53 protein-coding genes, 3 tRNA genes and 1 pseudogene (2 of these 57 cut by a window edge) are annotated in these 56292 nt (G+C 65.2%); 35 read left to right on the top strand and 22 right to left on the bottom strand.

Going from position 1 to position 56292, the window contains the following annotated elements; all coding sequences use genetic code 11:
- Positions 1-5, bottom strand: the 5' end (the start) of a protein-coding gene (locus tag ACWA1Q_RS08420) for a mechanosensitive ion channel family protein (RefSeq protein ID WP_463756599.1). Its footprint begins 1129 nt before the window's first position; the window shows 5 of its 1134 coding nt (coding positions 1-5); its start codon is at positions 3-5; its stop codon lies beyond the left edge, outside the window.
- Positions 6-132: 127 nt separating this feature from the next.
- A complete protein-coding gene (gene pepN, locus ACWA1Q_RS08415) occupies positions 133-2679 on the bottom strand; it encodes an aminopeptidase N (RefSeq protein ID WP_463756598.1) in 2547 nt (848 codons plus the stop codon).
- A 128-nt stretch (positions 2680-2807) separates the two neighbouring features.
- Between pepN and ACWA1Q_RS08410 the strand changes: the two genes are divergently transcribed.
- The 4 genes from ACWA1Q_RS08410 to ACWA1Q_RS08395 are packed head-to-tail and all read left to right on the top strand — an operon-like array spanning position 2808 to position 6488.
- Positions 2808-3422: a mycothiol-dependent nitroreductase Rv2466c family protein gene (locus ACWA1Q_RS08410; protein ID WP_463756597.1), complete on the top strand. Its 615-nt coding sequence runs from the start codon at positions 2808-2810 to the stop codon at positions 3420-3422.
- A gap of 46 nt (positions 3423-3468) precedes the next feature.
- Positions 3469-3972 (top strand): ribose-5-phosphate isomerase, encoded by a 504-nt coding sequence (locus tag ACWA1Q_RS08405; RefSeq protein WP_463756595.1) that lies wholly within the window; start codon positions 3469-3471, stop codon positions 3970-3972.
- A 1-nt stretch (position 3973) separates the two neighbouring features.
- A complete protein-coding gene (locus ACWA1Q_RS08400) occupies positions 3974-4969 on the top strand; it encodes an Fpg/Nei family DNA glycosylase (protein WP_463756594.1) in 996 nt (331 codons plus the stop codon).
- 13 nt (positions 4970-4982) lie between these two features.
- Positions 4983-6488: an amidohydrolase gene (locus ACWA1Q_RS08395; protein ID WP_463756593.1), complete on the top strand. Its 1506-nt coding sequence runs from the start codon at positions 4983-4985 to the stop codon at positions 6486-6488.
- 77 nt (positions 6489-6565) lie between these two features.
- On the opposite strand, the gene ACWA1Q_RS08390 is transcribed toward ACWA1Q_RS08395, so the two are convergent.
- Both ACWA1Q_RS08390 and ACWA1Q_RS08385 read right to left on the bottom strand, forming a co-directional pair.
- The gene (locus ACWA1Q_RS08390) at positions 6566-7051 is read right to left on the bottom strand and encodes a Dps family protein (protein WP_463756591.1); all 486 of its coding nucleotides are present in this window, start codon (positions 7049-7051) and stop codon (positions 6566-6568) included.
- A gap of 128 nt (positions 7052-7179) precedes the next feature.
- Positions 7180-11634, bottom strand: a complete 4455-nt coding sequence (locus ACWA1Q_RS08385; protein ID WP_463756590.1) for an SCO7613 C-terminal domain-containing membrane protein — start codon at positions 11632-11634, stop codon at positions 7180-7182.
- 102 nt (positions 11635-11736) lie between these two features.
- On the opposite strand from ACWA1Q_RS08385, the gene ACWA1Q_RS08380 reads away from it, so the two are divergent.
- Positions 11737-12285 carry a gamma carbonic anhydrase family protein gene (locus ACWA1Q_RS08380; RefSeq protein ID WP_463756588.1) on the top strand — a complete coding sequence of 183 codons (549 nt, stop codon included), beginning with the start codon at positions 11737-11739 and terminating at the stop codon, positions 12283-12285.
- Here the strand turns inward: ACWA1Q_RS08380 and ACWA1Q_RS08375 are convergent.
- Positions 12282-12467, bottom strand: a complete 186-nt coding sequence (locus ACWA1Q_RS08375) for a hypothetical protein (RefSeq protein WP_463756586.1) — start codon at positions 12465-12467, stop codon at positions 12282-12284. The two genes, ACWA1Q_RS08380 and ACWA1Q_RS08375, sit on opposite strands and share 4 nt — an antisense overlap.
- Positions 12468-12498: 31 nt before the next feature.
- Positions 12499-12572: transfer RNA gene (locus ACWA1Q_RS08370), tRNA-Gly, on the bottom strand.
- Positions 12573-12769: 197 nt separating this feature from the next.
- On the opposite strand from ACWA1Q_RS08370, the gene ACWA1Q_RS08365 reads away from it, so the two are divergent.
- From ACWA1Q_RS08365 to clpX, 5 genes are all read left to right on the top strand, one after another.
- Positions 12770-12843: transfer RNA gene (locus tag ACWA1Q_RS08365), tRNA-Pro, on the top strand.
- 56 nt (positions 12844-12899) lie between these two features.
- Positions 12900-14255, top strand: a complete 1356-nt coding sequence (gene tig, locus ACWA1Q_RS08360) for a trigger factor (RefSeq protein ID WP_463756584.1) — start codon at positions 12900-12902, stop codon at positions 14253-14255.
- Between the two features lie 155 nt (positions 14256-14410).
- Positions 14411-14998 carry an ATP-dependent Clp protease proteolytic subunit gene (locus ACWA1Q_RS08355; RefSeq protein ID WP_463756583.1) on the top strand — a complete coding sequence of 196 codons (588 nt, stop codon included), beginning with the start codon at positions 14411-14413 and terminating at the stop codon, positions 14996-14998.
- A 29-nt stretch (positions 14999-15027) separates the two neighbouring features.
- Positions 15028-15732 (top strand): ATP-dependent Clp protease proteolytic subunit, encoded by a 705-nt coding sequence (locus ACWA1Q_RS08350; RefSeq protein WP_308428549.1) that lies wholly within the window; start codon positions 15028-15030, stop codon positions 15730-15732.
- Between the two features lie 164 nt (positions 15733-15896).
- Positions 15897-17174, top strand: a complete 1278-nt coding sequence (clpX, locus tag ACWA1Q_RS08345; protein WP_463756582.1) for an ATP-dependent Clp protease ATP-binding subunit ClpX — start codon at positions 15897-15899, stop codon at positions 17172-17174.
- Positions 17175-17425: 251 nt separating this feature from the next.
- On the opposite strand, the gene ACWA1Q_RS08340 is transcribed toward clpX, so the two are convergent.
- Positions 17426-19471 (bottom strand): M3 family metallopeptidase, encoded by a 2046-nt coding sequence (locus tag ACWA1Q_RS08340; RefSeq protein ID WP_463756580.1) that lies wholly within the window; start codon positions 19469-19471, stop codon positions 17426-17428.
- A 63-nt stretch (positions 19472-19534) separates the two neighbouring features.
- On the opposite strand from ACWA1Q_RS08340, the gene ACWA1Q_RS08335 reads away from it, so the two are divergent.
- Positions 19535-20341, top strand: coding sequence for a class I SAM-dependent methyltransferase (locus tag ACWA1Q_RS08335; protein WP_463756579.1), 807 nt, complete (start codon positions 19535-19537; stop codon positions 20339-20341).
- A gap of 3 nt (positions 20342-20344) precedes the next feature.
- On the opposite strand, the gene ACWA1Q_RS08330 is transcribed toward ACWA1Q_RS08335, so the two are convergent.
- The 7 genes from ACWA1Q_RS08330 to ACWA1Q_RS08300 form a co-directional block, all read right to left on the bottom strand.
- On the bottom strand, positions 20345-20608 hold the full coding sequence (locus tag ACWA1Q_RS08330; protein WP_463756578.1) for a hypothetical protein: 264 nt from the start codon (positions 20606-20608) through the stop codon (positions 20345-20347).
- Positions 20609-20615: 7 nt separating this feature from the next.
- On the bottom strand, positions 20616-21062 hold the full coding sequence (locus ACWA1Q_RS08325; RefSeq protein ID WP_463756576.1) for an N-acetyltransferase family protein: 447 nt from the start codon (positions 21060-21062) through the stop codon (positions 20616-20618).
- Positions 21063-21071: 9 nt separating this feature from the next.
- Positions 21072-23669 carry a valine--tRNA ligase gene (valS, locus tag ACWA1Q_RS08320; RefSeq protein ID WP_463756575.1) on the bottom strand — a complete coding sequence of 866 codons (2598 nt, stop codon included), beginning with the start codon at positions 23667-23669 and terminating at the stop codon, positions 21072-21074.
- Between the two features lie 105 nt (positions 23670-23774).
- Positions 23775-25391 (bottom strand): dipeptide ABC transporter ATP-binding protein, encoded by a 1617-nt coding sequence (locus ACWA1Q_RS08315; protein ID WP_463756574.1) that lies wholly within the window; start codon positions 25389-25391, stop codon positions 23775-23777.
- Positions 25388-26245: an ABC transporter permease gene (locus tag ACWA1Q_RS08310; RefSeq protein ID WP_463756572.1), complete on the bottom strand. Its 858-nt coding sequence runs from the start codon at positions 26243-26245 to the stop codon at positions 25388-25390. Before ACWA1Q_RS08310 ends, ACWA1Q_RS08315 begins: the two co-directional genes overlap by 4 nt.
- The gene (locus tag ACWA1Q_RS08305; RefSeq protein WP_463756571.1) at positions 26242-27234 is read right to left on the bottom strand and encodes an ABC transporter permease; all 993 of its coding nucleotides are present in this window, start codon (positions 27232-27234) and stop codon (positions 26242-26244) included. Before ACWA1Q_RS08305 ends, ACWA1Q_RS08310 begins: the two co-directional genes overlap by 4 nt.
- On the bottom strand, positions 27209-28867 hold the full coding sequence (locus ACWA1Q_RS08300; protein WP_463756569.1) for an ABC transporter substrate-binding protein: 1659 nt from the start codon (positions 28865-28867) through the stop codon (positions 27209-27211). Before ACWA1Q_RS08300 ends, ACWA1Q_RS08305 begins: the two co-directional genes overlap by 26 nt.
- A 148-nt stretch (positions 28868-29015) precedes the next feature.
- Here ACWA1Q_RS08300 and ACWA1Q_RS08295 point away from each other — a divergent pair, with 148 nt between their 5' ends.
- Complete coding sequence (locus ACWA1Q_RS08295; RefSeq protein WP_463756568.1) at positions 29016-29621, top strand: TetR family transcriptional regulator; 606 nt, start codon at positions 29016-29018, stop codon at positions 29619-29621.
- A 2-nt stretch (positions 29622-29623) separates the two neighbouring features.
- Here ACWA1Q_RS08295 and ACWA1Q_RS08290 read toward each other — a convergent pair whose 3' ends face one another.
- Entirely contained in the window at positions 29624-30355 is a 732-nt protein-coding gene (locus ACWA1Q_RS08290; protein WP_463756567.1) for an AAA family ATPase, read from the bottom strand.
- 69 nt (positions 30356-30424) lie between these two features.
- On the opposite strand from ACWA1Q_RS08290, the gene ACWA1Q_RS08285 reads away from it, so the two are divergent.
- From ACWA1Q_RS08285 to ndk, 6 genes are all read left to right on the top strand, one after another.
- On the top strand, positions 30425-30778 hold the full coding sequence (locus ACWA1Q_RS08285) for a GntR family transcriptional regulator (RefSeq protein WP_463756565.1): 354 nt from the start codon (positions 30425-30427) through the stop codon (positions 30776-30778).
- On the top strand, positions 30775-31773 hold the full coding sequence (locus ACWA1Q_RS08280) for a DUF1648 domain-containing protein (RefSeq protein ID WP_463756564.1): 999 nt from the start codon (positions 30775-30777) through the stop codon (positions 31771-31773). Before ACWA1Q_RS08285 ends, ACWA1Q_RS08280 begins: the two co-directional genes overlap by 4 nt.
- A 290-nt stretch (positions 31774-32063) precedes the next feature.
- The gene (gene ileS / locus ACWA1Q_RS08275) at positions 32064-35471 is read left to right on the top strand and encodes an isoleucine--tRNA ligase (RefSeq protein WP_463756562.1); all 3408 of its coding nucleotides are present in this window, start codon (positions 32064-32066) and stop codon (positions 35469-35471) included.
- Complete coding sequence (locus tag ACWA1Q_RS08270; protein ID WP_463756561.1) at positions 35464-36834, top strand: bifunctional folylpolyglutamate synthase/dihydrofolate synthase; 1371 nt, start codon at positions 35464-35466, stop codon at positions 36832-36834. The genes ileS and ACWA1Q_RS08270 overlap by 8 nt, the downstream gene beginning before the upstream one ends.
- On the top strand, positions 36831-37190 hold the full coding sequence (locus ACWA1Q_RS08265; protein WP_463760817.1) for a DUF4233 domain-containing protein: 360 nt from the start codon (positions 36831-36833) through the stop codon (positions 37188-37190). The genes ACWA1Q_RS08270 and ACWA1Q_RS08265 overlap by 4 nt, the downstream gene beginning before the upstream one ends.
- Before the next feature lie 3 nt (positions 37191-37193).
- Positions 37194-37607: a nucleoside-diphosphate kinase gene (gene ndk / locus ACWA1Q_RS08260; protein WP_463756559.1), complete on the top strand. Its 414-nt coding sequence runs from the start codon at positions 37194-37196 to the stop codon at positions 37605-37607.
- Positions 37608-37753: 146 nt separating this feature from the next.
- On the opposite strand, the gene ACWA1Q_RS08255 is transcribed toward ndk, so the two are convergent.
- Positions 37754-38353, bottom strand: coding sequence for a vitamin K epoxide reductase family protein (locus ACWA1Q_RS08255; protein ID WP_463756558.1), 600 nt, complete (start codon positions 38351-38353; stop codon positions 37754-37756).
- Between the two features lie 338 nt (positions 38354-38691).
- Between ACWA1Q_RS08255 and ACWA1Q_RS08250 the strand changes: the two genes are divergently transcribed.
- On the top strand, positions 38692-41253 hold the full coding sequence (locus ACWA1Q_RS08250; RefSeq protein WP_463756557.1) for an Rne/Rng family ribonuclease: 2562 nt from the start codon (positions 38692-38694) through the stop codon (positions 41251-41253).
- 5 nt (positions 41254-41258) lie between these two features.
- Here the strand turns inward: ACWA1Q_RS08250 and ACWA1Q_RS08245 are convergent, their stop codons facing one another.
- Positions 41259-41561 (bottom strand): DUF4031 domain-containing protein, encoded by a 303-nt coding sequence (locus ACWA1Q_RS08245; RefSeq protein ID WP_463756555.1) that lies wholly within the window; start codon positions 41559-41561, stop codon positions 41259-41261.
- Between the two features lie 221 nt (positions 41562-41782).
- Here ACWA1Q_RS08245 and rplU point away from each other — a divergent pair, with 221 nt between their 5' ends.
- The 10 genes from rplU to ACWA1Q_RS08195 all read left to right on the top strand — a co-directional run bounded on the left by rplU (position 41783) and on the right by ACWA1Q_RS08195 (position 48751).
- Entirely contained in the window at positions 41783-42091 is a 309-nt protein-coding gene (gene rplU / locus ACWA1Q_RS08240) for a 50S ribosomal protein L21 (RefSeq protein ID WP_121672711.1), read from the top strand.
- A 19-nt stretch (positions 42092-42110) separates the two neighbouring features.
- Positions 42111-42371, top strand: coding sequence for a 50S ribosomal protein L27 (gene rpmA, locus ACWA1Q_RS08235; RefSeq protein WP_121672712.1), 261 nt, complete (start codon positions 42111-42113; stop codon positions 42369-42371).
- A 96-nt stretch (positions 42372-42467) separates the two neighbouring features.
- Positions 42468-44018, top strand: a complete 1551-nt coding sequence (obgE, locus tag ACWA1Q_RS08230; protein WP_463756554.1) for a GTPase ObgE — start codon at positions 42468-42470, stop codon at positions 44016-44018.
- A gap of 3 nt (positions 44019-44021) precedes the next feature.
- Positions 44022-44810, top strand: a complete 789-nt coding sequence (gene proB, locus ACWA1Q_RS08225; RefSeq protein ID WP_463756553.1) for a glutamate 5-kinase — start codon at positions 44022-44024, stop codon at positions 44808-44810.
- 38 nt (positions 44811-44848) lie between these two features.
- A complete protein-coding gene (locus ACWA1Q_RS08220; protein ID WP_463756551.1) occupies positions 44849-46147 on the top strand; it encodes a glutamate-5-semialdehyde dehydrogenase in 1299 nt (432 codons plus the stop codon).
- A 52-nt stretch (positions 46148-46199) separates the two neighbouring features.
- Complete coding sequence (locus ACWA1Q_RS08215; RefSeq protein ID WP_463756550.1) at positions 46200-46403, top strand: hypothetical protein; 204 nt, start codon at positions 46200-46202, stop codon at positions 46401-46403.
- Positions 46404-46409: 6 nt separating this feature from the next.
- Positions 46410-47009 carry a nicotinate-nucleotide adenylyltransferase gene (nadD, locus tag ACWA1Q_RS08210; protein ID WP_463756548.1) on the top strand — a complete coding sequence of 200 codons (600 nt, stop codon included), beginning with the start codon at positions 46410-46412 and terminating at the stop codon, positions 47007-47009.
- Positions 47006-48190 carry a hypothetical protein gene (locus ACWA1Q_RS08205; RefSeq protein ID WP_463756547.1) on the top strand — a complete coding sequence of 395 codons (1185 nt, stop codon included), beginning with the start codon at positions 47006-47008 and terminating at the stop codon, positions 48188-48190. The genes nadD and ACWA1Q_RS08205 overlap by 4 nt, the downstream gene beginning before the upstream one ends.
- A 22-nt stretch (positions 48191-48212) precedes the next feature.
- Positions 48213-48590: a ribosome silencing factor gene (gene rsfS / locus ACWA1Q_RS08200; protein ID WP_463756546.1), complete on the top strand. Its 378-nt coding sequence runs from the start codon at positions 48213-48215 to the stop codon at positions 48588-48590.
- An 85-nt stretch (positions 48591-48675) separates the two neighbouring features.
- Positions 48676-48751 (top strand) — tRNA-Ala (locus ACWA1Q_RS08195).
- Positions 48752-48838: 87 nt separating this feature from the next.
- Here the strand turns inward: ACWA1Q_RS08195 and ACWA1Q_RS08190 are convergent.
- Positions 48839-49195 carry an SRPBCC family protein gene (locus ACWA1Q_RS08190; protein ID WP_463756544.1) on the bottom strand — a complete coding sequence of 119 codons (357 nt, stop codon included), beginning with the start codon at positions 49193-49195 and terminating at the stop codon, positions 48839-48841.
- A 186-nt stretch (positions 49196-49381) separates the two neighbouring features.
- On the opposite strand from ACWA1Q_RS08190, the gene ACWA1Q_RS08185 reads away from it, so the two are divergent.
- Complete coding sequence (locus tag ACWA1Q_RS08185; RefSeq protein ID WP_463756543.1) at positions 49382-49909, top strand: GNAT family N-acetyltransferase; 528 nt, start codon at positions 49382-49384, stop codon at positions 49907-49909.
- Between the two features lie 28 nt (positions 49910-49937).
- Here the strand turns inward: ACWA1Q_RS08185 and ACWA1Q_RS08180 are convergent, their stop codons facing one another.
- Both ACWA1Q_RS08180 and ACWA1Q_RS08175 read right to left on the bottom strand, forming a co-directional pair.
- Positions 49938-50330: a GntR family transcriptional regulator gene (locus ACWA1Q_RS08180; RefSeq protein ID WP_463756542.1), complete on the bottom strand. Its 393-nt coding sequence runs from the start codon at positions 50328-50330 to the stop codon at positions 49938-49940.
- Positions 50327-51241, bottom strand: coding sequence for a hypothetical protein (locus ACWA1Q_RS08175; protein WP_463756540.1), 915 nt, complete (start codon positions 51239-51241; stop codon positions 50327-50329). The genes ACWA1Q_RS08180 and ACWA1Q_RS08175 overlap by 4 nt, the downstream gene beginning before the upstream one ends.
- Before the next feature lie 97 nt (positions 51242-51338).
- Here ACWA1Q_RS08175 and ACWA1Q_RS08170 point away from each other — a divergent pair.
- From ACWA1Q_RS08170 to ACWA1Q_RS08160, 3 genes and pseudogenes are all read left to right on the top strand, one after another.
- A pseudogene (locus tag ACWA1Q_RS08170) lies at positions 51339-51743 on the top strand (STAS domain-containing protein); the annotation flags it as partial.
- A 162-nt stretch (positions 51744-51905) separates the two neighbouring features.
- Positions 51906-53267, top strand: a complete 1362-nt coding sequence (locus tag ACWA1Q_RS08165; protein ID WP_463760815.1) for a TrkH family potassium uptake protein — start codon at positions 51906-51908, stop codon at positions 53265-53267.
- 103 nt (positions 53268-53370) lie between these two features.
- Complete coding sequence (locus tag ACWA1Q_RS08160) at positions 53371-53958, top strand: potassium channel family protein (RefSeq protein ID WP_463756539.1); 588 nt, start codon at positions 53371-53373, stop codon at positions 53956-53958.
- 28 nt (positions 53959-53986) lie between these two features.
- Here the strand turns inward: ACWA1Q_RS08160 and ACWA1Q_RS08155 are convergent, their stop codons facing one another.
- Positions 53987-54325: a GrpB family protein gene (locus tag ACWA1Q_RS08155; RefSeq protein WP_463756537.1), complete on the bottom strand. Its 339-nt coding sequence runs from the start codon at positions 54323-54325 to the stop codon at positions 53987-53989.
- Positions 54326-54549: 224 nt separating this feature from the next.
- On the opposite strand from ACWA1Q_RS08155, the gene ACWA1Q_RS08150 reads away from it, so the two are divergent.
- Together ACWA1Q_RS08150 and ACWA1Q_RS08145 are read left to right on the top strand one after the other, a co-directional pair.
- Complete coding sequence (locus tag ACWA1Q_RS08150) at positions 54550-54993, top strand: hypothetical protein (protein ID WP_463756536.1); 444 nt, start codon at positions 54550-54552, stop codon at positions 54991-54993.
- A 115-nt stretch (positions 54994-55108) separates the two neighbouring features.
- Positions 55109-55735: a hypothetical protein gene (locus tag ACWA1Q_RS08145; protein WP_463756535.1), complete on the top strand. Its 627-nt coding sequence runs from the start codon at positions 55109-55111 to the stop codon at positions 55733-55735.
- Positions 55736-56049: 314 nt separating this feature from the next.
- Here the strand turns inward: ACWA1Q_RS08145 and ACWA1Q_RS08140 are convergent, their stop codons facing one another.
- On the bottom strand, positions 56050-56292 hold the 3' portion of the coding sequence (locus ACWA1Q_RS08140) for an NADPH:quinone reductase (RefSeq protein ID WP_463756533.1). Its footprint extends 780 nt past the window's final position; only the last 243 of its 1023 coding nucleotides appear in the window; its start codon lies off the right edge, out of view; its stop codon occupies positions 56050-56052.

The raw sequence follows: 56292 nt of genomic DNA, 5'->3' as shown, positions 1-56292 counted from the left end.
GTCATATCCGGCAAAGTCTACCGACCGGCCGCCGGGTGAATGCTGGGACCCGCTGCCCCCGGAAACGCGAAATGCCGGGTTTCGCGGGTGTCGGACGAATCCAACCCGCGAAACCCGGCAACTCGTGGCCGATCAGGCGAGTGCGTCGCGCTGCTGTGCCTTCAAAGCACGCTCGACGCCCGCGAGGTTCTCGACGACGATCCGGCGCAGAGCCGGCGGTTCAGCGTTCTCGTCGAGCCACGCAATCGTCGCGTCGCGGAGTTCCGCGTTCGCGAGCGGTGCCGGGTACAGCCCGACAGCGAGGTACTCGGCGATCTTGTAGCTGCGCGACTCCCAGATGCCCTGAAGCATTCCGAAGTAATCCGCGATGAACGAGGCGAGCACGTCCTTGTCGCGGGCGCGCTGGAATCCGATGCCCGTCCACTGCACGATCGCGTTGGGCGCGGTGTCGGTGTCGACGACGGATGCCCACGCGGCGCGCTTCGCTTCGATCGTCGGGATCGCGGCACGGGCGAGTGCGGCTGCCTTGGCGCCGTTGGCAGTGTTGTCGCTAGCGAGCGCTGCGTCGACCTCGTCGTTTCCGGCGACCCCGCTGGCGGTGAGCGCCGTGAGGAGCTCCCAGTCCAGGTCGGTATCGACCTCGAGGCCCTCGAGCGTGAGCTCACCAGAGCGCAGACCGCGGAGGATGTCGATGTGCACGTCGGTCGACGCGACACCGGCGAAGAACTTCACGAACTGGAACTGGGCGTCAGAGCCGGCCTCGGCCCCTTCGGCCAGCTGCCAGAGCGCATCCCCGACCTCCACGAGAATCTCTTCACGGGCCTCGGGGGCGACGTACTGCGTTGCCGCAAGGACGAGCTGGGTGAGGGTGGTGCGGATGGTCGTCGACTCGGTCTCGCTCACGATGTTGCCGAGGACGAGGCGGACATAGTCGCGCGCCGGCGTCTCAGCGTCGCGGGTGGCATCCCAGGCCGCAGCCCAGACGAGGGAACGGGCGAGGGGGTCCTCGATCGATGCGAGCGAGGAGGTGGCAACGGCGAGCGACGCGTCATCGAGGCGGATCTTCGCGTAGGCAAGGTCGTCGTCGTTGAGGAGCACGAGGTCGGGGCGTTTCTGGCCAACCAGCTCTGCGACATCCGTTCGCTCGCCGTCGACGTCGAGCTCGATCCGGTGCTGACGCACGAGTGCCCCGTCGACCGAGTTGTAGAATCCGATCGCCAGGCGGTGCGGCCGGATCGTCGGGTACTCGGGAACGGCGGTCTGCAGCACGGTGAAAGACGTGATCACGCCGGCCTCGTCGACCTCGATCTCAGGACGGAGCGTGTTGACCCCTGCCGTTTCCAGCCACAGTTTGCCCCAGTCACTGAGGTCGCGACCGGATGCCGTCTCCAGCTCCGTGAGGAGATCGACGAGTTCGGTGTTGCCCCACTCGTGCTTCTTGAAGTACGCGGCGACCCCGGCGTAGAACGCGTCGATGCCGACCCAGGCGACGAGCTGCTTGAGCACCGATCCGCCCTTGGCGTAGGTGATGCCGTCGAAGTTCACCTGCACGTCTTCGAGGTCGTTGATCGTCGCGACGATGGGGTGCGTCGACGGCAGCTGGTCCTGCTTGTACGCCCAGCTCTTCTCCATGGCGTTGAACGTCGTCCACGCGCCTGTCCATTCGGTGGCCTCGGCGACGGCGATCGTCGATGCCCACTCGGCGAAGGACTCGTTGAGCCAGAGGTCGTTCCACCACTTCATGGTGACGAGGTCACCGAACCACATGTGAGCGAGCTCGTGGAGGATGGTGACGACGCGGCGTTCCTTGACGGCATCCGTCACCTTGGAGCGGAAGATGTACGCCTCGGTGAACGTGACGGCCCCGGCGTGCTCCATGGCCCCGGCGTTGTACTCGGGTACGAACAGCTGGTCGTACTTCGGGAACGGGTACGGGTAGTCGAACTTCGACTCGAAGTATTCGAAGCCCTGCCGGGTCTTCTCGAAGATGTAGTCGGCGTCGAGGTACTCCGACAGGCTCTTGCGGCAGAAGACACCGAGCGGGATGGTGCGTCCGTCGCTCGAGGTGAGTTCGCTGCGCACGGCCACGTACGGGCCGGCGATGATCGCGGTGATGTAGCTCGACATCACATCGGTCGGCTCGAAGGCCCACGTCTTGCTGTCGGTGCCGGCGTCAACGGGCTCCGGAGTGGGGGAGTTGGAGATGATGTCCCAGTGGGCGGGAGCGGTCACGGTGAACTGGAACGTCGCCTTGAGGTCGGGCTGCTCGAACACCGCGTACATGCGGCGGGAGTCCGGGACCTCGAACTGGCTGTACAGGTAGACCTCGTCGTCGACTGGGTCCACGAACCGGTGCAGGCCCTCCCCGGTGTTCATGTAGATCATGTCGGCGTCGACGGTGAGTTCGTTCTCGGCTGCGAGATCGTCGAGGGCGATACGGATGCCGTCGCTCACGGCTGCGGGGTCAAGGCTCCGCCCGTTGAGGGTCACGGCATGCACCGTGCGGGTGATGGCGTCGATGAACGTCGACGAGCCCGGTGTGGCCGTGAACCGGACGGTCGTGGTCGACCGGAAGGTTTCCGGACCGGTGGTGAGGTCGAGGGCGATCTCGTAGCTCGAGGTGGAAACGAGCGATGCCCGTTCCTGTGCTTCGGCGCGGGTGAGGTTTTCTCCGGGCAACGCTGAACTCCTTAGTGCGGTGGCTGGGCACGAATCGGTCGGATCGTGTCCGACTTGCAAGCGTAGTCCTCCGCCCGCATCGGGGCAGGGGGGAATGCGACCCGGGGCTTCCGTGGTTGGCTGGAACTATGAGCACTGATACCAAGACCTCCGTTGATTTCTGGTTCGACCCCTCGTGCCCCTGGGCGTGGATGACGTCCCGCTGGGTGGACGAGGCGGCGAAACTCCGCAACCTCGAGGTGACCTGGCATGTGATGAGCCTTGCTGTGCTCAACGAGGACCAGGACGTTTCGGATGAGTACCGAGCGTTCTTCCCTCGCGCCCTGCGGTACACCCGCCTCATTGCCGCGGCGAAGGAAGAACACGGCGACGCCATCGTCAAGCCGCTCTACGACGCCCTCGGCATGCAGATCCACCCGGGCGGCTCGACCGACCCTGACTCGGTGATTCCGCGGGCGCTCGCCGACGTGGGCCTGCCTCCGGAGTTCGCGAAGCACTCCGAGAGTGACGCATACGATCCCCAGATGCGCGCCAGCCACTTCGACGGCATCAATCGCGTCGGGCAAGACGTCGGCACACCCGTCATCGCCGTCAACGGTGTCGCGTTCTTCGGCCCCGTCATCTCGCCGGCGCCGACCGGTGATGAAGCAGCGAAGCTCTGGGACGGCGTCGTCGCCGTCGCCTCCTATCCCGGTTTCTTCGAGATGAAGCGCAGCCGCACGGTCGGTCCGATCTTCGACTGAGTGAGTGTCGGGCGCCGGCGGATCGGGAAAACGGCAGAATGGGAGCATGCGCATCCATATCGCCACCGATCACGCCGGTCTCGACTTCAGCCAGCACCTTCAGCAGCACCTCCGCGACTCCGGCCATGATGTCGTCGATCACGGGCCTGCCGAGTACGACGCTCTCGACGACTACCCGGCGTTCTGCATCAACGCCGCCGCAGCCGTGGTGCGCGACCAGTCGGCGGGGACCGAAGCGCTCGGGGTCGTGTTCGGAGGATCCGGAAACGGGGAGCAGATCGCCGCGAACAAGGTGCGTGGCATCCGCGCGGCCCTGGTCTGGAACCTCAGCACCGCGAAGCTTGCCCGCGACCACAACGACGCGAACGTGATCTCGATCGGTGCACGTCAGCACTCGGTCGACGAGGTCATCTCGTTCATAGACGCGTTCATCGCCGAGCCCTTCACCGCCGAAGAGCGTCACGTTCGCCGGATCGCGCAACTCGCCGAGTTCGAGAAGACGGGCACAATCGCGGGCAAAAACGTCGACGCCGCTCCCGAACGAGCCTGACGTGCCAGAGGGTCACTCCGTCCACCGCATCGCCCGGCAGTTCCGTCAGAACTTCCAGGGCCGCCGGGTGAGCGTGTCGTCACCCCAAGGCCGGTTCGTCGAGGGCGCGAAAGTGCTCGACGGGCGCACGGTCACCGATGTGAAAACTGTCGGCAAGCAGATGTTCATCGACTTCGACGACAGCGTATGGCTGCGGGTGCACCTCGGAATGTACGGCGCGTGGGACTTCGCCGGCGAGATCACCTCGGATGCCACGATCGAGTCGGCGAACGGACGGATGGGCCACACGAACCAGCGGGGAACAGACCTCGCTGCGGCGATCCTCGACGATGCGGGGGAGAACTCCCTGAGCTCGATCGGCGCACCACGCAAGACCCGCGTGCGGATGTCGGAGCAGACAAAGGGGCTCGCCGACTCCGAGTGGGAGACTTTTCCGCCGGAGCCGGTCGGTGCCGTGCGTGTGCGACTCCTGACCGAGAACGCCGTCGCCGATCTTCGCGGCCCGACCGCGTGCGAGATCATCGACGACGCACGGGTCGGCGAGGTCATCGCGAAGCTCGGGCCTGACCCGCTGCTCGACGACAGCGACGCGGCCGAGGACCGGTTCACCGCCGTTGTGCGAAAAAAACCGACCCCGATCGGGCTGCTCCTGATGGACCAGTCCGTCGTCTCCGGCATCGGAAACGTGTATCGGGCCGAGCTCTTGTTCCGGGCGGGCCTGAATCCGCACACACCCGGAAAGCTCGTGCCCGAGGAGACCGTGCGCGGCATCTGGCGCGACTGGTCCCGCCTGCTCCGTATCGGTGTCGAAACCGGGCAGATGATGACGATGGACAACCTCACCGGCGAGGACTACCGCAAGGCGATGGCACACCGCGACGACCGGCACTGGGTCTACAAGCGTGAGGGCCTGCCTTGCCGGGTCTGCGGCACCCACATCCTTCTCGAGGAGATGGGAGCCCGCAAGCTGTACTGGTGCCCCGTCTGCCAGGCCTGACCCGGAGCATTCGATGACGACCTTTCGTCTGCGCGCGTCCCAGCCGGGATCCGGCATCCGCCGTACTCTGACCGGCGTCCGCATCGCCGGTGTCGGCGACGACGCCGTCGATGTCGTGCTCGAAGACGGGATCGTCGCCGAGATCCGCCCGAGCGGGGCGCACCAGCCGGAGGGGGAGACCACAAACGGCGATGGGCGCTGGCTTCTGCCCGGCCTGTGGGATTCGCACGTCCACTTCACGCAGTGGGCGCAGATCTCGCGCCGCTTCGACCTGGGCGCCACCCGGAGCGCTCACGAGGTCCTCGACGTCGTCGCCGCGAACACCCCGCAGGGGGAGGGCGGCCCAGCCGTCGGTTTCGGATTCCGCGACGCTCTCTGGCCGGATGCCGCGACGCTCGGTGAACTCGACCGTGCGTCTCACGGTCGCGCCGTCATCCTCATCGCCGCCGACCTGCACTGCGCCTGGCTGAACAGCGTCGCGCTCCGTCTCTTCGGGCACCCCGGTTCGGAGACCGGGCTCCTCCGCGAGGAGGATGCGTTTACCATTCTCCGCACCCTCGACACCGCCCCGGATGCCGTCGTCGACGGCTGGGTGAGTGACGCCGCGAACCGGGCAGCTTCTCGCGGCGTCGTCGGGGTCAACGACTTCGAGATGGCGTGGAACGTCGACGCCTGGACCCGCCGGATCGCGTCGGGCACCATCGCGCTGCGTGCCCGGTTCGGCGTGTACCCACGCGACCTCGACCGGGCTCTCGCCGAACGGCTGCGGACCGGCCAGATCCTTCCGCACACGCACGGGCTGCTCGAGGTCGGGCCGCTCAAGGTGATCACGGACGGGTCCCTCAACACCCGCACCGCCTACTGCGTCGACGAGTACGCCGGCGTCGCAGAACACACGCATGGCGTACTCACCGTCCCGACCGACGAACTCGTCGATCTGATGTCACGTGCCCGCGATGCAGGGCTCGATTCGGCGATCCACGCGATCGGCGACCGGGCGAACAGCCTCGTTCTCGACGCCTTCGAGGCGACCGGCGCGCGCGGTTCCGTCGAGCACGCGCAGTTGCTCTCGCCGGGTGACGTCGGGCGGTTCGCCTCCCTCGGGGTCACCGCGAGTGTGCAGCCCGAACACGCGATGGACGACCGCGATGTGGCGGAGCGATTCTGGGAAGGGCGCACCGGGCGTGCGTTCATGCTCCGCAGCCTCCTCGACGCCGGTGGCACCCTCGCTCTCGGATCCGACGCGCCGGTTGCACCGCTCGATCCGTGGGTGGCGATCGCCTCGGCGGTCGGCCGGTCGCGAGACGGGCGCGCCCCGTGGCATCCGGAACAGTGCATCTCGGTTGCCGAAGCTCTCGCCGCGTCGACCCGCACCGGTTCCGCCACCGTGCGTGCCGGGCATACCGCCGACCTCGTGCTGGTCGAGCAGGACCCGTACACGGCGACCCCCGATGCCCTGCGACGGATGCCGGTGGCCGCGACGATCCTCAACGGACGCGATACCTTCTCCGCGCTCTGACCGCTCCGGCAATAGCAGCCCGGTAACGACAAAGGAGGGCCGCCCGAATGGGCGACCCTCCTTATCTGTCTGCGTGTTTAGCGGGAGACGTGGGCGACGAGGAACCAGCGGTCCTTCTCGAGGCCGCGGGCGATCTCGATCGCGATGTCCTGGCTGGTCAGGTCGATGCCGTCCAGTTCGTCGACGGCTGTCTTGATGGAGACGAGAGCGGCGTCGATCTGTGCGACGAACTCCGCGATGGTGTTCTCCGACTGCTGGAAGCCGGCGGTCAGTTCGCCGGTCGTGGTCTTGGCTGCGACGGTCGCGAGGCGCGCGTCGACGGGGAGGCCCAGGGCGACGATCCGCTCGGCGGCGCTGTCTGCCCAGTCCTGCGCGTGGGCGACGATGGTGTCGAGGAGCTCGTGCACTCCGACGAAGTTCGCTCCGCGAACGTGCCAGTGCGCCTGCTTGCCGTTGACGACGAGGGCGGTCATGTCGATGACGACCGGGGTCAGGAACTGCGCGACTCCCGCAGCGACGTCGGGGCTGACGGAGGTCGATGGAATCGTGGTGATGTCTGTCATGGTGTTCCCCTTCACTGTGCGCGTGGTTGTGTGCGCTGTTGACGACAACGCTACTCGGGCTCAGACATTCCGCAAGGAAGCCAAGGCTCGTCTAACCCGCCGGTCTGCCGGCATCCTTGCCACCCGGGTCAGCGGAGCGATGAGATCCCAAGCGCGACGCTTTTGAGGTCTCGAATTCTTCGCTCATACGTTGCGGCGAGCACGATGAGGACGACTCCACCGATCCCTGCCCAGAGCCACCAGGGAACCGAGCCGTACAGCCCCGAAATCCACGGCCACAGCTGAGCCAGAGCGTGGACGACGACGACCACGGCGCCGATCAGCGTCGGGGCCTGCAGCTTGAACGCCAAACCCGCGCCGAGCACGGCGAGCGATGCGACGCCCAGCGCGACGACTCGCCACAACTCGTTCGGACCGAAGTTGGCAAGAAGCGAGGGCACGAGCAGAAGGAGCAACCCGGCGCCGAGTGGCGCCCACGACCGCATCTGCGGGAACCGCCCGAGTCGCACGGCGCCGCCGGCGATCAGCGCCAGAGCGAGTGGTGCAGTGGCCAGTTCGAACGGCGACGCGGCATCGGCCTGCAGCAGAAGCGCGACGAGCAGGGCAGCAGTGATGATCGAGACCCATCGGAGCAGGGGCGAGAACTCGTCCCGGACGGATGCCGCCAGCACGATCCCACAGAGGACCAGCAGCACCGTCACCCCGCGCCATCCAGCGAGCGGTTGGTCCGCGAGGGCTGCCATCGTCGGCAGGGCCAGCGCGACGACGGATGCCGACAGGGCGACGGCGGGAAGGACCGCTGACGAGCCCTTGCCGAAGAACCACAGAAGCCCCGCGGCGAGGAGGACGGCGGCTGTCGTTGCCGACCACACCTCGAACGGCAGCGAGATGTTCTCGCGTTCGCTGAGTGCGCGGAATACACCGGCCACGAAGGCGGCGAGCACCCCGGCGAGCCAGAACGTTCGCCCGGCGTTCAGGCCACGCGCTGCAGCCGGCGTGAGCAAACCGGCGAGGATGAGGGCGGCTGACACCGCGAGCACGCTCCCGGAGCGCAGGAGAGAGTCGCCAGGAAAGAGTGCGCTCGGTGCCAGTCCGAGCGCCAGTCCTGCGACGAGGAGAACCTGACGCTCGCGGTCGACCTGCCGGACGAGCCGCACGGTGACCCCAGCAACGATCGCGACGGCGAGCGGAACGGTGACGAGCTCGAACGGCGCCAGGTTCGCCGGTGCGAGGATCGCACCGCCGAGCACCCCGGCAGTGGCAATCGAGACCCAGCGGAGCGCGGGCGAAAATTCGTCCCGCACACACGCGACGAGAACGAAACCGCACAGCACGAAGAACACGATGAGGGCGCGCCGGGGCTCGACTGCCTCGACGGCGACCGCTGCTGCCGTCGGTGCGCCGAGAGCAACGACCGCAGCCACGATCGCCACCGTCGCGGCACCGCCGGGCGACCGCCGGGTCAGGTGCCGCGCCAGGGTGGCGGCGATCAGCACCGCAGTGGCGCCAGCTGACCACCACTCGAAGGGGATGCTGTGGTCTGCCTGGTGCAGGAATGCGCGCCCGACCCCGGTCAGGAAGCTCGCCCCGACACCCGCGGACCAGAGGATGATCCCGCCGCGCAGACCGCGGTGGGTCTCAGGAGCGAGTGCGCCGGCGATCACCAGAGCTGCCGAGACCGATAAGACAAGAATCGGCCTGAGGGGGTCGGAGGTCAGGCCGGCGATGGCACTGGGAGCGAGCCCGACAACAACGGCGGCGATCAGCAACACTGACCGACCGGGAACCGCTTGAGCCGCCACGGGGCGCCGAGCGAGGATCAGCCAGAGGACTGCCAGCAGGAGCCCGGCGACCGGGAGTGTGTACCACTCCACCCCGACGACGTCTGAGCGCACCAGCCCCAACCAGAGCGCAGCGACCGCCAACGGCAGCCCGAGCCACGCGAGGTGCCTTCGGAGTGACGTGCCGGTGACAATCCCGCCTGTCCCACTGGCGACGACAAGAGCGGCAACGGCAAGCAGCAGCAGCGCAAGCCAGCCCATTGTGGGGCTGTCGGCGACGCCCGCGATGACCCCGAAACCGATGACCCCGAGAGCAGAGTCCCAGACAATGCGCGGCGCGGCGGAGCGCGAAAAGAGAAGGAGCGCAACACCGGCGAGAACAACCGCGACACCGGCCACAACCACGACGAGCGACGACGAGCGGCCTTCCTCGCCGAGGGGCGGAGCGTAACGGCTCCATGCGACAACGGATGCAGATGCGATCGCGGCGGGCGCGATCGCCGCAGCGACGAACCGCTCGGGCCAGGCGGCCACCGATCGGACCAGCTGCCACAGGATGCCGCCGACGGACGTGAGCACGAGCATCGCAAGCAGGGAATCGGCTTCATCGGAAACGAGAAGCAGGCAGATCCCGCCGAGAGCGGAAAGGAGCGCGACAGTGAAAACCGCGGCTGTCTCCACGCGAGTGAGGAACCGTGTTCCGGCGAGGAGACCGATCCAGAGAAGCAACGCGGTCGTGGTGAACCAAAGCATTGGCTGCGCCCATGGGAGTGGCCCGCCCGTCGCCGCCGCGAACCAGCTCGGTATCAGCGATACCGTCACAAGCACGGTGACGGATGCCGCTACCGAGACCAGGGGAATCAGCCAGACTGCGACCGCCCGGCGCACCCGGAACCACGCGACCTGCCGGAAGGCGATGAGGAGGGCGATCGCCCCGAGGAGCGCGAAGGGGAATGTGACCGTGCTCGTCGCTCCGATGGTGCTGAACGCGAGAAGACTCAGTCCGAAGACCAGTCCCAACACGACCCGCAGGCCGGGCAGCCCACGAGCAACCCCGGCAAGGACGACAACCGAAAGCACCCCGAGCCACGCCGTCGAGGCGACCGGCTGGCCCAGCGTCGCACCCGCGCCGACGAGGCCGACACCACCGAGAACGCCGGGCGCCCACGCAGTGCGCCGCGCGAGACCGAGAAGGAAGAGCGCCCCGAAGCCCAGACCAGCGAGGGAGAGCGCGGCGAGGGGAGCGGCCCAGCCCTCTCCGAAGAAGACGTCCGGACGTTCGAACGCCGTGAGGCTGAACGCGCCGGAACTCACACCCCACGCTGCGGTAATCAGGTTCGCTGCGGCGGCGGGAAGAGCCGCGAGGCAGGCGGCACCGAGGGGAATCCATGCCGCAAGCTTCAGTGCACGCGCCGCTCCAGCCAGTCGCGGAGCACGGGAAAGCGCGGCCACCAGGAGGGCCGCAAGAGCAGTGCCGGCGAGAGGCAGCCAGCGCCATTCTTCGCCAGCACCTCGGGGAATGAGCGCGAGCCCGGCTCCGGTCGCCGCAAGACCCAGGCCGACAGCGGCCACTACCCGCCAGGCGGTGAGCGAAGCCGGGGCGAACTGACCGGACTCCATTGGAGCGGTTTCAGCCGCCGGTGCAGGTTCGACGACGAGCGCGAGGAGCCAGCATCCGGCGACAACGGTGAACGCGAGGACACCACCGAACGGCACGTCGGGGAAGGCACCGAGGGCGAAGAGGGTGCCGAGGACCGCAGCGGTCACGCTGACCAGCCGCAGAGCGACGCGTTCGACCGTAAGCCCGACGCGCGGCCAGAGTGCTGTCGCACCGAACGCGACAAGGGCGGCGGCGGCCCACAGCCCGGTGACGGGAACCGGCTCAGGGAACAGGCCGAGCACCAGGGTGAACGCTGCCACCGGACCGAGGATGACGGCTGAAATCGACAGTGTTTTCAGGGGTAGGATCCGGAACGCGACGAGGAGCAGCACCGACAGCACGCCGAGAGCGAGGCCGGTGTAGAGCCAGACATTGAGGCCGTCGGATCCGAACACTCCATTGGCACGGATGATCCACAGATCGAGCAGGAAGAGCACGACAGACAGGCTCGCGATGCCCTCGGCGGTTCCGCGAAGCTTGCGGCGGGAAAGGAGGGCGGCGACGCCGAAGACCACGACGCTCGCCGCGCCGGTGAGCACAGACCTGACCTCGAGGCTCGCGACGAGGTACGCAACGAGAACGAAGAACAGGGCCATGACCGCGACGAGCAGGACGCCGACGGTGAGCATAAGAATCTGGATGCCTGACCGTCGCGGTCGCGCATTCCCCGGAGATTCTGGGATGTTGAGAGGCTGAACCGGAGGAGCGTACGAAGGCGGAGAGGTCCAGGCTCCGGGTGCGAAACGTTCCGGGTTCACGCCGGGCTCGGCCGGGTATCCGGAAACGGGGGTGGATTCCGGCGCTGTCGGTGCCGGCGGATACGCGTACTGCGGTGCGGTGGGGGCGGCGGTGTGCTGTTGCGATGCGAGGACATCCGCCGCCTGGCGGGCCAGGTTTGCCTGTCGGCGTTCCTCCTGCTGCACACGCATGCGGGCAAGCAGGTCCTGACGCCGGGACTCCGCCGACGCGACCGTGGCACCCGCCTCGAGCAGGTCCGTTGCCGCCGGCACCGTCAGGTCGAGCCCGCAGTTGACGCAGACCGCTCCGCCGAGGGGCGAGAAGCAAGCGGGACAGACAGCCGTGTTGGTGAGGAACGACGGGTCGGCCGGCCACCAGCGGGCGGAGCGGAAGGTGTCTGGCATTGCCCCATTCTGTCGGAGCGCCGCATGATGCGTCGGCCCCAATTGTGGATCGGGGAGGAACGTAACCCCTGTGGATAAACCGGGCCGCGATAGTGTGACCGCATGACGAGCGAAAACGCAGCATCCATCATTCGGCTGACGGGCGTGAACGGCCCGGACATCGCGGACACCGCATTCGTTGCCCCCGGAGCTCGCATCGTCGGGAATGTGACTCTGAAGGACCGATCGAGCGTCTGGTACAACGCCGCGTTGCGGGGCGATTCCGCCTCCATCGTTCTCGGTGAGGGCAGCAATATCCAGGACGGCGTCGCTGTCCACGTCGACTCGGCATCCCCGGTCGTCATCGGTCGCGGCGTCTCCGTCGGGCACAATGCCGTCGTTCACGGATGCACGATCGGCGACACCGTCCTCGTCGGGATGGGCGCGGTTGTGCTCAGCGGTGCGGTCATCGGCGAGGAGTGCCTTATTGCCGGGGGAGCGGTGGTGCTCTCCGGTGCGGTCATCCCGCCGCGGTCACTCGTCGCCGGGGTCCCGGGAAAAGTGCGACGCGAGCTCACCGACGACGAAGTCGACGGCATCCGGAAAAATGCGGAAATCTATCTCGAGCACTCACGGCACCACGCCGAGTCGATAGAGGGCGGTTCGGTCTAGTCTGAACCGTTCTTGCGGACCCAACGCCGATGCGAGGTCATCGCTGACCCGAGACACACCGCGGATGCCGCCATGAGGCCGATACCCGCTCCGAAGCGGCCGGTTCCGAAGAAGATTCCGGCGCAAATGAAGAGCGCGACGCCGATGGCTGTCCAAATCGAGTACGGGCGGAGCATCTTCATCGCTTCGCCTTCGATCGCTGGAACGGAGAACTGGAGGGGCTGACGAGAATCGAACTCGCATCATCTGTTTGGAAGACAGAGGCTTTACCACTAAGCTACAGCCCCGAAATCTGGCGGGTTTCCGTCAGCGTTTCGGTTTTCACCGGAAGACCGGCACCCGAATATCGTAGTACACGTTTTGGGGTGCGATGTGCCGCCACCCTCCGTGTCGGTTTTTCGAACGCGGTCGTGCATTAGACTGTCTGAGGCCTTCCACTGCCGCCTTCATTCTGGCGTGTGAGTCCAACCCGGTAGTTACCTACCGGGGCGTAGCTCAGCTTGGTAGAGCGCCCGGTTTGGGACCGGGAGGTCGCAGGTTCGAATCCTGTCGCCCCGACAAGTCCGTACTCCTCAGATCGAGGACGAATCCACAACACAGGAGAACACACCAACGTGAAATCCACGGTCGAAAAGCTCAGCCCCACCCGCGTCAAGCTCGCCATTTCGGTGACGCCTGAAGACCTCAAGCCGAGCATCACCCACGCCTACGGCCACATCGCCGAGCAGGTCAACATCCCCGGATTCCGTAAGGGCAAGGTTCCGCCGGCGATCATCGACCAGCGCATGGGCAAGGGTGCCGTTCTCGAGCACGCTGTCAACGAGGGCCTTGACGGTTTCTACCGCGCTGCTGTCGAAGAGCACAGCATCCGCACCCTCGGTCGCCCCTCGGCGGACATCGTCGAGTGGCCCAGCGACAAGGACTTCTCCGGAGACCTTGAGCTCGCCATCGAGGTCGACGTTCGTCCCGAGATCACGCTTCCGTCCTACGACGACATCACCATCGAGGTGGATGCCGCCGAGATCACTGACGAGGACGTCGCAGCCGAGCTCGACAAGCTCCGCACGCGCTTCGGCACGCTCGTCACCGTCGACCGCCCGGCAACAACGGGTGACTTCGTTCAGATCGACCTCATTGCGGCGATCAACGGCGAAGAGGTCGACAACGCGACCGGCATCTCCTACGAGGTCGGCTCAGGCGACCTGATCGAGGGCATCGACGAAGCACTCGAGTCCCTCACCGCTGGTGAGGTCACCACGTTCAGCGCTCCGCTGCTCGGTGGAGAACACGAGGGCGAGAACGCCGAGATCACCGTCACCGTTGGTGCCGTCAAGGAACGCGAAATGCCCGCGGCCGACGACGACTTCGCACAGATCGCCAGCGAGTTCGACACCATCGCTGAGCTCACCGAGAGCCTCAAGGAGCAGGTCGCACGCCAGAAGGCCTTCGGCCAGGGCACCGCGGCTCGCACCAAGCTGCTCGAGAAGCTCGTCGAGCTCGTCGAGATCCCCGTTCCGGAGAAGCTCGTCGAAGACGAAGTTCACCGTCACCTCGAGGGTGAAGGTCGCCTTGAAGACGACGAGCACCGCGCCGAGGTCACCGTCTCGAGCGAAGCCACGTTCAAGCAGCAGATGCTGCTCGACACGATCGCAGAAGCCGAGAACGTCCAGGTCAGCCAGGACGAGCTCACCCAGTACCTGATCCAGGGTGCCGCTCAGTACAACATGGAGCCGGGCGAGTTCATCAAGGTTCTCGACGAGAACGGTCAGATCCCGGCCATGGTCGGAGAGGTTGCCCGCAACAAGGCCCTCGCCGTCGTGCTCGCGAAGACCAAGGTCGTCGACACCGCAGGCAACACTGTCGATCTGACCGGGTTCGTCCCGACGGGCGACGATGACGCCGAAGAGGCTCCCGCCGACGAGGCCGTAGCCGACGAGGCTCCTGCCGAAGAAAGCTCGACCGAGAAGTAGATTTCCTCTCAATGACGGATGCCCCGGGAACGTTCCCGGGGCATCGGTCATTTAACCGGGGAGCGGCGCGATATCTGCCCACGGCGAACAGAGCAGTTCAGCCGCGTTGGCTCCGATAGATTCGATTACACGCAACAACTGAAATGGAGCGCGACATGGCCGAACTGACACTGCCCAACAGTGTTTTTGACCGACTGCTGAAGGATCGCATCATCTGGCTCGGCGCAGAGGTCCGCGATGAGAACGCGAACGAGATCGCTGCGAAGCTGTTGCTGCTCGCGGCTGAGGACTCGAAGCGGGACATCTACCTGTACATCAACTCTCCCGGTGGTTCGATCACCGCAGGCATGGCGATCTACGACACGATGCAGTTCGTTCCGAACGACATCGTCACGGTCGGTATCGGCATGGCAGCGTCGATGGGGCAGCTGCTCCTGACCGCGGGCACCAAGGGCAAGCGATACATCACCCCGAACGCCCGCGTGCTGCTGCACCAGCCGCACGGCGGTTTCGGTGGCACGTCGAGTGACATCCAGACCCAGGCTCAGCTCATTCTCGACATGAAGCGCCGCCTGGCTGAGATCACCGCCGCGCAGACCGGCAAGTCCGTCGAGCAGATCAACGCCGATGGTGACCGCGACCGCTGGTTCAGCGCTCAGGAAGCCCTCGAGTACGGATTCGTCGACCACATCCGCGAGTCGGCAACGGACGTCGCCGGCGGCGGCGGAACCGAAACCGCCTAAGCGTCGAGAAAATCAAGAGGACAAAACATATGGAAACCCCGACTTTCCGCGCCGCAGGTAACTTCGCCGCTACGGCCGCTGCCATGCCGAACTCGCGTTACATCCTTCCGAGCTTCGAGGAGCGCACCGCATACGGGTACAAGCGCCAGGACCCGTACGCCAAGCTCTTCGAAGACCGCATCATCTTCCTGGGTGTCCAGGTCGACGACGCGTCGGCCGATGACGTCATGGCCCAGCTTCTCGTTCTCGAGAGCATGGACCCGGACCGCGACATCGTCATGTACATCAACTCACCCGGTGGTTCGTTCACCGCGATGACTGCGATCTACGACACGATGCAGTACATCCGCCCGCACATCCAGACCGTGGTGCTCGGCCAGGCGGCATCCGCTGCTGCCGTGCTCACCGCTGCCGGTACGCCGGGCAAGCGCCTTGCGCTGCCGAACGCCCGCATCCTCATCCACCAGCCTGCCGTCGGCGAGGCCGGACAGGGACAGGCATCCGACATCGAGATCCAGGCAGCTGAGATCCTGCGTATGCGGATCTGGCTCGAGGAGACCCTCTCGGCTCACTCCAACCGGAGCGTCGAGCAGGTCCACAAGGACATCGACCGCGACAAGATCCTCTCGGCTGAACAGGCTCTCGAGTACGGCCTGATCGACCAGGTCCTGACGAGCCGCAAGCACGTTCCGACGACGAACACCACGGCGTCCGGAGCGATCACGTCCGCGTAACACGCGAAACAGCATCATGAGAGAGCGGAGCCGGGATTTCCCGGCTCCGTTTTCGTTTCTGCCACCGAGTTTTTCGACACCCGGCACGTCACCTACGGCACGATGTCCGCGGTTCGGGTTAGGCTCAAAGAAGGCAACTAGCCAGCAAGAGGGAGTGTGGACTGATGGCTCGAATCGGTGAGAGCGCAGACCTGCTCAAGTGTTCCTTCTGCGGGAAGAGCCAAAAGCAGGTTCAGCAGCTCATTGCGGGGCCCGGCGTGTACATCTGCGACGAATGCGTCGAACTGTGCAACGAGATCATCGAGGAGCGCCTCGCCGAGGCCGGCGAAGCGGCAACGCCCGACTTCGAACTGCCCAAGCCGAAAGAGATTTTCAACTTCCTCGAGGAGTACGTCATCGGCCAGGAGCCGGCCAAGAAGGCCCTCTCCGTCGCCGTTTACAACCACTACAAGCGCACGCGGGCCCGTACCTCGCTGACCAGCGCCGACTCCATCTCCGATGACATCGAGATCGCCAAGAGCAACATCCTGCTCATCGGTCCCACCGGTTGCGGCAAGACCTATCTCGCGCAGACGCTCGCGAAGCGCCTCAACGTGCCCTTCGCCGTCGCCGACGCCACAGCGCTCACCGAGGCCGGCTACGTCGGTGAAGACGTCGAGAACATCCTCCTCAAGCTCATCCAGGCCGCCGACTACGACGTCAAGCGCGCCGAGACCGGCATCATCTACATCGACGAGGTCGACAAGATCGCCCGCAAGGCCGAGAACCCGTCGATCACCCGCGACGTGTCAGGGGAGGGCGTGCAGCAGGCGCTCCTGAAGATTCTCGAAGGCACCGTCGCATCCGTTCCTCCGCAGGGTGGGCGCAAGCATCCGCACCAGGAGTTCATCCAGATCGACACGACGAACGTGCTGTTCATCGTCGCCGGTGCCTTCGCTGGCCTCGAAGAGATCATCTCGTCCCGTGCGGGCAAGAAGGGCATCGGCTTCGGCGCTCCTCTGCACTCCAAGGGCGACGACATGAACCTCTTCAGCGAGGTGCTTCCTGAAGACCTGCACAAGTTCGGCCTCATCCCCGAGTTCATCGGCCGTCTTCCCGTGGTCACCACCGTGACCCCGCTCGACCAGCACGCGCTGATGGAGATCCTGACCGTTCCGAAGAACGCGCTCGTGCGTCAGTACCAGCGCATGTTCGAGATCGACGGTGTCGAGCTCGAGTTCGAGCAGAGTGCGCTTGAGGCGATTGCCGATCTCGCGGTACTCCGTAAGACCGGTGCTCGCGGGCTGCGCGCGATCCTCGAAGAGGTTCTCGGCCCGGTCATGTTCGAGGTGCCGTCGACCGAAGAGGTCGCTCGCGTCGTCATCACCCGTGAGTCGGTGCTCGAGAACGCAGCGCCGACGATTGTGCCGCACAAGCCGCGCCGCCAGGAGAAGTCCGCGTAGGACTTCCCTCTGCCGGGCCTCGCTCGGTCGTTCTGCTCTGTTCTGCTCTGAGGTCCCCGCCCGTGGGTGCTGCCCCGTCGGCATCCGTTCGCGTCTCTGTGATCGAGTTGCCGCAAAGGACTGTTCGCCGGATCGATTTGCCTCAAACGGTCGTTCGTTGTGCGTGGGAGCGACCTTTTGGGGCAACTCGAATGCGAATCAGCGTCCATGGCCCGCGTGACGGATGCCGCCGCCCACGCGCCCGCGACGCCCTACGCCAGGCCGCGCCGCTCGAGCAGCGGCTCGAAGCGAGCATCGCGCCCGCGGAAGTCGCGGTACGCCTCGAGCGGGTCCTTGCTCCCACCGACGCCGAGCAGCAAAGCGCGGAACCGGTCCCCGTTCGAACGGGTGAGCCCGCCGTTCTCGGTGAACCAGTCGACGGTATCCGCATCGAGCACCTCACTCCAGATGTAGGAGTAGTAGCCAGCGTCGTATCCACCCGAGAAAGTATGGGCGAAGTAGGTGCTCGAGTATCGCGTCGGCACCGCGGGGTTGTCGAGTCCGGCCGCCTCAAGCGCAGACCGCTCGAAGGCCTCAACGTCGGAGATCTCATCATCCGCGGTAATCCGGTGCCAGGCCTGGTCGAGCATCGCTGCGGCGAGGTACTCGCTCGTCAGGAAGCCCTCGTTGAACGACGCAGAGCGGTGGAGGTTGTCGACGAGAGCCTGTGGCATCCGCTCGCCGGTTTCGTGGTGCACCGCGTAGTTCGCGAGCACGTCGGGGTCGAGCATCCACATCTCGTTGACCTGGCTGGGGAACTCGACGAAGTCACGGAACACATTGGTCCCGGCGAACCGCGGGTAGGTGACCCGAGCGAAAAGCCCGTGCAGCGCGTGACCGAACTCGTGGAAGAACGTCGTCACCTCGTCGAAGCTCAGCAGGGTCGGCTGGCCCGACGCCGGCTTCGGCACATTGAGGTTGTTCACGACGACAACCGGCTGGTCGAGAAGGCTGTTCTGCGACACGAGGGGGTTCATCCACGCCCCGCCCCGCTTCGAATCCCGGGTGTAGAGGTCGAGGAGATACAGGCCGACCGGCGCACCGTCGGACTCGGTCACTTCGAACACACGCACGTCCGGGTGGTACGCGACGAGGTCGGCGCGCTCGGTGAAGCTCACACCATAGAGGCGTTCCGCCGCGTAGAAGATCCCGTCGACGAGCACGCGCTCTGCCTCGAAGTACGGGCGCATCGCGGCCGTATCGACATCGAACCGGGCGGTACGGACCTGTTCGGTGAGGTAGGCCCAGTCCCAGCTCTCCACAGTGAACGGTTCTCCTGACGCATCGGCGAGAGCCTGCAGGTCGGCCTGCTCAACGCGAGCATTGCGAGCGGCGGCCGGCGCGAGCGACTCCATCATCGCCGCAACTCTCGCGGGCGTCCGCGCCGTCTGATCGGCCGTCACGAAAGCGGCATGTGACTCGAAGCCGAGCAGGCGGGCCCGCTCAGCGCGCAGCCGGGTGATCTCGAGCACGAGCTCACGGTTGTCGAACTCCCCACCACGGATGCCACGAGCCCGCGACGCGCGCATCACCCGTTCGCGCACATCGCGCCGGGTCAGGCTGGCCAGAGCCGGGTGCCCGGTCGGCAGTACGAGGCTCAGCAGATACTTACCGTCGAGCCCCCGCTCCCGCGCCGCTTCGGCGGCAGCCGAGATCTCACCGGAACTCAGGCCATCGAGCTCCGCGACGTCATCGAGCACGACGGCGAGGTCATTGGTGTCGGCGAGAAGGTTCTTCTCGAATCGGGTCGTCAGGGTCGACAGGGTGCTGTTGAACTCCCTCAGCTTGTCCTTATCGGCATCGCTCAGCCCCGCGCCCGCGAGCGTGAACTCGGTGAAGTACCGCTCGAGCAGATACCGCGACTCGGAGTCGAGCCCGAGGTGGTCGCGCTGCTCATGGACGAACCGGATCCGCGCGTACAGGTCAGGGTCGAGCCGGATCGCATCGGTGTGCGCAGACAACAGAGGCGCGATACGCTCCTCGAGCTCGGTCGTCGTCGGGTTCGAGTCCGCCGACGTCTTGTTGAAGAAGACGGATGCCACCCGCTCAAGCACCTGCCCCGACCGCTCCAGTGCCATCAGGGTGTTCTCGAAAGTCGGCGCCTCGCCCAGCCGGGCGATGGCATCCACTTCGGCCAGCTGCTCAGCCATTCCCTGCTCGAAAGCGGGGAAGAAATGCTCGTCGCGAATCTCCGCAAACGGAGGAAGCTGGTAGGGGAGAGTGCTGGGTTCGAAGGACGGGTTCGGCGTGTTGGGCATGCCTCCCACCCTAGGGCGGTCATGTGGGCTCAGAGGGCTCCCACACACGCATAGGGTGGGAGTATGGCAACTTCCGAGCGCTACACGCTGGGTCACCACGAAAGCGTTCTCCGCACGCACAGCTGGCGCACCGTCGACAATTCCGCAGCATATCTCGCCCCGTACCTGACACGCGGCGCCCGCGTTCTCGATGTGGGCTGCGGACCGGGAACCATCACCATCGACATCGCCCAGCGGGTCTTTCCCGGTGCGGTCTTCGGCATGGATGCATCACCCGAGGTGTGCCTCCAGGCCTCCACGCTCGCTCGTGACAGCGATGTGCTCAACGTCGACTTCGCCGCCGGCGACGCGTATGCCCTCGACTATCCCGACGACACCTTCGACGTCGTGCACGCCCACCAGCTGCTGCAGCACGTGGGTGACCCGGTCGCCGTCCTGCGCGAGATGCGCCGCGTGGTCAAGACCGGAGGTATCGTCGCGGCGCGCGACGTCGTCTACGGAGCGGCGTCCTGGTATCCGCTTCTTCCCGGCCTCGACACCTGGATGCGGGTGTACCAGTCGGTTGCCCGGTCGAACCAGGGCGAGCCGAATGCCGGACGCTCGCTTAAGGCATGGGCAATGGATGCCGGGTTTACCGACGTCGAAAGCACCGCGTCGATCTGGTGCTTCTCTACCGACGACGACCGCGACTGGTGGGGGAGCGCGTGGGCGACCCGAGCCGTCGAGTCCAGCTTCGCTCCGCAATCGATCGAAAGCGGATCAGCGACCCAAACCGAGCTCGAGGAGATTTCGGCGGCCTGGACCGAGTGGGTCGCCGACCCTCGCGCCTGGTACGCGATGCCTCACGGCGAAATCCTCGCGCGCAAGTAGTCGCTACTCTTCTTCGTCCTCTTCCGGGGCGTCGACCTGCCGGATGGTTGCGGTGTCTGCCACAGCGTTGTAGGTGATGATCGTGCCGTCGTCGAGCTCGATGACGGGACGTCGTTCAAGCCAGGTCAGGGTCCAGCGCCACGAGCGCGCGTCGACGTCTTCGGCGCGAAGCTCATCCTCGACCGTCCGGACGGCGGCAGTCATGACCTCGGGGAGTCCTGCCGGGGGTGTGTCACCGACGGTCCAGCGGGTTCCGAGTTGCATCATGCCCCCGTCACACGGTCAGGTCGTAGGTGATCCAGTCGGTGCGCTTGGCAACCTTGTCGTACAGCACCTGCGCTTCGTCGTTGTCCGGAGCGGTCACCCAGCGGACGATCTCCGAGCGTTGCGCGCGGGCGATCTCGGTCACCTGCTCGATGAGAGCAGTCGCGACGCCGGTTCCGCGGGCGTCGGGAGAGACGAACAGGTCATCGATGTAGATCCCTGTTCCGCCGGCGAGGGGACGCGCGAAGGTCCGGTAGTGAGCGAGACCGACGAGCGAGCCGTCTTCGTCCTGGGCGACGAGCGCAGACAAATCGTGCTTCTTCTCGCTGATCCAGCTCCACACCAACAGCGCCTTCTCATCGTGGACGGGTGTGCCGTAGAACTCGCCGTATCCGGCGAACAGGGGCAGCCAGTTAAAGAAGTCGCGGTCCTTGACCGGGCGGATCTCGAACGTCATTGTTTCTCCTCAACTGTGGTTCGACGTAGGGGCGTCGACCGGGGCAAATTCCACTCCGGTGACCGCGAGCTCGTCTCCGGGGGTGAATGTGAGTCTAACGATACGACCGACCGCTTTGAGATCCCCTTCTGCGAGGGTCAAAAGTGTGATCTGCTCAGGGGTTCCTGTGATGGTTGCCGTGTCGAGGGTCGCCTTCTGCGATGCCTTGGCATCGGTCTTCGCACGACGGATGCTCGTGAGCGCCTGCCCGGTGAGCACCAGCAGTTCCGGCTGACCGGTCGAAGCGAGATCATCCACGGTGGGCCACGCTGCGGAGTGCACCGATCCGTCGTTCCACCACGACCAGGCCTCTTCGGCGGCGAACGGAATGAACGGGGCGAAGAGGCGCAGCAGCACGTGAAGGGCCTCGCGCAGCGCTGCCACAGCGGATGCCTGACCCGGGTGGGAAGCGTCGTACGCGCGTTCCTTCACGAGCTCGAGGTAGTCGTCGCAGAATGTCCAGAAGAAGGACTCGGTCATCTCGAGTGCACGCGCGTGGTCGTACGACTCGAACGCGGCGGTCGCATCGGCGACGATCGTCCGAAGCGTGGCGAGCATGCTCAGGTCGATCGGTTCGGTGACGGAGGCGTCGTCCGCTGACTCGAAGCTCAGGATGAACTTCGATGCGTTGAGCACCTTGATGGCGAGGCGGCGGCCGATCTTGATCTGTGTCGGGTTCTGCGGATCGAAACCGGCGTCGGTGCCGAGGCGGGATGATGCGGCCCAGTAGCGGACGGCATCCGACCCATGCTTCTCGAGGATGTCTGCCGGGGTGACGACGTTGCCCTTCGACTTCGACATCTTCTTGCGGTCGGGGTCGAGGATCCACCCCGAGAGACCGGCGTGTTCCCACGGCTTCTGGCCGTGCTCGAGCACCGAGCGCAGCATGGTGGAGAACAGCCAGGTGCGGATGATGTCCTGTCCCTGCGGGCGCAGCGAGAACGGGAACACGGTGTTGAACAACTCATCGTCGCGTTCCCAGCCGGCCGCGAGCTGCGGGGTGAGCGACGAGGTCGCCCACGTGTCCATGATGTCGAGTTCACCGGCGAAGCCGCCTGGCACGTTCCGCTGCGACTCGTCGTAGCCGGGAGCGGTGTCGCTCGACGGGTCGACAGGAAGGGACGCGGCGTCAGGGGCGATGGGGGAGTCGTAGACCGGGTTGCCCTCGGGGTCGAGCGGGTACCAGAGCGGGATGGGCACACCGAAGAACCGCTGGCGCGAGATGAGCCAGTCGCCGGTGAGGCCACCGACCCAGTTCTCGTACCGGACCCGCATGAAGTCGGGGTGCCACTCGAGTTCGTTGCCGAGCTCGATCAGCTTGGCGCGGAGGTCTTCGTCGCGCGCGCCGTTCCTGATGTACCACTGGCGGGTGGAGACGATTTCGAGTGGCTTGTCGCCCTTCTCGTAGTACTTCACCTGGTGGGTGGTCGGCTTCGGGTCGCCGATGAGGGCGCCGGCATCCTTGAGCTGCTGCACGACCGCCTGCTTGGCGCTGAACACGGTCTTGCCGGCGATCTCGGCGTATGCGGCGAGCCCGGACTCGGAGGTGATGACATCCGGCGCCTCAGCGATGATGCGGCCGTCGCGGCCCATGATCGTGCGGTTGGGCAGGTCGAGTTCACGCCACCAGATCACGTCGGTGACGTCGCCGAACGTACAGATCATCGCGATTCCGGCGCCCTTGTCCGGCTGCGCGAGGTGATGGGCGAGCACGGGGACCTCCACACCGAAGACCGGTGTGGTGACGGTCGTGCCGAAGTGCGGCTTGAAGCGCTCGTCGTCCGGGTGCGCGACGAGCGCGACACACGCCGGCAGGAGCTCGGGTCGCGTGGTCTCGATCTCGATCGTTCCGCCGTCGGGCTTCGTGAAGGCGACGCGGTGGTAGTTGGCTGACTGCTCTTTGTCTTCGAGCTCGGCCTGGGCAACGGCGGTGCGGAAGGTGACGTCCCACAGGGTGGGCGCCATCGCCTGGTACGCCTCACCGCGTTCGATGTTGCGGAGGAAGGCAAGCTGGCTGATGCGGATCGAGTCGTCGCCGATGGTGCGGTACGACTGGTCCCAGTCCACGGACAGGCCGAGGGTGCGCCAGAGCGCTTCGAACTGCTTCTCGTCCTCGACGGTGAGGCGTTCGCACAGTTCGATGAAGTTACGTCGTGAGACCGGCTTCTGGTCGGCCGCCTTCGAGCTCTTGCCGTCTCCGCCTTCGAACGGCGGAACGAACTCGGCGTCGTACGGGAGAGTCGGGTCGCAGCGCACGCCGTAGTAGTTCTGCACGCGGCGCTCGGTCGGAAGGCCGTTGTCGTCCCAGCCCATCGGGTAGAACACCTGCTTGCCGGTCATCCGCTGGAAGCGGGCGACGACATCCGTGTGGGTGTAGCTGAAGACGTGGCCGATGTGCAGCGAACCGGATGCGGTCGGCGGGGGAGTGTCGATGGAGTACACGCACCCGCGGCCACCTTCGACGGCAGCGCTCCGGTTGAACCGGTAGGTACCAGCGGATTCCCATTCGGGACCCCATTTGGCTTCTAGGCCCTCGAGGACGGGCTTGTCTGGAACGTGCGCGGTCATGGGAACTCCGGGTTCGCTATAGGCGGCACCGTGTGTACGTGCCTGAGTGTTGGGATCTGTCCATGGTAGCGGAGCCGCGGCCTGCCGTTCGGAACGACGCCGCCCTCAGCGTGATGCGCTAAGGCGCGGGGCGTCGGCGACGAGTCGAGCGGTGTACGGATGCTGCGGGTCGTCGAAAACGCTCGTCGCGTCACCGGTTTCGACGATCTTCCCGTCCTTCATGACGGCAACGCGGTCGCTCATGTGGCGGATCACTCCGAGGTCGTGCGAAATGAACAGGTAGCTGAGCCCGCGCTCCGCCTGCAGTCTGTCGAGGAGGTCGAGCACCTGGGCCTGGACGGTGACGTCGAGGGCAGACACCGGCTCGTCGCAGATCAGAATCTCGGGGCGAGACGCGAGGGCACGCGCGATCGACACGCGCTGGCGCTGACCGCCGGAGAGGTACAGCGGGCGGGTGGTGGCGACCGACTGCGGGAGGCCGACGGCGTCGAGGAGTTCGCCGACGGTGGACCTGTCGTCGGCGGGAGCGAGGGCGACGGCGTCCGTGAGGATGCGTCGGACCGTCAGGCGAGGGTCGAAGGAGCTCAGGCTGTCCTGGTAGATCGCGCCGATCCTGCGGCGGAGCGGCCTGCGTTCGCGTTCCCTCAAAGCGGAGAAGGACTCTTCGTCGAGGAGCACGTCGCCGGCGTCCGCATCGGTCAGCGCGAGGATCAGCCGGGCAACGGTGGTCTTGCCCGACCCGGACTCTCCGACGAGTCCGAGGGTCTCGCCACGGTCGAGGTGCAGCGAGACGTCATCCACCGCACGAAACCGGCCCGCCGGCGCGCGGTACGTCTTCACGAGACCGGATGCCGACAGAACGACCGGTGGCGAAGCATCCGGAGCGGGCATCGGTGAAGGCATCGGTGCGGCGAGCGTCGCGCTGGTGGGGACGAGCGGCGTACGCCGGGGTTTGTCCGTTGGGACGGCGGCGATGAGGCGGCGGGTGTATTCCTCACGCGGGTTCTCGAGCAGGGTTCGGGTGTTGCCGGTCTCGACGAAGCGCCCGTCTTTCATCACGAGCACCCGGTCGGCGATGGCGCTGACGACGGCGAGGTCGTGGCTGATCAGGAGGATGCCCGTCCCGCGTTCCTTGATACTCGCGAGGAGGTCGAGGATACGCGCCTGGATGGTGACGTCGAGAGCCGTGGTGGGTTCGTCCGCGATGAGGAACGGCGGGTCCAGCGCGATGGCCGCGGCGATGAGGGCGCGCTGGCGGAGGCCACCGCTGAGTTCGCCCGATCGCTGGGACATCGCCCGCTCCGGGTCGGGCATTCCGACGAGGTTGAGGAGCTCGACCACACGGGTCCTCGCCTGATCGGCTGAGAGACGGGAGTGGAGGCGGAGCGCGTCACCGATCTCGCGGCCGATCGGGCGGAGCGGGTCGAGGGAGACGAGGGCATCCTGCAGGACCAATCCGACCTGTGAACCGCGGATGTTTCGCCAGTCCCGTTCCGACGCACCCGCGAGATCGCGGCCGGCAAGGGTGAGCATGGAGGCGGAGACTCGCGAGCCCCGACCGGCGAGACCGAGGAGCGCGCGGGCGGTGACGCTTTTGCCTGAGCCGGATTCGCCGACGATGGCCACGCATTCACCACGTCCGATCGCGAAGGAGAGATCATGAACCACTGTGGTGTCGCCGAAGGAGACGGTGAGCTGGTCGACGTCGAGGAGAGGTTTCATCGGTTTCCTGCCGTCCTGCGGGTGAGGCTCCGGCCGAGAACCGTCGTCGCGATGGTGGTGAGGACGATCATGAGGCCGGGGAACACGGTGAGCCACCACGCGGTGCCGATGTAGGTGCGGCCGGCGGAGAGCATCGCTCCCCACTCGGCGGCGGGCGGCTGTGCACCGAGGCCGAGATAGCTGAGGGCGGCCGCCCAGACGACGGCCTGGCCGATCCCCAGGGTGGCGAGCACGAGGAGTGGCGCGAGGGCGTTGGGCAGGATGTGGCGGGTGAGGATCCGAAAAGGTCCGTGCCCGAGGACTCGAGCCGATTCGACGTAGGCAGAGGTACGGATGCTGACCAGCTGCCCGCGAATGATGCGGGCGTAACCTGGCGCGGTCGACAGGCCGACCGCGATGGTCGCTGTAACCGGGCCGGGACCTGCGATGACGATCACGAGAAGGGCGAGGAGGAGACCGGGAAAAGCGAAGAGCACCTCGATGGTGCGGTTGACGGTGAAGTCGAGAACCCGCCCGCCGAAACCGGCGAGAACACCGAGGGCGAGTCCCAGGACGAGGCCGATCGCGGTGGCTGACACTCCGATGAGGAGCGACGTCGATGTGCCGGCGACGACCCGGCTGTAGATGTCGCGCCCCGATTCGTCGGTGCCGAACCAGTGAGTGAGCGATGGCCCCTGGAAGGCGTCGCGTGCCGAGATCGCGTTCGGTTCGAACGGCGAGATCAGGCCAGGAACAACGGTGGCAGCCAGGAGAAAGAGCACGAAGCCCAGCGCGAGCAGTTCACCGACGCTCGGTCGTGCGCGTCTGGCCGGTGCTGCGCTCGCCGCAGCGGTACGCAGGTCGAGTTCGCTCATCGCGTTGCCTCCGCACGGCGCAGGCGGGGATCGGCGAGCCGCGAGGCGGCATCCGTGGCGACCGTCATGACGATGTAGACGAGGGCGACGAGGAGAACGACGCCGGTGACGATCGGGACATCCCGCAGGGTCACCGCCTGCAGGAGGGTTCGGCCGAGTCCGGGCCGGGCGAAGATCGTCTCGACGACGACGGCGCCCGAGATGAGGTAGCCGAGCGCCCAGCCGGAGAGGCTGATCGCAGGAAGGCTCGCGTGGCGGAGGGCATGGCGCAGACGGATGCCGATCGGCGATTCTCCGCGTGCCCTCGCGGAGACGATGAACGGGGCATCGAGGGTATCGAGGAGCGTTTCGCGCATGACCTGCGCGAGGAAGCCGGCGAGCGGAATTGCGAGGGTGACGGTGGGCAGCACGAGTCCCGTGACGCCGCCGGTTGAGACCGGGGGCAGCCAGCCCAGGGCGCTGCTGAAGATGGCGATGAGCACGGTGGCGAGCCAGAAGTGGGGGAGCGCTGCGCTCGTGAGTTCGATGCCCTGACCGACGGATGCCGCGACTCGGCCTCTACCGGTCGACCAGAGGGAGAGCACCAGTGCGAGGAGCCACGCCAGAGTGAGTGCGGCAAACGCGAGGATCAGGGTGCCACCGATCTGCGCGCCGAGGAGGTCGGCGACGGGAACCTTGAGGGCGTATGAGGTGCCGAGGTCCCCGGTGAGAAGCCGGCCGAGCGCGTTCAGGTACTGGATGCCGAGCGGCAGGTCGAGGCCGTAGTCACGCCGGACCTGATCGAGCGTCTCCTGTGATGCCTGCGACCCCGGCCCGCCGAGCACGGCTTCAGCCGGGTCGCCGGGGATCAGCCGGATGGCGAAGAAGGTGAGGGTCGCCACAGCCCACAGCACGAAGAGGGACCCGCCGAACCGGACCAGGAGCCACCGCGCGGTGCGGAGGCTCCTGGAGCGGGGCGGAAGGTTACTTTCCGTCAAGCCAGGTGTCATAGAACGTCGGCGTTGACACGGTCGGGAGGGACCGAACGTCCTTCACGTGCGTGCCCATCAGAAAGTGGTTCTGCTGGTCGTACAGGGGCAGGATGTGGAAGCCCCCGAGGATGATGCTCTGGGCGTCCTCGTACAGGGATGCCCGTTCGTCTTCGTCGGAGATCTCCGATGCCCGCGTCAGCAGGTCGTCGAGCTCGGGGTTGTTCACCTGCGAGAGGTTCGCGAAGTAGCCGCTCGGCGCCGGAGTGATTCCGTCGGAGTGGTACAGGATGCGCAGCACGTCAGGTCCGACCTTCGTGTACGGGGCGCTCACGAGGTCGTAGTTGTTCTCGGCGAGCACGCCGTACCAGCTAGACAGGTCGAGCAGGCTGAGGTTGACCGCGAACCCGGCGTCCTTCGCCGTCGCCTGGATCTGCTCGAACAGCGACTGCTCGGCGGGAATCGACTGGTTCGTCGACACCGGGAAGTCCAGTGAGAGGCGCTCGCCGTTCTTCACCCGGTAGCCGTCGGCGTCCCGTTCGCTCCAGCCCGCCTCGTCGAGCAGGCGGTTCGCTTCGTCGAGGTCGGTGCTGAAGAGCGACTCGTCGGAGTATCCGGCGGATTCGACGCTCGACAGCGGTGAGTACGAGCGCTCGGCGGAGCCGAAGAAGAGCGACTCGATACCGTCGTTGACATCGACGGCGCGAATGAATGCTTCGCGAACGGCCGGGTCGCTGAACGGTTCAGCTCCCGCGTTCAGCTCGATCCGGTTCGATGCTCCCGGTCGCGGTGCGTCGAGGTGAGCGAGTGTTTCCGTCTTCTCGGCCGCTGCGATCGTGTCGGGCTGCGCGTTGTCGAGCACATCGACCTGGCCGCCCTGCAGCGCGGCGTAGCGCGAAGCGGAGTCGGGGATGAAACGCCACTCGATGCCCTCGAGGTATGCCTTGCCGTCGTGCTTGGCGTCGGCGGGCGGCGAGTTGTAGTCCTCGTTGCGCACGAGCGACACGTGGTCCTGCTTGACCCACGCATCGACGATGAACGGCCCGGTGCCGATCGGGGCCTGGCAGTTCTCCTCCATTCCACGGGCGATGCCTGCGGGGGATTCGATCGCGAGCCACGGCATCGAGAGCGACTCGAGCAGCGCGCTGTCCGGCGCGGAGAGGGAGAAGCGGGCCACCGTGTCGGAGACGACCTCGACCGAATCGACCTTGCCCAGGGCGAGGTAGCCCGTCGATGACTCGGTCGCCGGGTCCTTGAGGTGCTCGACGTTGACCTTGACGGCTTCAGCGTCGAGCGCGGTGCCGTCGGTGAAGCTGACGTCGTCGCGCAGCGTGAACTCCCAGCTGAGGCCATCGTCAGAGGCAGACCACTCGGTCGCGAGCCACGGGATGATCTTCCCGTCTGCGTCGCGCGAGACGAGCGACTCCAGGAACTGCCCGGCGATCAGGGCCTGCGGGTAGTTGCCGCCGACGTGCGGGTCGAGGCACGTGGGTTCGGCGTCACCGCTGGCGTAGGTGAGGGTGCCGCCCTCGACGGGCGTCGTTGACGCCTCGCCGGCCGGGGCCGAACATCCTGCGAGGAGGAGAGCGATGCCCGCGACCGCTGCGACGGATGCGACGCCGCGACGAGCGTGGGACGGTGAGAGGAGATGCATGTGTGTTCCTTGACGCTGGAGGGAGAGACGGCGATCGTGCGCTGCGCACGTTATTGGACGCGGTCTAATAACCATCCTAGATCTCGTTTTGTTCCCGTCGTGCCCAGGTCCGGTGCTGTCGCTACGCTTTCGGTAGGAAGGAGCCGCCATGAACGATCAGCCCCAGCAGGTCGGCCGCCCCCGGCGCTCGTCCAAGCGCATTCTCGAAGAGGCTGCCGCAGAGCTTTTTCTCGAGCAGACCTACGCGCGGACCACTGTCGATGACATCGCGCAGCGAGCAGGCGTGAGCCGGAACACGTTCTTCAACTATTTCGGCTCGAAGTCCGACGTGTTGTGGGTCGACTTCGACGAGACCATCGAGCGGCTGTCGGTCGAGCTCGAGGCGTCAGGCCCGGAGAATTCGGTGATGGATGCCGTCCGCGACGCGATCGTGCGGGTCGCCGCGTCGCATCCCGACGACCGGGTGCCCTGGGCCCTCACCCAGGTGGACCTCATGGGCACACGCGACGACCTCGAGGCATCCGGTCTTCGACGGTTCATGAAGCAGGCGGAAGTGATCCGGGTCTTCCTCTCGCGCCGACTGGCCGGGAGCGAGAGCCGGCTGCAGCCCCAGGCGGTCGCGTTCGCGGTTCTTGGAGCTGCTGCGGCCGCAGCGGGGGCGTGGGCGAGTGCCGGGGTGGGTCGGCGGCCCCTCGCCGAGTACGTTGCCGAGGCCACCGGGCCCGTGTGTTCCGGCTTCGCTGCCACGCTCTGACCTCAGTCGAGGATGTGCCTGAGGTAGCGCCCCGGTGCATCGAGGTACGCCTTCCAGTTTCGAACGAGGTCGAGATCGTCCCACTGGGCGCGGTGGATGCCGTCGGCCGAGACCTCGTAAATCGTGGCGCCGGGAAGCGACGCGAGCACCGGTGAGTGGGTCGCGCAGAGGACTTGCGAGCCGTTCGCGACGAGATCCGAGAGGGCACCGATCATGGCGAGCGTCGAGTTGAACGACAGGGCGGCTTCGGGCTCGTCGAGGCAGTAGAAGCCGGGTTTTGTGAGGTACGACTCGGTGACGGCAAGGAAGGATTCACCGTGACTCATACTGTGGAAATCGTGCCCACCTGCCAGTGAACCCTGGAACGTGAAGTAGCCGTGCATCGTCTCGGCCCGGAGAAAGAAGCCCCATTTAGGAGCGCCCGCTCGCTTCACCAGTCGGATCCAGTCGGCAAGCGGCGATTCGGTCAGCTGGGTCTCGTGCGCGGAATGGATCGTTCCACCCTCAGGGCCGAGCCCATAGGCGACGGCGGCGGCTTCGACGAGGGTCGACTTGCCGCTCCCGTTCTCGCCGACGAGGAACGTGACGCCCGTCCCGAGTTCGAGCCCGGAGTCGAGAAGCTGGGCAACGGCGGGGATCGTGACGGGCCACTCGCCCGCGGGCACCTCAGCGCCTGGCATCCGCTCGATCGATCGCACGAGACGCTGGTCTGCGAACGGTTCCTGAGCGGTCATGCAGCCATTCTGGCAGCCCGGGCGCAATGCGTACTTGTTCTAGTGAAACTATAACTATAGAATCGACACATGCTCCTTCGAATCGACCCGTCGTCGCCGACACCGCTGTTCGATCAGCTTGCGGCGAGCATCCGTGGTGCCGCCATCGCCGGCGGTGTGAAAACGGGGGAGCGACTCCCCGCTGCCCGCGAACTCGCCGACTCGCTCGAACTCAATGTGCACACCGTGCTTCGTGCCTACCAACTGCTCCGCGACGAGGGTCTCGTCGACCTCCGCCGCGGCCGCGGTGCCGTCATCACCGACCGGGCCGAACGGTACTCGCAACTCAGCTCTGCCATCGAAACCGTCGTCGACCAGGCGCGGACCCTCGATATCAACCCGGACACCGTCAGCTCACTCCTCCGAGAGGCCTTCAAGAAATGACCACCGAACCCCGCTCGACCGGACGTCGCCGGCAACTTCTTCTCGGAATACTCCTCCCGATCCTTATCGCGGCCGTCGGCGCCGCCCTCGGGATCTCCTGGCTGCCCGACCTCCCGGACCCGGTCGCGATTCACTGGGGGAGTGATGGGGCCGACGGGTACGGCAGCGCCTGGACACTCATCCTCATTCCGCTCGGGATCACCGTGGTGTTCACCCTATTCACGGAGGTGCCGCTCGCCCAGTCCAGACGCCGTGGAGGACTCACGAGCAACGACAAATTCCTCATCGTCACGCGGCACTTCCTCAGCGTTCTGCTGACCGTCGGAACGATCGGATCTCTCGCGGTGCAGCGGGGTCTTCCCGACGCATCCGAAGCCCCGAACATCGGCGGGCCGATGCTTTTCGGCGCAGCGGGCGGGATCCTGCTCGCCGTGGTGGTCTGGTTCCTCCTGCCGAAGGCGGTGCCGTCGCGGTTCGACGCAGAGCCCGAGGTCGAGCCTCTCGACGTCGCGCCGACCGAGCGTGTGTATTGGGCCCAAACCGTTCGCGTGTCCGGTCCCGTGGTCGTGCTCATCTGCGCCGTCGTCGCGCTCAGTGTCGGCACGGCGATCCTCACCTCGGTCGCGACGGACGGCGGACTTCCCTTCGTCGCCTGGGTCTCGGCCTTCGTCGTTCTGGTATCGATCGGGATGTCGTTCTGGCGGGTCCGCGCCGATCGCCGCGGGTTCTCGGTTCGAGGCGCACTCGGCTGGCCCCGCGTCAGCATCCCCGCGGCGAACATCGCAGCGGTCCGGGTCATTGAGGTCGATCCCACAGCCGACTTCGGCGGCTGGGGCTGGCGCTGGGGTTCCGGGCGCCGCACCGGCATCATCATGCGACGGGGTGCAGCGATCGAAGTGACCCGCCGTGACGGGCGCCGGCTCGTCGTGACGGTGGACGACGCCGACAATGCCGCTGCTGTGCTCCAGACCGTGCGCTCGCGCGTGGCATCCTGAACCGCGAGTTGCCCGCTTTCGCGGGTGTCGAACGATGAGAACCCGCAAAACCGGGCAACTCGCGGCGGGGCGGCGTGTGAACCGCTATCCTTGAGACAACGACTGCGAACCGGCCATCACCGGGGAGTTTCCGGAAGAACAGTGGCACGAACCTGTGCCGCCCAGTAGAACCGGACGGGTCTGGCCCGTCACAGCCAATGAACGAGCGGCCGACACGTGCGGCAAGCGAGGTGGTACCGCGGATCTGATCCGCCCTCGCAGGTGAACATCGAAAACCTGCCGGGAGAAAAATGCCTTACCCCAAGTCATCCGACGACTCGCTCCAGACCGGAGCCGCGTTCGGCGTCACGTCGTCGCCCCGCTTCCCCGACATCGAGAAGGACATCCTCGAGTTCTGGAAGACCGACGCGACCTTCGAGGCATCCGTCTCGCAGCGGGAAGGCGCCGACGAGTGGGTCTTCTATGACGGGCCTCCGTTCGCGAACGGCCTGCCGCACTACGGCCACCTCCTCACCGGCTACGCCAAGGACGTGTTCCCGCGCTATCAAACCATGCGCGGCAAGCTGGTCCACCGTCGTTTCGGCTGGGACACCCACGGCCTTCCCGCCGAGCTCGAAGCGGAACGCCAGCTCGGCATCACCGACAAGAGCCAGATCGAAGAGATGGGCATCGCGGCGTTCAACGGCGCCGCCCGGGATGCCGTCCTCAAGTACACCGAGGACTGGGAGCGCTACGTCACGCGCCAGGCGCGCTGGGTCGATTTCGAGAACGACTACAAGACGCTCGACATCACCTTCATGGAGAGCGTCATCTGGGCGTTCAAGCAGCTTCACGACAAGGGTCTCGCCTACGAGGGCTACCGGGTTCTGCCGTACTGCTGGCGCGACCAGACCCCGCTGTCCAACCACGAACTGCGCATGGACGACGATGTCTACAAGATGCGCCAGGACCAGACGGTCACCGTGACGTTCCCGCTCGTCGGCATGAAGGCCGAGTCGCTCGGGCTCACCGGAGTGCGCGCCCTCGCGTGGACGACCACCCCGTGGACCCTCCCGACCAACGCCGCTCTCGCCGTCGGCCCCGAGATCGAATACGCGGTTCTCCCCGCCGGCCCGAACGGCACACCGGATGCCACGGTGCTGCGTGAGAAACACAGCGCCGGCGGAACCACCGAGGTGCTCGGCGGAGAATATCTGCTCGCCACCGCCCTCGTCGGCAACTACGCGAAGGACCTCGGCTACGAGTCCGCAGCGGATGCCGTCGCCGCGATCTCACGCACGGTTATCGGCTCCGAGCTGCAGGACGTGAACTACGACCGCCTCTTCGACTACTACTCGGATGTCGAGGAGTACGGGATGCAGAACGCGTGGCGGGTCCTCGTCGCCGACTACGTCACCCTCGAAGACGGAACCGGTATCGTCCACCAGTCGCCGGCATACGGCGAGGAGGACCAGAAGATCTGCGAGGCAGCAGGCATCCCGGTCATCATCTCGCTCGACGACGGCGGGAAGTTCCTGCCCGAGGTGACCGACGTCGCCGGCCAGCTCTGGTCGGACGCGAACAAGCCGCTCACCCAGCTCATCAAGGCCGAGGGCCGACTGCTGCGCCAGTCGAGCTACGAGCACTCGTACCCGCACTGCTGGCGCTGCCGCAACCCGCTCATCTACAAGGCGGTGTCGAGCTGGTTCATCCGTGTGCCCGAGTTCCGCGACCGCATGGTCGACCTCAACGAGCAGATCAACTGGGTTCCCGAGAACGTCAAGTACGGCCAGTTCGGCAAGTGGATCGGCAACGCCCGCGACTGGTCGATCAGCCGCAACCGGTACTGGGGTTCGCCGATCCCGGTCTGGAAGAGCGACAACCCCGAGTACCCCCGCATCGACGTGTACGGGTCTCTCGACGAACTCGAGCAGGACTTCGGTGTTCGCCCGACCGACCTGCACCGCCCGTTCATCGACGAGCTCACACGCCCAAACCCCGATGACCCGACCGGGCAGTCGACGATGCGCCGCATCACCGACGTGCTCGACGTCTGGTTCGACTCCGGGTCGATGCCCTTCGCTCAGGTGCACTACCCGTTCGAGAACCGTGAGTGGTTCGACTCGCACAACCCCGCCGACTTCATCGTCGAGTACATCGGCCAGACCCGTGGCTGGTTCTACACCCTCCACGTGCTGTCGACCGCGCTGTTCGACCGCCCCGCGTTCAAGAACGTGGTCAGCCACGGCATTGTCCTCGGCAGCGACGGCCAGAAGATGTCGAAGTCGCTCCGCAACTACCCCGACGTCAACGAGGTCTTCGACCGCGACGGGTCGGATGCCATGCGCTGGTTCCTCATGTCGAGTTCCGTCCTTCGCGGCGGCAACCTCGTCGTCACTGAGGAGGGCATCCGTGAGGGCGTGCGGCAGATGCTGCTCCCGCTCTGGAACACGTGGTACTTCTTCAGCCTGTACGCCAACACGGCCAGGGAGGGCGGATACGACGCACAGCGCCGCACCGACTCGTCTGACGTGCTCGACCGCTACATCCTCGCCAAGAGCCGGGTCATGCTCACCGACGTCACCGCGCACCTCGACAACCTCGACTCCACGCTCGCAGCGGCAACCCTGCGCGACTTCGCCGACGTCCTGACCAACTGGTACGTTCGCCGCTCGCGCGACCGGTTCTGGGTTGGCGTCTCCGACGACGGCAGCGGTACCGAGGCGTTCGACACTCTCTACACGGTGCTCGAAACGCTCACGCGCGCCGCAGCGCCCCTTCTCCCGCTCGTCTCCGAGAAAATCTGGAAGGACCTCACCGGAGGGCGCAGCATCCACCTGGCCGACTGGCCAGACGCAGCCGAGCTGCCCGAGGACGACGTTCTCGTGACCGCGATGGACTCCATCCGCGTGATCAGCTCGACCGTGTTGTCGCTGCGCAAGCAGGCGGGCAAACGCGTGCGCCTTCCGCTGGCGAGTCTCACCGTCGTCGCACCGGACCCGGCGATCCTCGAACCGTTCTCCGACATCCTTCGCGACGAACTCAACGTCAAGGAAGTCCGGTTCGTGCAGTTCGCCGAATCGAGCGCCGCGGACTACGGCATCACCTCTCGGCTCACCGTTAATGCCCGCGCGGCAGGCCCGCGCCTCGGCAAGACCGTGCAGACCGCGATCAAGGCAGCTCGCTCCGGCGACTGGAGCGAAGAGAACGGCGTCGTCGTCGCCGGCGGCATCGCGCTCGAGGCGGGGGAGTACGACCTCGTGCTCGAGACTGCATCCGACGCGTCGACCGACTCCGCACTCGCACTCCTCGCTGGCGGCGGATTCGTGCTGCTCGACACCGCGACCACCCCGGCACTCGAAGCGGAGGGCCTCGCCCGCGACGTCGTTCGTTCGGTCCAGGACACCCGCAAGGCGGCAGGCTTCGACGTGAGCGATCGGATCGCTCTCGGACTCGTCTTCGCCGACCCGGGCGATGCGGATGCCATCTCCTTCGTCACCGAGGTCGACATCGCCGCCGAGACCCTCGCGACCACCTCCTCCATCCACGTCCTCGACGAGGTGCCTGAGGCATCCCGTGTCGGCACGCCCGCCGAATGGCTTCCCGGCCTGCTCGGCGGCGACGTGGAGTTCTACCAGGAGTTCCAGCCAAACGCTTTCGCCAACGCCGGAGCCTTCACCGTGGCCGTCCGTCGCGCTACCAGGAGCATCAATGTCTGACAGGGACGAGATTTACGACGAATTCGCTGAGCAGGGCCGTGCGGTGTACGAAGCATTGCTGGCCCGCACCGGGGAGGCGGCGCCACAGCCGCGGCTCGAGCCGACCCGGCGTGCGCTCGATCTGCTGGGGGACCCGCAGCGGGCGTACCCGATCATCCAGCTCGCCGGCACCAACGGCAAGACCAGCACCAGCAGGATGATCGAGGGAATCCTCCGGGGCTACGGACTCCGCACAGGCCTGTTCACGAGCCCTCACCTGGTCTCGTTCAACGAGCGGATCGTCGTCGATGGCGAACCGATCTCCAATGAGACCCTCGTGCGGAACTGGGAAGACATCCAGCCCTACCTCAACATGGTGGATCTGGAGCTCGAGGAGGCCGGTGAGCCGACGCTGACCTTCTTCGAGGTGCTCACCGTCCTCGGTTTCGCCGTGTTCGCCGACGCCCCGGTCGACGTGGCCGTCGTCGAAGTGGGTATGGGCGGCGAGTGGGATTCCACCAATGTCGCCGACGCTGCAATCGCCGTGTTCACGCCGATCGACCTCGACCACACCAACCGGCTCGGTACGACCATCGCCGAGATCGCCCGCACCAAATCGGGGATCATCAAGCCGGCGGCCACGGTCGTGACGGCGGCGCAACATCCGGATGCCATGGCGCAACTGAAAAACGCCGCCGAGCTGTCCGAAGCACCCATGGTGATTCAGGATGTCGACTTCGCCCTCACGAGCGATGTGGTCGCGGTCGGCGGCCAGGTGATCAGCGTCCGCGGCCGCGCCGGCGAGTACACCGATCTCTACCTACCGCTCTACGGCGACCACCAGGGGCAGAACGCCGCCGTCGCCGTTGCGACGGTCGAGACCTTCCTCGGCAACGGGATGCAGCGCCTCTCGACCGATCCGCTCACCGAAGGCCTCACCGAGGTGGAGTCACCGGGCCGACTGCAGCTCGTCGGCATCGAGCCGACGGTGCTCGTGGACGCCGCCCACAACCCGCACGGTGCTCGCTCCCTCGAAGCAGCCCTCGGCAAGTACTTCGACTTCCGCGAGATCGTGTTCGTGCTCGGGGTTCTCGGTGACAAGGATGCCGAGGGAATCCTCGAGGTCCTCGCACCGCTCGCAGCGCGCATCCACCTCACCGCCTCCACATCGACGCGCTCCGTCCCGGTCGACGAACTCACCGACCGCGCCCGCGCGACAATCGACCCGCGCCTCGTGCACAGCTTCGACAGCATCGAGGACGCCGTCTTCGAAGCGCGGGAGTGGGCAAACGAGGGCGAGTCACGGCTCGTCGTCGTCACCGGATCCGTCGTTCTTGCCGGCGAAGTCGTCGTGATGGCTGAAGAGAACGGGTGGAAGAAATGAGGGGCGGCAATCGCGGGGTCCGCCAGTCGCTCGCCTCGATCGTCCTCGCCTTCGAACTCATCGTCGTCTTCCTCGCTGCGCTCGTGGCCTGGGGACTCAAGGTGCAGCCCGGCCCGGTTGCGCTCATCGGCGGCGGCGTCATCTGTCTCGCGATCGTCGCGACGCTGGCCCTGCTCCGTTACGACTGGGCGTTCGTCGTCGGCTGGGTGCTGCAAGGCGTTATCGTTGCCACGGGCATCTTCGTGCCGGCGATGTGGATCGTCGGACTCGTCTTCGCGGGCATGTGGGTGTACAGCATGGTCGTCGGCGGTCGCATCGATCGCCAGAAATCTGCCGCACAGGGAATGGAAAGTTAGAACATGGTTGAAGAAACACTCGTCCTGATCAAGCCCGATGGCGTCGCACGCAGCCTGACCGGGGAGATCCTCCGCCGGATCGAGGCCAAGGGATACTCGCTCGTCGACATCCGCATGGTCCAGCCCGAGCGTGACATCCTCGCCGAGCACTACGCCGAGCACGAGGGCAAGCCGTTCTACGAGCCCCTCGTCGAGTTCATGCTCTCCGGCCCGATCGTCGCCATCCGCGTCGCCGGTGACCGCGTGATCGAAGGATTCCGGATGCTGTCAGGCACCACGGACCCGACCCTCGCCGCGCCCGGCACGATCCGTGGCGACTTCGGCCGCGACTGGGGCCTCAAGGTTCAGCAGAACCTCGTTCACGGCTCAGACAGCCCCGAGTCCGCAGCGCGCGAACTCGCGCTCTGGTTCGCGTAACCCGTCTGCATTTCGCTCGCGGCGGCATCCTGAGTTTCTCGGGGTGCCGCCGTTTTCGCGTTCATCCGCCGGTTTTCGCGTTTCAAGGGACGCAAACCGCTGTTCTCCGCCGGAATGGGAGCAGTTTGCGTCCCTCGAACGGATGGTCAGAGCGTTGCGAGCACGTCGAGCCGCAGCTGGGCGAGCACGGCGATGACGACGTAGCAGCCGAACGTCAGCACGACGATCCAGCCGGAGAGGACGCGAGCGGCTGAACGGATGCTCCGCGGCGCCGGCAGGATTCCGTGGGCCAGGTTCCTGAGGGTGACCGCCCAGAACAGGGGAATCGTCACAGCCCACGTGACCATGCACCACGGGCAAAGGGTGCCGAGCACGAAGATGCTCTGCGAGATGAGCCAGAGCACGAACGCGAAGGCAGCGGTCACGCCGAGCTGGAACAGCAGCAGGAACCACCGGTCGAAGCGTGCGCCAGCCAGGAGTGCTCCTCCGACCATGATCGGCGCGACCCACCCGGATAGACCGAGGACCGGATTCGGGAACCCGAACACAGCTCCCTGCCACGACGAGAGGTTCGCTGCGCACTGGACCAGCACGCTGTAGTCGCACGAGAGCGCCGCACCGGGGGACTCGAGGGAGACGAACTTCTCCATGGTCAGCGCGAAGGCGGCGATCCAGCCGATCGTTCCGGCGACGAGAAGAAAGAGCGCGAAGCCGACCGGACGGCGGGAAATCTCGGGCTGGCTCACCCCTCGGATTATGCCACGGGGTTACGGATCGCTCGCGTCGAGCGCACGGGGAGTGGCCGGTCCGTGCGATAATGACAGGACGAGGACAGGGCCGCGCCCTGGACCCGTACAACGAAAGGCTTATCGGGTCAGCGGTCGTAACGAAACGATCAGGACCCGGTGTTCGACGGAAGAAGTTTCGTCGGTCAGCACGACCGACAGAGAAGGTGTGGGGCTAGAGCCAGAGGGCCGGCACCACGCAGACAGAATTTGCGGGGGGAACGCGCAAGCGGCCCACCGCTCGATATTTCCCGTAAGGGCGGCGCGGTTCGCCCCGCCGGATGAGGAGTCCACCAGTAATGGTGAATAAAAATTCAGACAGCACACTCGACCAGCCGACCGACGCACACGCGGAGGAGACAGCGGCACTGAACGACGGCGCCCAGGCAACCGAGCCGCAGGAAGAGACGACAGAGTCGTCCGAGAGCGCTGAAAGCGCAACGGCGGATGCCACGGCACCGTCGGTGCCAGCAGCGCCCGTTTTCACCGGTGCACCGACGACCGCGTTGTTCTTCCAGGCGCCAGACGTCAAACCGTTGCCGCCCCGCCCCAGTGACGACTTCGACGACGATGACGACGATGACGACGAACAGTCCACCGTTCGCCGTCGTGCACGCCGCCGTTCGAACGACGACAGGAGAGGTGGCCAGAACGACCCGGCCAACACCGTCGTCAAGGTGCGCCAGCCCCGCGAACCGCGCGAGGTCGAGCAGATCACCGAGCCGCAGCGCATCAAGGGGTCGACTCGCCTCGAGGCCAAGAAGCAGCGCCGCCGTGACGGTCGTGACGCCGGCCGTCGTCGTCCCGTCGTCACCGAGGCCGAGTTCCTGGCGCGCCGCGAGTCCGTCGACCGCAAGATGGTCGTCCGCTCGAAGAACGGCCGCATCCAGATCGGTGTCCTCGAGGACGGCGTTCTCGTCGAGCACTACGTCGCCCGCAACCAGGAAGCGTCGCTCATCGGCAACGTGTACCTCGGCCGGGTACAGAACGTGCTGCCGAGCATGGAAGCCGCGTTCGTCGACATCGGCCGTGGCCGCAACGCCGTTCTCTACTCCGGCGAGGTCGACTGGGATGCCGCGGAAACCGGCAACCAGCCGCGCCGGATCGAACTGGCGCTCAAGCCGGGCGACCGCGTACTCGTGCAGGTCACCAAGGACCCGATCGGTCACAAGGGCGCACGACTCACGAGCCAGGTCTCTCTCCCGGGTCGCTACCTCGTCTACGTTCCCAACGGATCGATGAACGGTATCTCCCGCAAGCTCCCGGACACCGAGCGTGCCCGCCTGAAGAAGATCCTCAAGGATGTTCTCCCCGACAACGTCGGCGTCATTGTGCGCACGGCTGCCGAGGGTGCAACCGAAGAGCAGCTCACGCTCGACGTGAACCGTCTCATCAGCCAGTGGGCAGAGATCTCCCGCCAGGTCGAGAGCGTCCAGGCCCCGGCACTGCTGCACTCGGAGCCCGACCTGCTCATCAAGATCGTCCGGGATGTCTTCAACGAGGACTTCCAGAAGATGCTCATCGCCGGTGACGACGCCCAGGAAGTCATCGAAAGCTACCTCCGCGGTGTCGCACCGGATCTCCTCGAGCGCGTCGAGCGCTACGAGGGAACCAAGGATGCCTTCGACGAGTACCGGATCACCGAGCAGATCGAGAAGGCGCTCGACCGCAAGGTCTGGCTCCCGTCCGGTGGCTCGCTCGTGATCGACCGCACCGAGGCGATGACCGTCGTCGACGTCAACACCGGCAAGTTCGTCGGTTCGGGTGGAAACCTCGAAGAGACCGTCACGAAGAACAACCTCGAATCCGCCGAAGAGATCGTTCGCCAGCTCCGGCTCCGTGACATCGGCGGCATCATCGTCGTCGACTTCATCGACATGGTCCTCGAGTCCAACCGTGACCTCGTGCTCCGCCGTCTGATCGAATGTCTCAGCCGTGACCGGACCAAGCACCAGGTCGCCGAGGTCACGTCGCTCGGACTGGTTCAGATGACCCGAAAGAAGCTCGGCCTCGGCCTGCTCGAGTCGTTCAGTGAGCCATGTGACGTCTGTGCCGGTCGCGGCGTGGTCGTTCACCACGACCCGATCGTCAAGCACCGCCAGAGCCCGCAGCCGGAGACCAAACGCCGGGGCAAAGGCTCGAACGGTAGCAACGACCGCAACTCCGGCGGAAACGGGAACGGCAACAGTGGCGGCAACGGCAGCTCCGCGCCGAAGGCTGCGACACACGCCATCACCGACGACGCGAAGAATGCCCTCGCGAAGATCGCGGCATCGACCATCGCGCACCACACCGACGAGGAAGCCGCCGTAGAAGCGCCGGCAGCCGAGGCGCAGGAGCGACGGAACGAACCCCGCACCGAGCGGAACGACCAGCGCAGTGAGCGCAACGAACCGCGCGGTGACCGTAACGAGCAGCGTGGCGACCGTACCGAGCAGCGCAACGAGCCTCGCGGCGAGCGGAACGAGTCGCGCAACGAGCCTCGCGGCGAGCGGAACGAGTCACGCAACGAGTCACGCAGCGAGCGGAACGAGCGCAGGAACGGCCGTGGACGCGGGCAGAAGCAGCAGCAGGAAGCTGAGCAGACACCAGTGGCAGAGCCCGTTGAGGCTGCACAGGCTCCCGTAACGGCCGACGCTCCGTCTCTCGCCATCCTCGACATCCCGATCGAGCCCGCTCGCCAGCAGCACCGGGTCGACGCTCGCGCCGCCGAGGATCTGCTCGGTTCCGTGCTCGACGCACTGCCGGAGCCGAAGGAGCCAGGAAAGGGCCGTGCCCGTCGCCGCCGTGTGACGACCGCAGCCCTCACCGGCACCCCGGTCGCGCACGAGGCTGACCCCGCTACCGCGCAGAGCGAGTAGAACGTCTAGGAACGGCGGCTGTCCCCGTGGGGCAGTCGCCGTTCTGCACGTTCGCGGGCGGTGATTCTGAGCCCGCTGCCGATCAGCCGGCGAACGAGCTCATGTCCGTTCACGGGCACCGCTCCGGTGGCGACGAGATCGTCGTAGCGTGAAGCCGGAACGTCGTAGTGGTCGAGGTCGAAGCTGCGTCGTGGGATCTCGTTTCCGGCCGCGAAGCGGTGGAGTTCATCGAGCGACACGTCACTGATCAGGTGACTCCAGAGCGTGTCGTGGGCAGGCCAGCGCGGAGGATCGATGAGGATGGCCATGGGAGAATTCTAGGAAGCCGCGACACGGCATCCGTTGCATTTGTGGGATTGGGTGCGATGAAGTAAAGTTTCCTGTTGGTGCACGTTGGCTTATCACCCGTTTGCCCATGGTTTTCTGTCAGCTTGACCTCCCTTCCCGCTGGGGTCTACCGCACAGTGAATTTTCCTTTGACAGATTGAGCTCGGAGCGAATGAGCTCCCCAGAGAAGTAGGTACGAGAAGTGGTTTACGCAGTAGTGCGCGCCGGTGGTCGGCAGGAAAAGGTCGAGGTCGGCACCATCGTGACGATGGACCGGGTCAAGAACATCAAGAACGGCAAGGTCGAACTGGCCGCTGTTCTGCTCGTCGACGGTGACAACATCACCACCGACCAGGACGCTCTTGCCAAGGTCAAGGTCACCGCTGAGTTCCTGGAGAACCTCCGCGGCCCCAAGATCCACATCCAGAAGTTCAAGAACAAGACCGGTTACAAGAAGCGTCAGGGGCACCGTCAGGAGCTCACGCGCGTCAAGATCACCGGCATCAAGTAAAGCCTGAGGGAGAACAGACATGGCACACAAAAAGGGCGCGAGTTCCACTCGCAACGGTCGTGACTCGAACGCACAGCGCCTCGGCGTGAAGCGCTTCGGTGGTCAGGTCGTCTCTGCTGGCGAGATCATCGTCCGCCAGCGCGGCACCCACTTCCACCCCGGCGTCAACGTCGGACGCGGTGGAGATGACACTCTCTTCGCTCTCTCGGCCGGTTCGGTTGAGTTCGGTGCAAAGGGCGGCCGCAAGGTCATCAACATTGTGACGGCAGCCGCCGAATAGGCATCCGTTGGTTTCATCTCAGGGGCGAGCTTCGGCTCGTCCCTGAGTTGTTTATACAGCGATTTTCATGAAGTACAAGGTAATTGGAGGGCTCTCGTGGCCACATTCGTCGATCAGGTGACATTGCACCTGCGTGCTGGAAACGGCGGTAACGGATGTGTTTCGGTGCGCCGCGAGAAATTCAAGCCGCTCGCTGGACCCGATGGCGGAAACGGCGGCAACGGTGGCGACATCGTCCTCGTCTCCGACGCACAGGTCACTACGCTCCTCAACTACCACCGCTCGCCCCACCGCAGCTCGCAGAACGGTGGCCCGGGTATGGGCGACCACCGCAGCGGAACCACCGGTGAAGAACTCGAACTCCCCGTACCCGTCGGCACCGTGGTCAAGGACCCGGACGGCACCGAGCTGGTCGACTTCAACGAACCCGGAATGCGCTTCGTCGTTGCCCAGGGTGGCCAGGGCGGACTGGGCAACGCTGCCCTGTCCAGCACCAAGCGCAAGGCACCGGGATTCGCGCTGCTCGGAACGCTCGGCTGGGAAGGCTCCGTCACCCTCGAGCTCAAGGTCGTCGCAGACGTTGCCCTCGTCGGTTACCCGTCAGCGGGCAAGTCGAGCCTCATCGCCGCGATGTCCGCAGCGAAGCCGAAGATCGCCGACTACCCGTTCACCACGCTGCACCCGAACCTCGGTGTCGTGCAGGCCGGCGACAACCGGTACACGGTCGCCGACGTTCCGGGACTCATCGAGGGCGCCAGTGAGGGCAAGGGACTCGGTCTCGAGTTCCTCCGCCACGTCGAGCGTTGCTCGGCGCTCGTGCACGTTCTCGACTGCGCGACGCTCGAGCCGGGTCGCGACCCGCTCAGCGACCTCGACATCATCCTCGGTGAGCTCGGCGCGTACCCCGTTCCCGAAGGGCAGCTGCCGCTGCTCGAGCGCCCGCAGTTCATCGCGCTCAACAAGATCGACGTTCCCGAAGCACGTGACCTCGCCGACATGGTGAAGCCCGAGCTCGAAGCGCGCGGCTACCGCGTGTTCGAGATCTCCACGGTCAGCCACGAAGGCATGCGCCAGCTCTCCTACGCCCTGGGCGACCTCGTCGCCACCGAGCGTGAGGCCCGCCGGATCGAAGCAGCTGAGAGGCCGCGCATCGTCATCCGCCCGAAGCCCGTCGACGAATCCAAGTTCACCGTTCTCGTCGAGGGCGGCAGCTTCGGAAACATCTACCGCGTCATGGGTGCCAAGCCCGAGCGCTGGGTTCAGCAGACCGACTTCACCAACGAAGAGGCCATCGGCTTCCTCGCCGACAGGCTTGCCAAGCTCGGCGTCGAAGACGGACTGTTCAAGGCGGGTGCCGTCGGCGGATCCACGGTCATCATCGGCCGCGACAACGGCGTTGTCTTCGACTGGGAGCCCACGCTCACCTCATCGGCCGAGCTCATCACCACCCCGCGTGGTCTTGACGCCCGACTCGACGCCAACAACCGGCCGACCCGTAACCAGCGCCGTGAAGAGTACTTCGAGCGCATGGACGCGAAGACCGAAGCTCGTGCCGAACTCGTGCGTGAGCGCGAGGCCGGTATGTGGCGCGACCAGTACGAGGCCGACGAGCAGGCTGCTGCAGCAGGCGCGGACGAGGACAAGTAGGCGATGGCGATAACCGGCCGTGACGGCATCCGTTCTGCACGCCGTGTGGTCGTCAAGGTCGGTTCGTCGTCGATCAGCGGCAAGAATGCGGGGCAGATCGCGCACCTCGTCGACGCCCTCGCCGAAGCCCATGGCCGCGGCACGGAGATTATTCTCGTGTCGAGCGGGGCCATCGCGATCGGGATGCCGTTCCTCGAGTTGACCTCACGGCCGACGGACCTCGCGACGCAGCAGGCAGCCGCCGCCGTCGGGCAGAACGTTCTCATCTACCGCTACCAGGACAGCCTCGACAGGTACGACATCGTCGCGGGCCAGGTGCTCCTGACCGCGAGCGACCTCGAGATCCCGTCGCACCGCAGCAACGCACAGCGGGCGATGGAACGACTGCTTGCCCTGCGCATCCTTCCGATCGTCAACGAGAACGACACCGTCGCGACCCACGAGATCCGATTCGGCGACAACGACCGGCTCGCCGCCCTCGTGTCGATCCTCGTCGAGGCGGATGCGCTCGTGCTGCTCAGCGACGTCGAAGCGCTCTACACACGTCCGCCATCCGAGCCCGGAGCCGAGATGATTTCGACCGTCGCGGCGGGGGACCCGCTGGCCGGTGTCACCTTCGGAGACATTGGCGCTGCCGGCGTTGGTACCGGGGGAGCGGCAACCAAGGCGTCAGCCGCCCGGCTTGCCGCTGAAGCGGGAGCCGGCGTGCTCGTCACGTCGACGAGCCGGGTGCAGGAAGCACTGAGCGGCGCCGACATCGGAACCTGGTTCGAGCCGACGCCGAGACGCTGACGGCCCTGGCACAGTCCACGACCGGCTAAAATCGGGGTATGACCACAATCATCCCGACCGTTGCCGTGCCCGCGAACGACGCCGTCTCGGGCGACAACGTGACCTCCCGGCTGGAACGCGCGCGGGTGGCATCCCGTGCCCTCGCCACCGCGAACGGGGATGTGAAGAACGTCGCCCTCGAGGCGCTGGCCGTCGGTGTGGTTTCCGCCTCGGAGCGCGTGCTCGCCGCGAACGCCACAGACCTTGAGAACGGCCGCACAGCCGGGCTCGCGACCGGGCTGCTCGACCGACTCCGGCTGGACGAGACCAGGATCGCCGGCCTCGCCTCCGCCGTGCGCGAGATCGCCGCGCTGACCGACCCGATCGGCCAGACCCTGCGCGGATCGAAGTTGCCGAACGGCGTCAAGATCGACCAGGTCCGGGTCCCGTTCGGCGTCGTCGGCGCGATCTACGAGGCACGCCCCAACGTCACGATCGACATCGCCGCCCTCGCGCTCAAGAGCGGCAACGCCGTCGCCCTGCGCGGAGGAACAGCGGCCGAGAATACCAACCGGGTCCTGATCGCCGTGATCCGGGATGCCCTCACCTCGGTCGGGCTCCCCGCCGACGCCGTGCAGACGGTCGACGACTTCGGCCGTGCCGGGGCGACGGAGCTGATGCAGGCGCGCGGCCTTGTCGACGTGCTCGTGCCGCGGGGGAGTGCGTCACTCATCCAGGCCGTCGTCACCGAATCGCGGGTGCCGGTGATCGAGACAGGTGCGGGCGTCGTCCACATCTACCTCGACGAGACCGCACGCGCCGACTGGGCGACCGAGATCGTGCACAACGCCAAGGTGCAGCGACCCAGTGTGTGCAACGCGGTCGAGACGGTGCTCGTGCACCGAGCTGCCGCGGAACGGCTGCTGCCGTCCGTGCTGTCGCGACTGGTGGCATCCGGTGTGACCATCCACGCCGATGAGGCCGTCGCGGGGTTGTTCCCCGACGTCGTCGCTGCGACCGAGGAGGACTGGTCGACCGAGTACATGAGCCTCGACGTCGCTGTGCGCGTCGTCGACGGCCTCGATGACGCGCTCGATCACATCCGCCGTTATTCCACCGGTCACACCGAATCGATTGTCACCGAGGACGTGGCCGCCTCCGAGCGGTTCCTCGCCGAGGTGGACTCTGCCGTCGTGAAGGTGAACGCGTCCACGCGGTTCACCGATGGTGGTGAGTTCGGGTTCGGCGCCGAGGTAGGCATCTCGACCCAGAAGCTTCACGCGCGGGGCCCGATGGGGGTTACAGAACTTACCAGTACGAAGTGGATCGTGCGAGGTACCGGGCAGGTGCGGGGTTAGTCGGTAGACTGGTTCAGGCGCTACCGCGCGCAGAGTATCGAATGGAGTAAAGATGTCGTTTGCGACAACCCTGCTGGCCGAGGCAGTTCACCACACCGAATTGCCGATGCCCAGCTTTATGTATGGAGTCGTCGCGCTCATCCTCTTCCTCTTCCTCGGTGTCGCAACGTTCAGCTACCGTGATGTGGCCAACCGTCACGCGGGTCGCGCCGGTGCCCGTGCGCGCACCGGCTCAGGCCAGGAGACCGGCCACTAGCCGCGGATGGCAGACCTGCCGCGCGCGCCACGCGTTGGAGTCATGGGCGGCACTTTCGACCCCATCCACCACGGCCACCTTGTGGCAGCGAGTGAAGTCGCGCAATCCTTCGATCTCGACGAGGTCATCTTCGTGCCCACCGGGCAGCCTTGGCACAAAGAAGTCGTCACTCCGGCGGAACACCGTTACCTGATGACCGTCATCGCGACCGCATCCAACCCGCGCTTCATGGTGAGCCGAGTCGATGTCGACCGCAAAGGCACGACCTACACGATCGACACGCTCCGTGATATCGCGAAAGAGCGACCGGACGCCGAACTGTTCTTCATCTCCGGGGCTGACGCGATTGCTCAGATCCTGAGCTGGAAAGACGTCGACGAGCTCTGGTCGCTTGCGCACTTCGTCGCTGTGAGTCGACCGGGACACGCGCTCAACATTTCGGGATTGCCGCAGCAGGACGTAAGCTTGTTGGAAGTTCCGGCTTTGGCGATTTCGTCAACTGACTGTCGGAGCCGGGTGAGCCGGGGATTCCCGGTCTGGTATTTGGTTCCCGACGGTGTCGTTCAGTACATCACCAAACACCACTTGTATCGGAGTAATGCATGACCCCGCTGCCCGACGAGCAACCGCTCTCTCGTCGCCAGCTGCGTGAGCAGCAGCGAACGACCGAGTCCAGTGATTCCATCCCGACGCCTTCGCGCCGGGTCTCGACTTCGTCCCCGGTTACCGGGGGAGACGCGGTTGAGGTCGAAGCAGCGCCCGAACCGCCCGCGCTGTCGACCGATCAGGTCGCTGTGCTCGAAGAAGCCCAGGCGCAGGGACGCCCCCTTACCCGTCGGCAGGTGCGTGATCTTGAGCGGGTCCGGACGTCATCGATGTCGACCATTCCCGCCACTGATACAGAACCGCAGGAGCCGAAGACGGATGCCGCCCCTCAAGCGGATGCGACAGCATCCGTCGACGCGGCACCGACGGTAACGCCGGACACGTCCAGCGCCGCCGAGGAAGCGCCGCTCACTGCCAAGCAGTCGAAGGCCGAGAAGAAAAACGCCAAACGGAACGCCGCACAGGCCAACCGGGCGCCATCGTTCGTGCCGTCCGCTGCGGTCCCCGCGGCCGATGTCATTGACGCCGAGATCGTGCCCGCGGGAACCGAGGACGAGCCGGCCCCGGCGGCAGACCTCGCCGAGAGCCTCCCGGAGTTGCCGCAGGAATCCGCTTTCGGACCGGCGGTTACGGCGCAGACGACCGACGAGGGTGCGGACTCGGAACCGAAGCTCTCCAGCAGCTTTGGAGCATCCGTTCTCTCCGACGACGACTCGAACGCAGCGGCGCTTGCCCAGCCGTTCGACCAGATCATCGCACGCGGCCTGGAAGAGGCGAGCAACGGTGTGAGCACGAGCTCGATCGTTCTTCCGTCGATGCCGAACGGCCAGCCGCTGACCGGACCTCTCTCCGCCAACGGCAACGTCGTGATCACGGGATCAATCGACCTTCCCTCGGGAATCGGTTCGTCCGGAGGAAACTCCGATCACTTCGACAAGTCAGACATCGACGCGATGTTCGATGCCGAGGACGACGCGCGCCCCGCGACAGCAGGAACTCCGGTGTCTGCGAGCAAGGCCGTCTCCACCCACACGGCGACCCGCGACGTCATCAACCCGCCGGCGCCCGCCCGCAGCAACAGGCTGCTCCTTATTCTGGCCATCACCGCCGGCGTTCTCGCCGTGGCTGTGTTGTCGGTCATCGTCGTCGGTATCGCGACCGGCGCTTTCCAGTCGCGATAACTCCCCGAAAGGTAAACCAGCAGTGACAGCACGAGAATCCACCATCGCGCACCTCGAGATCGCCGCAGCAGCGGCGAACGACAAGGGTGCCGAAGATCTGGTCGCACTCGACGTCTCCGGGCCGCTCCCGTTCGTCGACATCTTCTTCATCGCCACTGGCCGCAGCGAGCGTAACGTCGTCGCCGTCGCCAGTGAGATCGAAGACAAGCTCAACGAATCCGGTGTCAAGACACTTCGCCGTGAGGGCCGCTCGGAAGGGCGCTGGATCCTCCTCGACTTCGGCGACCTCGTCGTGCACGTCTTCCACGAAGAAGAGCGGCTGTACTACTCGCTCGAGCGCCTCTGGAAGGACTGCCCGGTCGTTCCGATCTCTGTCGCCACACCGGCGCAAGCGGAGTAGATTCGCGGGGCGGCGCTCGATTTCGACGAGCGCCGATTCTGTAGTAATCTAAACAGGTTGCTCCGAGAAATCAGAGCAACCGAATGGGTCTGTGGCGCAGCTGGTAGCGCACCTGCATGGCATGCAGGGGGTCAGGGGTTCGAATCCCCTCAGATCCACCAAAACCCCTGATGAACTGAAAGTTCTCAGGGGTTCTTTCGTCTATTGGGCCGGTACTTGTCGTTCTGCCATCCAGCGGCCGAACCGCCCTAACGCTCGGAGTGCCGGAGATATGCGTTGCGGTGCTCAATCAGGCGCCGCATGTACCCGGCAAGCACGAGTCTCTCAGCTGCCCGGCCGAGGATCCCGAGAGGCGCGGCGAACGAAATCCGGTCGATCATCAGAGTGCCGGCTCCGTGCGGTCGGAACTGGTGCTCGTGCCGGAAGTAGCGAAATGGTCCGCGAGTTTGTTCGTCTGTGAAGCTGTGCGGCGGGTCCATCGCTGTGATCCGACTTGTCATGCGAAGTGGCAGTCCGAAGTGCCATGCACTCCAGGTGACTTCTTCGTTGAGTCCTATGAGTCCATTTCTCACGCCACCGATGGCGACCTCGCGAGATTTCGACATGGACTCCGTGTGAGCTGCGACGTCGCGCGAAAGATCGAAAAGGCGTTCCACCGACAGCACCGACTCCGTGGTGCATTCGAACGAGACGACCATAGGGCTCAACCTACCAGCGCGTCGATGACCGACAACCAGTGGTCGCTCTGTGCGCAGATCTCCAAGTTGTACTCGACTCGGTATCGTCACGTAATGACGATTCACGTGCGCGCCGTATCTGCCGACGACTGGCAGATGTGGCGGAAGATGAGGCTGGCGGCGCTGACCGACGCGCCCGAAGCATTCGGCTCGCGCCTGCAGGAGTGGGCGGATGCACCGGTTGATCGTTGGCGTGACCGCCTGTCGATCCCGGGTGCGATCGATTTGCTGGCTGACGATCCCGACAGAAACGCTCCGGTCGGCATGGCCTCCGCGACCCCGGATGAAGACATTCGCAACCGCGCCGAACTCATCTCCATGTGGGTCGATCCCGCCGTTCGAGGTCGTGGAGTCGCCGCTGCACTCATCGCCGCGATCGTGGACTGGGCGGGAAACAACAGTGTGACGACGCTGACCCTGTCGGTGATGTCGGACAACGTCGCAGCCCGGCGAACCTACGAGAAGAACGGCTTCGTTGTGTCCGTCGAACCCGGTCATCTGCTGCCGGGTTCCGATGGTGAGCTAGTCATGCTCCGCGAACTCAGCACCGAACGACCCCCTATCGACGAGTACTGGACCTGAAGACGTCACCGCTACGAGTAGCGGGCCCTTAGTGCTCATTGCCAGCGTCCACGGGCGCGACGCCGGATCTCTGCTCTGGCCAGATCGCACGGAGAATTCGGATGGTGTCGTCCAAGTTGGTGGCTTCGCGCGTACTGGCTTCCGTGAGCTTACGGGCGGCGTCCAAGACCGCTCGTGGCGTTGTGGTCGCGGTTCTGCTTATACGGGTGCCGCCTCCCGTGCGGGTGGTGAGGTAGCCCTCGGCTTCGAGAGCCTTGTATGCCTTTGCGACCGTGCCGGGTGCCAGGTCCAGGTCTTTCGCGAGCTGGCGAACGGAGGGAAGGCGGTCATCGGCTGCGAGTTGGCCGGAGGCGATCAGTCCGCGGATTTGATCACGGATCTGCTCCGTGGGTGGAGTGGAGCCCGACAGGGTGATGATCATGATCGCACTGTGGCCGGAACACGCTGCTGTGACGGCAAGGCGGACAGGGCGACGGCCGCCCAGGACGCGAATGCGAGCGCAGCGGCCAGGCTGGATGCACCGATGAACACCGGTTCGAGCGCGGCGAATGTCGTCCAGAAAGAGACGTTTCCCGCCGAGGTGTGGAAGCTCGAGCGTATCGATGCGGTTCCGGCGAGCGAGCCGAAGACGAGCCCAAGGTGCATGAGAAGCGCACCTGTTCCGACCGCGAGAACATTGCAGGTGCGGATGGACCGGATTCGAACGTCTCGTTCGTGGTCGAGATCCAATGCGGGTCGGGCGATGAGGAACAGATCAATGGCCGCGATAAGGATCATGATCCCGATCAGGATGAGACACGGGACCGAGTAATGCCACCCATAGATGCTGGTACCCATGCCCCGCTCCCCGCCAAGGTCGACGAAGTACATCGAGTACTGGCCGGTGACGGAATCCGGCTGCGACATAGCACCGGCGATGAGGGTGATGGCGAGGACGATCGCGAGAACCACGGCAGGACTTATAAGCCACCGTCTCTGAGAGAAGCTCAGCGGCGTTCGCGGTGTGAGCGCAGCCGCTCCCGACCCCCTGCGTGCTCGCACGGGAAATGCGAGAAGCACCATGCCCAGGATCCCGAGAAGCAATGGGACTGTGAACCGATAGTCGCGGTACCAGTCCCAGAACTCTCCAGGCAGGTCCAGCAGCAACGGTAGTGGACCAGCTATCAACCGCACGATCACTCCGCCAACCACGAGGAGGAGCCCGGCGGTGAGAGCGACAGCACCGACGTTGCCTCTTGGCGATGCATTCCTGCGCCCTCTGAGCCACCAGACAGTGGCGAGAACGATGCCTGCCAACACAGGACCCGAGACCCACAAGACTAACCAGTCCATTGCGACACCCTCCATCTATGTAACAACCGAATGATACACCGATGTATCACTCGGTTGTTACATCAAGACCAAGGATTTCCGAGGGAGAACTCACACCACAGTTGTGATCGTCGTTGCGACCCACAACCTTGCCATGGGTGTGATCGCCGGAGTGATCAGAGCGATGGTCAAGTTCACCCGCAGAGTCGCCCACTTCGCCACCGTTGAACGTGGCATCCGACTCGACGAGGCCGTCCCCACGGCCTACCAGACGGTCATCGGTGAGCTGTTCTTCGCGTCGAGCAATGACCTCACCACCCAGTTCGAATACGCTGACGACCCGAAGCGGGTCGTGATCGACAGAACCGGCTCGCACAGCTGGGATGCCTCGACCGTCGCAGCTCTGGACGCGATCACGACAAAGTACGACCGCCATGGAAAACGCGTCGTGATCATCGGAATGAACGACGCCTGCAGAGCGATGCACGCCCGGCTCGCAGGAAACCTCGGTGGCGCGCACTGACCTGCCTCTTGGCTCGCACCTGGCTGGGAAAAGATGGGTTGCCTTACAGCTGTTCGGCCCCGAAACGCAACTGCACACAGTGAATTCGGCTTGCCACTCGGGCCCCAAAAAAGAGGTGCCTCGCCAACCGATAAGCATGCGTAGTATTGGCCGGTGCGAAGAATGTCGCAGTCCTCGACCAGGCCCTTGTGGCAACGCTTGCTACACCCACACCCTGCCCAGACCGTCCTCCTTGGCTTTGCCGGCGCTATCGCCGTCGGCACCGGATTACTCATGCTCCCGATCGCGAAGGTCGGAGTTGGCGGGGCCTCCTTCCTGGAGGCACTGTTTACGTCGACGTCCTCGGTGTGCGTGACTGGGCTGATCGTGGTCGACACGCCCGTGTACTGGACAGCGTTCGGGCACATCGTGATCCTCGCTTTGATCCAGATCGGCGGGTTCGGGATCATGACCTTTGCATCGGTGATCGGTCTGGCGGTTATCCGAAAAATGTCACTCCGCTCGCGGATCACGGCGGCGGCGGAGGTGAAGAGTCTCGGCTTGGACGATGTGAAAGGTCTCATCCTTGGTGTCGTTCGGATCTCGCTCATGGTGGAGGGCGTCGTTGCCCTTGCCCTCACTGCCCGATTCCTGTTCGGGTACGGCGAACCTCTTGGCCGCGCCGTGTGGCTCGGTGTCTTCCACTCGGTCTCGTCGTTCAACAACGCAGGGTTCGCGCTGTTCAGTGACAGTCTGATGGCCTACGCGACCGACCCTTTCATCTGTCTCCCGATCGCTGCCGCCATCATTTTGGGTGGTCTGGGCTTTCCGGTCATCATGCAGTTGCGGAAACATTTCCGGACACCGTTGAAATGGTCGATGAACACCCGGATCGTCTTGTGGGGAACAGTCGTTTTGCTCGTCGCTGGCACCATTTACATCACGGTTCTCGAGTGGAACAACCCGAAAACATTGGGCTCAATGCATTGGACGGGGAAGATCCTGGCCGGATTCTTCCAGTCCGTGCAGACACGCACTGCCGGGTTCAACAGCGTGGATACCAGCGCCATGTATCCGGAATCATGGCTCGGAATGGACATGTTGATGTTCATCGGAGGGGGACCCGCTGGCACAGCGGGCGGGATTAAGATCACCACGTTCGCCGTACTGTATTTCATTCTTCTCACCGAGATTCGGGGACAAGGCGCGGTCAATGTGTTCGGGAAGCGTCTTTCACGAGCCGTTCACCGGCAAGCGATCACGGTAGTCCTCCTCGCTGTCGCCGTTGTCATGGCCGCGACGGTCGCCTTGATGCTGCTCACCGATATTCCCCTCGACAAACTCCAGTTCGAAGCGATCTCAGCCTTCGCCACGGTCGGGCTCTCGACCGGGATCACCGGCGAACTGCCACCGCTCGGCCAGATCATCCTGATTCTTTTGATGTTCATCGGTCGCCTCGGCCCCATAACTTTTGCCTCCGCCCTCGCTCTGAACGAGCGACAAGTAGTGTACGAACTGCCGAAAGAAAGGCCCATCATTGGCTAATTTCCGCCTGTTTCACGGCGCAGACCCCACACGAATCGCCGAGGCCGACTCCGTCGCGGTCATCGGGCTCGGCCGTTTCGGGAGCGCCCTCGCCCTAGAACTCATGGCCAAAGGCACGGAGGTGTTGGGCATCGACGCCGACGAGGACACGGTTCAGGGTTTGAACGGCATGCTCACTCACGTAGTGAGGGCTGACACGACAAAGGAAGAGTCGCTGCGGCAACTCGCGGTTCCCGAGTTCGACTGTGTTGTCGTCGCTATCGGCAGCGACATTGAAGCCAGCATCCTGACAACATCGCTCCTGCTGCGATTCAACGTGCCGCAGATCTGGGCGAAGGCGGTCAGCGATCCACACGGCGCCATCCTCGAGCAACTCGGCGTCGAACATGTGATCTACCCCGAAAAGGACATGGGCCGTCGGGTGGCGCACCTGGTACGCGGCGCGATGCAGGACTACATCGATATCGGCGATAACTTTGCGCTGGTGAAAACCAAACCTCCTTCTCTTGTCGTCGGGAGGGCGCTCCGCGACACCAGTATCCGCGCCCGTTACGGCGTCACCATCAGCGCCTATAAGCGCGGCGACCGTCCATGGACCTACACGACAATGGATACAGTGCTCGCCGCTGACGACACGGTCCTCGTTGCCGGGCAAACGGAGCAGGCGGAAGCGTTCAGCCAACTTCGCTGAGCAACTATCAGCGGGAAAATGCTGTTTGTCACAATCCGCGACCTCCCCTCGCTCGCTCCTTGATCGCGGTGATGACGTCGGTCTTGGCGTCGGCGTAGTCATTCATGTCGTCCCAGGCTCTGCTGAGCAAAGTTTTCTTGGCGTTTTCGTAGAGCGCACGATCTCCCGCGTCGGAACGTAGATGATCGCGAAGGAGGAGATACCCCGCCACGGCAGGATCGCCCCTCTCATAGAGGTGCACGTGCACATCGCGTTCCGGCGTGCGCACGAGACGATGTCCGGGCTCCCGAACGCGTAGCTCGTACCCTGCCGTCAGCAGCGCATCGAGGTAGTCCTCTTCAGCGGTGATGTCGTCTACCGTGACCACAATGTCGATGATGGGCTTCGATGCCAGTCCCGGAACAGAGGTGGAACCCAGCCCGGTGACTAGGTGGCCGTTCGTGGTGGCCTTCTCTACTCGGCGGCAGAAGTACGGTGCGGCGCATGAGTTCCTTCGTCAAAGCGCCTGCGCAGCTCGTTTCCCCACTACAGTGACGACATCGCGAGCGCGTCTTGCCAACCAGGCCTGAACGCTGAAGAGGAAGAGTGGTAATGGCCATGAAAGCAATCGGCGGGGTCCTCATCGGTTTCGTTTGGTTCGTTGTGCTCTCCTACAGCGAGGGGGCACGTAACGCTCCACTGCGGACGGGCGAGCTCATCGCCGTCCTGCTACCGCTCCTCCCTTCAATGATGGTCAGCACCGCCGTCATTTGGATCATCGTCCGACAAAAGACGACGTGTGGATACGCCGTAGCAGTTGGGCTAGCCCTTTCCGTGCTTACGGGCGTCGCCTTGAAGGTGGCGGCCACGTCCCTATCGAATCCGAGCCTTGCTCTGCCTGACCCGTTCAGCCAAGGGAGCAGCGCAATATCTGTCTGGCTCGCGATGATTGCGTCCTTCGCGCTGGCTCGTCTATCGCTCGGTCGAACCCACGACCAGGCGGTGGGCACTGACATCGGAGCGGAGCACAAGCCAGCGGACGAACCTGCTCGATGAAGCTGAGGCCAACTTGGGCACCCACGATCCAGTCCGTGGACCTTCAGCGGGCTGCGAGTTTGATCAGCGGGTATAACAAAGAGGGAAGAAGTGCTTACGGGATGAGTAATCAACGATGAAATCGTACGACTGGGCAAAAGCCTCGCCGTTTGTCCTGTTCGCCGTCTCAATCCTTGTCGTGACGTTGATGCGGGGCCTCCAAAATCCCGAGTATTTTCTCGACTCGATTGTGAGAGTGGGAGTTCCGACGCTCATCGTGATTGTCGCCGCTATATGGGGTGTAGGCAGATATAGACGTGCGAAGGCCCAGCAGATCTGGGAGGTCATGGAGAAATATCGACCGGATGACGCGAGGTATCTTGTAGCTGTCTATCCACGTACGTTGAAGGATTTCGCGTATTTGGGATGGCGACCGAAGCCGCAGGTTCCGGGGGTAATTCCGATCGTCGGTGTTGCGTTTGGTGCGAACATTACCTTTTGGGCTGCGGAGCAAGAATCGCACGCGCTCAGTCTCGAGTTTGGGCATATCGAAAACATCGAGCCTTCACGGGTGGAGGACGGGGGCGTTCGCAACTTCCCAGCGCTTCGGTTCCTTCTAGTTGATTCGCGATCGCCTGGAGAGCGGGGGCGGCGGCGAAGCGAGCTTCTCCTCAGCCTTCAGGAGATCGATCAGATGACGGTCAGCGAAGTCGACCAAGCACAACTCGCCCGCGACTTGACGACCAAGCTCTCTCCGACTTGATCGGGAGGGTTGACCCCCTAAGCACTCCACGACCGGTCTCTGAGGTGCCGTATGGCCGCCGGATTGAACCAATGGATTGGGCTCCCGCTCCCGCTACCACAACCAGCATGGGGAGTTCTAACAGCCGTGCACTCAGCCTGGAACCCATGTCTTGAAGCCGCGTCAGCATGCGGAACGCTCACTGGGATAGCGACCTCAAGCGGATCTGCCGGCGGTCAACTCTCCGGATCAGTTGAGCGACTGACATAGGTGATCATGCAATCGCGAGGGTTCCCGCGAGCAGCATGGTCCTCAGTGACCGTGCGTGGGATGCTTCAGCGTAGGTCGTCCGCGACGTTGATGAGCACCTTTCCGGTGACTCCGTCTTCAACGGCATCGTGGGCGGATGCCGTGTCCTCGAGTGAGAACCACGTCAGCGGCAGCCCGGCTTCCGCGCCCACGGGAAGTGCACCCGCCTCGAGCGCGGCAGTGATGTCTTCCGCGGCGACGGCGAGTGCCTCCCGCCCGACCGTGTAGAGCAGCAGTCCCTGCCAGCGAACGTTCTTCGCAAAGCTGGC

Source organism: Mycetocola sp. TRD_SC_2, from assembly GCF_055361225.1.
The sequence above is the reverse complement of the archived record's forward strand: the minus strand, read 5'-3'. Positions and strand labels throughout refer to the sequence as shown.

Bases quoted from the DNA above. Each gene is read 5' to 3' on its own strand.
- ACWA1Q_RS08150 (WP_463756536.1), top strand. From the start codon at position 54,550: ATGGCCATGAAAGCAATCGGCGGGGTCCTCATCGGTTTCGTTTGGTTC.
- ACWA1Q_RS08250 (WP_463756557.1), top strand. From the start codon at position 38,692: ATGGTGAATAAAAATTCAGACAGCACACTCGACCAGCCGACCGACGCA.
- rpmA (WP_121672712.1), top strand. From the start codon at position 42,111: ATGGCACACAAAAAGGGCGCGAGTTCCACTCGCAACGGTCGTGACTCG.
- ACWA1Q_RS08175 (WP_463756540.1), bottom strand. From the start codon at position 51,241: ATGGACTGGTTAGTCTTGTGGGTCTCGGGTCCTGTGTTGGCAGGCATC.
- ACWA1Q_RS08245 (WP_463756555.1), bottom strand. From the start codon at position 41,561: ATGGCCATCCTCATCGATCCTCCGCGCTGGCCTGCCCACGACACGCTC.
- ACWA1Q_RS08180 (WP_463756542.1), bottom strand. From the start codon at position 50,330: ATGATCATCACCCTGTCGGGCTCCACTCCACCCACGGAGCAGATCCGT.
- ACWA1Q_RS08280 (WP_463756564.1), top strand. From the start codon at position 30,775: ATGACCACCGAACCCCGCTCGACCGGACGTCGCCGGCAACTTCTTCTC.
- ACWA1Q_RS08340 (WP_463756580.1), bottom strand. From the start codon at position 19,471: ATGCCCAACACGCCGAACCCGTCCTTCGAACCCAGCACTCTCCCCTAC.
- ACWA1Q_RS08305 (WP_463756571.1), bottom strand. From the start codon at position 27,234: ATGACACCTGGCTTGACGGAAAGTAACCTTCCGCCCCGCTCCAGGAGC.
- ACWA1Q_RS08325 (WP_463756576.1), bottom strand. From the start codon at position 21,062: ATGACGTTCGAGATCCGCCCGGTCAAGGACCGCGACTTCTTTAACTGG.
- ACWA1Q_RS08300 (WP_463756569.1), bottom strand. From the start codon at position 28,867: ATGCATCTCCTCTCACCGTCCCACGCTCGTCGCGGCGTCGCATCCGTC.
- ACWA1Q_RS08215 (WP_463756550.1), top strand. From the start codon at position 46,200: ATGTCGTTTGCGACAACCCTGCTGGCCGAGGCAGTTCACCACACCGAA.
- proB (WP_463756553.1), top strand. From the start codon at position 44,022: ATGGCGATAACCGGCCGTGACGGCATCCGTTCTGCACGCCGTGTGGTC.
- ACWA1Q_RS08265 (WP_463760817.1), top strand. From the start codon at position 36,831: ATGAGGGGCGGCAATCGCGGGGTCCGCCAGTCGCTCGCCTCGATCGTC.
- ACWA1Q_RS08390 (WP_463756591.1), bottom strand. From the start codon at position 7,051: ATGACAGACATCACCACGATTCCATCGACCTCCGTCAGCCCCGACGTC.
- clpX (WP_463756582.1), top strand. From the start codon at position 15,897: ATGGCTCGAATCGGTGAGAGCGCAGACCTGCTCAAGTGTTCCTTCTGC.
- ACWA1Q_RS08355 (WP_463756583.1), top strand. From the start codon at position 14,411: ATGGCCGAACTGACACTGCCCAACAGTGTTTTTGACCGACTGCTGAAG.
- ACWA1Q_RS08190 (WP_463756544.1), bottom strand. From the start codon at position 49,195: ATGTCGAAATCTCGCGAGGTCGCCATCGGTGGCGTGAGAAATGGACTC.
- valS (WP_463756575.1), bottom strand. From the start codon at position 23,669: ATGACCGCGCACGTTCCAGACAAGCCCGTCCTCGAGGGCCTAGAAGCC.
- ndk (WP_463756559.1), top strand. From the start codon at position 37,194: ATGGTTGAAGAAACACTCGTCCTGATCAAGCCCGATGGCGTCGCACGC.
- ACWA1Q_RS08350 (WP_308428549.1), top strand. From the start codon at position 15,028: ATGGAAACCCCGACTTTCCGCGCCGCAGGTAACTTCGCCGCTACGGCC.
- ACWA1Q_RS08145 (WP_463756535.1), top strand. From the start codon at position 55,109: ATGAAATCGTACGACTGGGCAAAAGCCTCGCCGTTTGTCCTGTTCGCC.
- ACWA1Q_RS08315 (WP_463756574.1), bottom strand. From the start codon at position 25,391: ATGAAACCTCTCCTCGACGTCGACCAGCTCACCGTCTCCTTCGGCGAC.
- ACWA1Q_RS08220 (WP_463756551.1), top strand. From the start codon at position 44,849: ATGACCACAATCATCCCGACCGTTGCCGTGCCCGCGAACGACGCCGTC.
- ACWA1Q_RS08405 (WP_463756595.1), top strand. From the start codon at position 3,469: ATGCGCATCCATATCGCCACCGATCACGCCGGTCTCGACTTCAGCCAG.
- ACWA1Q_RS08165 (WP_463760815.1), top strand. From the start codon at position 51,906: ATGTCGCAGTCCTCGACCAGGCCCTTGTGGCAACGCTTGCTACACCCA.
- ACWA1Q_RS08395 (WP_463756593.1), top strand. From the start codon at position 4,983: ATGACGACCTTTCGTCTGCGCGCGTCCCAGCCGGGATCCGGCATCCGC.
- ACWA1Q_RS08410 (WP_463756597.1), top strand. From the start codon at position 2,808: ATGAGCACTGATACCAAGACCTCCGTTGATTTCTGGTTCGACCCCTCG.
- ACWA1Q_RS08335 (WP_463756579.1), top strand. From the start codon at position 19,535: ATGGCAACTTCCGAGCGCTACACGCTGGGTCACCACGAAAGCGTTCTC.
- ACWA1Q_RS08310 (WP_463756572.1), bottom strand. From the start codon at position 26,245: ATGAGCGAACTCGACCTGCGTACCGCTGCGGCGAGCGCAGCACCGGCC.
- ACWA1Q_RS08330 (WP_463756578.1), bottom strand. From the start codon at position 20,608: ATGATGCAACTCGGAACCCGCTGGACCGTCGGTGACACACCCCCGGCA.
- ACWA1Q_RS08375 (WP_463756586.1), bottom strand. From the start codon at position 12,467: ATGAAGATGCTCCGCCCGTACTCGATTTGGACAGCCATCGGCGTCGCG.
- ACWA1Q_RS08205 (WP_463756547.1), top strand. From the start codon at position 47,006: ATGACCCCGCTGCCCGACGAGCAACCGCTCTCTCGTCGCCAGCTGCGT.
- ACWA1Q_RS08380 (WP_463756588.1), top strand. From the start codon at position 11,737: ATGACGAGCGAAAACGCAGCATCCATCATTCGGCTGACGGGCGTGAAC.
- ACWA1Q_RS08285 (WP_463756565.1), top strand. From the start codon at position 30,425: ATGCTCCTTCGAATCGACCCGTCGTCGCCGACACCGCTGTTCGATCAG.
- ACWA1Q_RS08385 (WP_463756590.1), bottom strand. From the start codon at position 11,634: ATGCCAGACACCTTCCGCTCCGCCCGCTGGTGGCCGGCCGACCCGTCG.
- ileS (WP_463756562.1), top strand. From the start codon at position 32,064: ATGCCTTACCCCAAGTCATCCGACGACTCGCTCCAGACCGGAGCCGCG.
- nadD (WP_463756548.1), top strand. From the start codon at position 46,410: ATGGCAGACCTGCCGCGCGCGCCACGCGTTGGAGTCATGGGCGGCACT.
- ACWA1Q_RS08270 (WP_463756561.1), top strand. From the start codon at position 35,464: ATGTCTGACAGGGACGAGATTTACGACGAATTCGCTGAGCAGGGCCGT.
- ACWA1Q_RS08185 (WP_463756543.1), top strand. From the start codon at position 49,382: ATGACGATTCACGTGCGCGCCGTATCTGCCGACGACTGGCAGATGTGG.
- ACWA1Q_RS08295 (WP_463756568.1), top strand. From the start codon at position 29,016: ATGAACGATCAGCCCCAGCAGGTCGGCCGCCCCCGGCGCTCGTCCAAG.
- ACWA1Q_RS08290 (WP_463756567.1), bottom strand. From the start codon at position 30,355: ATGACCGCTCAGGAACCGTTCGCAGACCAGCGTCTCGTGCGATCGATC.
- ACWA1Q_RS08160 (WP_463756539.1), top strand. From the start codon at position 53,371: ATGGCCAAAGGCACGGAGGTGTTGGGCATCGACGCCGACGAGGACACG.